The sequence below is a fragment of the Mesorhizobium sp. RCAM 05099 genome, assembly GCF_059683685.1.
Window position 1 is genome coordinate 5,071,991 of sequence record NZ_CM185035.1, and the last position, 57,671, is coordinate 5,129,661.

At 64.0% G+C, this 57,671-nt stretch carries 46 protein-coding genes, 3 pseudogenes and 1 riboswitch (2 of these 50 running past the window's edge); of the genes and pseudogenes, 20 read left to right on the plus strand and 29 right to left on the minus strand.

Annotation, left to right across the window (positions count from 1 at the left end; translation table 11 throughout):
* From AC56QQ_RS25165 to AC56QQ_RS25200, 8 genes are all read right to left on the minus strand, one after another.
* Nucleotides 1–152, minus strand: the 5' end (the start) of a protein-coding gene (locus AC56QQ_RS25165; RefSeq protein ID WP_497123776.1) for an ABC transporter ATP-binding protein. 814 nt of this gene lie to the left of the window's left edge; the window shows 152 of its 966 coding nt (coding positions 1–152); it begins with the start codon at nucleotides 150–152; its stop codon lies beyond the left edge, outside the window.
* Entirely contained in the window at nucleotides 149–988 is an 840-nt protein-coding gene (locus tag AC56QQ_RS25170) for an ABC transporter permease (protein ID WP_497123777.1), read from the minus strand. The genes AC56QQ_RS25165 and AC56QQ_RS25170 overlap by 4 nt, the downstream gene beginning before the upstream one ends.
* 31 nt (nucleotides 989–1,019) lie before the next feature.
* Nucleotides 1,020–1,970 carry an ABC transporter permease gene (locus AC56QQ_RS25175; RefSeq protein WP_497123778.1) on the minus strand — a complete coding sequence of 317 codons (951 nt, stop codon included), beginning with the start codon at nucleotides 1,968–1,970 and terminating at the stop codon, nucleotides 1,020–1,022.
* 13 nt (nucleotides 1,971–1,983) lie between these two features.
* A complete protein-coding gene (locus tag AC56QQ_RS25180; protein WP_497123779.1) occupies nucleotides 1,984–3,993 on the minus strand; it encodes a CocE/NonD family hydrolase in 2,010 nt (669 codons plus the stop codon).
* A 196-nt stretch (nucleotides 3,994–4,189) separates the two neighbouring features.
* Nucleotides 4,190–7,330, minus strand: a complete 3,141-nt coding sequence (locus AC56QQ_RS25185) for an efflux RND transporter permease subunit (RefSeq protein ID WP_497123780.1) — start codon at nucleotides 7,328–7,330, stop codon at nucleotides 4,190–4,192.
* 199 nt (nucleotides 7,331–7,529) lie between these two features.
* The gene (locus AC56QQ_RS25190) at nucleotides 7,530–8,678 is read right to left on the minus strand and encodes an efflux RND transporter periplasmic adaptor subunit (protein ID WP_497123781.1); all 1,149 of its coding nucleotides are present in this window, start codon (nucleotides 8,676–8,678) and stop codon (nucleotides 7,530–7,532) included.
* A 55-nt stretch (nucleotides 8,679–8,733) separates the two neighbouring features.
* Nucleotides 8,734–9,342, minus strand: coding sequence for a TetR/AcrR family transcriptional regulator (locus tag AC56QQ_RS25195; RefSeq protein ID WP_497123782.1), 609 nt, complete (start codon nucleotides 9,340–9,342; stop codon nucleotides 8,734–8,736).
* A 188-nt stretch (nucleotides 9,343–9,530) separates the two neighbouring features.
* Nucleotides 9,531–11,171: an acyl-CoA synthetase gene (locus AC56QQ_RS25200; RefSeq protein WP_497123783.1), complete on the minus strand. Its 1,641-nt coding sequence runs from the start codon at nucleotides 11,169–11,171 to the stop codon at nucleotides 9,531–9,533.
* A gap of 198 nt (nucleotides 11,172–11,369) precedes the next feature.
* On the opposite strand from AC56QQ_RS25200, the gene AC56QQ_RS25205 reads away from it, so the two are divergent.
* Together AC56QQ_RS25205 and AC56QQ_RS25210 are read left to right on the plus strand one after the other, a co-directional pair.
* Nucleotides 11,370–12,338: a sugar-binding transcriptional regulator gene (locus AC56QQ_RS25205; RefSeq protein ID WP_497123784.1), complete on the plus strand. Its 969-nt coding sequence runs from the start codon at nucleotides 11,370–11,372 to the stop codon at nucleotides 12,336–12,338.
* Between the two features lie 82 nt (nucleotides 12,339–12,420).
* Nucleotides 12,421–14,475: a bifunctional aldolase/short-chain dehydrogenase gene (locus AC56QQ_RS25210; protein ID WP_497123785.1), complete on the plus strand. Its 2,055-nt coding sequence runs from the start codon at nucleotides 12,421–12,423 to the stop codon at nucleotides 14,473–14,475.
* A 67-nt stretch (nucleotides 14,476–14,542) separates the two neighbouring features.
* Here the strand turns inward: AC56QQ_RS25210 and AC56QQ_RS25215 are convergent, their stop codons facing one another.
* The 3 genes from AC56QQ_RS25215 to AC56QQ_RS25225 form a co-directional block, all read right to left on the minus strand.
* Entirely contained in the window at nucleotides 14,543–15,595 is a 1,053-nt protein-coding gene (locus tag AC56QQ_RS25215) for a substrate-binding domain-containing protein (RefSeq protein ID WP_497123786.1), read from the minus strand.
* A 49-nt stretch (nucleotides 15,596–15,644) separates the two neighbouring features.
* A complete protein-coding gene (locus AC56QQ_RS25220) occupies nucleotides 15,645–16,640 on the minus strand; it encodes an ABC transporter permease (RefSeq protein ID WP_091576572.1) in 996 nt (331 codons plus the stop codon).
* Between the two features lie 80 nt (nucleotides 16,641–16,720).
* Nucleotides 16,721–18,232, minus strand: a complete 1,512-nt coding sequence (locus AC56QQ_RS25225) for a sugar ABC transporter ATP-binding protein (protein WP_497123787.1) — start codon at nucleotides 18,230–18,232, stop codon at nucleotides 16,721–16,723.
* Between the two features lie 137 nt (nucleotides 18,233–18,369).
* On the opposite strand from AC56QQ_RS25225, the gene mtnK reads away from it, so the two are divergent.
* Nucleotides 18,370–19,641: an S-methyl-5-thioribose kinase gene (gene mtnK, locus AC56QQ_RS25230; protein ID WP_497123788.1), complete on the plus strand. Its 1,272-nt coding sequence runs from the start codon at nucleotides 18,370–18,372 to the stop codon at nucleotides 19,639–19,641.
* A complete protein-coding gene (gene mtnA, locus AC56QQ_RS25235) occupies nucleotides 19,638–20,732 on the plus strand; it encodes an S-methyl-5-thioribose-1-phosphate isomerase (protein WP_497123789.1) in 1,095 nt (364 codons plus the stop codon). Before mtnK ends, mtnA begins: the two co-directional genes overlap by 4 nt.
* Nucleotides 20,733–20,769: 37 nt before the next feature.
* On the opposite strand, the gene AC56QQ_RS25240 is transcribed toward mtnA, so the two are convergent.
* Nucleotides 20,770–21,309 carry an Lrp/AsnC family transcriptional regulator gene (locus tag AC56QQ_RS25240; protein ID WP_091576578.1) on the minus strand — a complete coding sequence of 180 codons (540 nt, stop codon included), beginning with the start codon at nucleotides 21,307–21,309 and terminating at the stop codon, nucleotides 20,770–20,772.
* Nucleotides 21,310–21,357: 48 nt separating this feature from the next.
* Here AC56QQ_RS25240 and AC56QQ_RS25245 point away from each other — a divergent pair, with 48 nt between their 5' ends.
* The 4 genes from AC56QQ_RS25245 (at nucleotide 21,358) to dhaL (ending at nucleotide 25,175) form a co-directional block, all read left to right on the plus strand.
* On the plus strand, nucleotides 21,358–22,533 hold the full coding sequence (locus AC56QQ_RS25245) for an MFS transporter (RefSeq protein WP_497123790.1): 1,176 nt from the start codon (nucleotides 21,358–21,360) through the stop codon (nucleotides 22,531–22,533).
* Between the two features lie 209 nt (nucleotides 22,534–22,742).
* Nucleotides 22,743–22,890: riboswitch (FMN riboswitch) on the plus strand.
* A 77-nt stretch (nucleotides 22,891–22,967) separates the two neighbouring features.
* Nucleotides 22,968–23,441, plus strand: coding sequence for a 6,7-dimethyl-8-ribityllumazine synthase (locus tag AC56QQ_RS25250; RefSeq protein WP_497123791.1), 474 nt, complete (start codon nucleotides 22,968–22,970; stop codon nucleotides 23,439–23,441).
* A 75-nt stretch (nucleotides 23,442–23,516) separates the two neighbouring features.
* Nucleotides 23,517–24,524, plus strand: a complete 1,008-nt coding sequence (locus tag AC56QQ_RS25255; RefSeq protein ID WP_497123792.1) for a dihydroxyacetone kinase subunit DhaK — start codon at nucleotides 23,517–23,519, stop codon at nucleotides 24,522–24,524.
* 15 nt (nucleotides 24,525–24,539) lie between these two features.
* Nucleotides 24,540–25,175 (plus strand): dihydroxyacetone kinase subunit DhaL, encoded by a 636-nt coding sequence (dhaL, locus tag AC56QQ_RS25260; RefSeq protein ID WP_497123793.1) that lies wholly within the window; start codon nucleotides 24,540–24,542, stop codon nucleotides 25,173–25,175.
* Here dhaL and derI read toward each other — a convergent pair.
* The 3 genes from derI to AC56QQ_RS25275 are packed head-to-tail and all read right to left on the minus strand — an operon-like array spanning nucleotide 25,172 to nucleotide 27,187.
* Entirely contained in the window at nucleotides 25,172–25,612 is a 441-nt protein-coding gene (gene derI / locus AC56QQ_RS25265; protein ID WP_489860278.1) for a D-erythrulose-4-phosphate isomerase, read from the minus strand. The two genes, dhaL and derI, sit on opposite strands and share 4 nt — an antisense overlap.
* Nucleotides 25,613–25,651: 39 nt before the next feature.
* Nucleotides 25,652–26,380 carry a triose-phosphate isomerase gene (locus AC56QQ_RS25270; RefSeq protein ID WP_497123794.1) on the minus strand — a complete coding sequence of 243 codons (729 nt, stop codon included), beginning with the start codon at nucleotides 26,378–26,380 and terminating at the stop codon, nucleotides 25,652–25,654.
* Nucleotides 26,381–26,419: 39 nt separating this feature from the next.
* A complete protein-coding gene (locus tag AC56QQ_RS25275; RefSeq protein ID WP_497123795.1) occupies nucleotides 26,420–27,187 on the minus strand; it encodes a DeoR/GlpR family DNA-binding transcription regulator in 768 nt (255 codons plus the stop codon).
* Nucleotides 27,188–27,458: 271 nt separating this feature from the next.
* Here AC56QQ_RS25275 and fba point away from each other — a divergent pair, with 271 nt between their 5' ends.
* A complete protein-coding gene (gene fba / locus AC56QQ_RS25280; RefSeq protein ID WP_489860276.1) occupies nucleotides 27,459–28,523 on the plus strand; it encodes a class II fructose-bisphosphate aldolase in 1,065 nt (354 codons plus the stop codon).
* A 63-nt stretch (nucleotides 28,524–28,586) separates the two neighbouring features.
* On the opposite strand, the gene AC56QQ_RS25285 is transcribed toward fba, so the two are convergent.
* The 12 genes and pseudogenes from AC56QQ_RS25285 to ftsZ form a co-directional block, all read right to left on the minus strand.
* Entirely contained in the window at nucleotides 28,587–29,528 is a 942-nt protein-coding gene (locus tag AC56QQ_RS25285; RefSeq protein ID WP_497123796.1) for a sugar phosphate isomerase/epimerase family protein, read from the minus strand.
* Nucleotides 29,529–29,577: 49 nt separating this feature from the next.
* Nucleotides 29,578–30,663 (minus strand): class II aldolase/adducin family protein, encoded by a 1,086-nt coding sequence (locus tag AC56QQ_RS25290; RefSeq protein WP_497123797.1) that lies wholly within the window; start codon nucleotides 30,661–30,663, stop codon nucleotides 29,578–29,580.
* Nucleotides 30,633–32,150 carry a glycerol-3-phosphate dehydrogenase gene (locus tag AC56QQ_RS25295; RefSeq protein WP_497123798.1) on the minus strand — a complete coding sequence of 506 codons (1,518 nt, stop codon included), beginning with the start codon at nucleotides 32,148–32,150 and terminating at the stop codon, nucleotides 30,633–30,635. The genes AC56QQ_RS25290 and AC56QQ_RS25295 overlap by 31 nt, the downstream gene beginning before the upstream one ends.
* Nucleotides 32,151–32,196: 46 nt before the next feature.
* A pseudogene (locus AC56QQ_RS25300) lies at nucleotides 32,197–33,236 on the minus strand (2-hydroxyacid dehydrogenase).
* Between the two features lie 10 nt (nucleotides 33,237–33,246).
* Nucleotides 33,247–34,800 (minus strand): FGGY-family carbohydrate kinase, encoded by a 1,554-nt coding sequence (locus tag AC56QQ_RS25305; protein ID WP_497123799.1) that lies wholly within the window; start codon nucleotides 34,798–34,800, stop codon nucleotides 33,247–33,249.
* Nucleotides 34,800–35,924, minus strand: coding sequence for an ABC transporter ATP-binding protein (locus tag AC56QQ_RS25310; RefSeq protein ID WP_497123800.1), 1,125 nt, complete (start codon nucleotides 35,922–35,924; stop codon nucleotides 34,800–34,802). The genes AC56QQ_RS25305 and AC56QQ_RS25310 overlap by 1 nt, the downstream gene beginning before the upstream one ends.
* Nucleotides 35,921–37,039, minus strand: a complete 1,119-nt coding sequence (locus AC56QQ_RS25315; protein ID WP_497123801.1) for an ABC transporter ATP-binding protein — start codon at nucleotides 37,037–37,039, stop codon at nucleotides 35,921–35,923. Before AC56QQ_RS25315 ends, AC56QQ_RS25310 begins: the two co-directional genes overlap by 4 nt.
* A 2-nt stretch (nucleotides 37,040–37,041) precedes the next feature.
* Nucleotides 37,042–37,899, minus strand: coding sequence for a carbohydrate ABC transporter permease (locus AC56QQ_RS25320; protein WP_091576604.1), 858 nt, complete (start codon nucleotides 37,897–37,899; stop codon nucleotides 37,042–37,044).
* A 9-nt stretch (nucleotides 37,900–37,908) separates the two neighbouring features.
* Nucleotides 37,909–38,832, minus strand: coding sequence for a carbohydrate ABC transporter permease (locus AC56QQ_RS25325; RefSeq protein ID WP_091576905.1), 924 nt, complete (start codon nucleotides 38,830–38,832; stop codon nucleotides 37,909–37,911).
* Nucleotides 38,833–39,041: 209 nt separating this feature from the next.
* A pseudogene (locus AC56QQ_RS25330) lies at nucleotides 39,042–40,486 on the minus strand (ABC transporter substrate-binding protein).
* Between the two features lie 45 nt (nucleotides 40,487–40,531).
* Nucleotides 40,532–41,506 (minus strand): sugar-binding transcriptional regulator, encoded by a 975-nt coding sequence (locus AC56QQ_RS25335; protein WP_497123802.1) that lies wholly within the window; start codon nucleotides 41,504–41,506, stop codon nucleotides 40,532–40,534.
* Nucleotides 41,507–42,008: 502 nt separating this feature from the next.
* Entirely contained in the window at nucleotides 42,009–43,046 is a 1,038-nt protein-coding gene (gene ftsZ / locus AC56QQ_RS25340) for a cell division protein FtsZ (protein ID WP_497123803.1), read from the minus strand.
* Nucleotides 43,047–43,586: 540 nt separating this feature from the next.
* Here ftsZ and AC56QQ_RS25345 point away from each other — a divergent pair.
* From AC56QQ_RS25345 to AC56QQ_RS25360, 4 genes are all read left to right on the plus strand, one after another.
* Nucleotides 43,587–45,173 carry a N,N-dimethylformamidase beta subunit family domain-containing protein gene (locus AC56QQ_RS25345; RefSeq protein ID WP_497123804.1) on the plus strand — a complete coding sequence of 529 codons (1,587 nt, stop codon included), beginning with the start codon at nucleotides 43,587–43,589 and terminating at the stop codon, nucleotides 45,171–45,173.
* A complete protein-coding gene (locus AC56QQ_RS25350) occupies nucleotides 45,116–45,652 on the plus strand; it encodes a N,N-dimethylformamidase beta subunit family domain-containing protein (RefSeq protein WP_497129113.1) in 537 nt (178 codons plus the stop codon). The genes AC56QQ_RS25345 and AC56QQ_RS25350 overlap by 58 nt, the downstream gene beginning before the upstream one ends.
* Before the next feature lie 263 nt (nucleotides 45,653–45,915).
* Nucleotides 45,916–46,614: a GntR family transcriptional regulator gene (locus AC56QQ_RS25355; protein ID WP_489860266.1), complete on the plus strand. Its 699-nt coding sequence runs from the start codon at nucleotides 45,916–45,918 to the stop codon at nucleotides 46,612–46,614.
* 219 nt (nucleotides 46,615–46,833) lie between these two features.
* Nucleotides 46,834–48,189, plus strand: a complete 1,356-nt coding sequence (locus tag AC56QQ_RS25360; RefSeq protein WP_489860265.1) for a glutamine synthetase family protein — start codon at nucleotides 46,834–46,836, stop codon at nucleotides 48,187–48,189.
* A gap of 118 nt (nucleotides 48,190–48,307) precedes the next feature.
* Here the strand turns inward: AC56QQ_RS25360 and AC56QQ_RS25365 are convergent, their stop codons facing one another.
* A complete protein-coding gene (locus tag AC56QQ_RS25365) occupies nucleotides 48,308–48,997 on the minus strand; it encodes an SDR family NAD(P)-dependent oxidoreductase (protein WP_497123805.1) in 690 nt (229 codons plus the stop codon).
* A 223-nt stretch (nucleotides 48,998–49,220) separates the two neighbouring features.
* Nucleotides 49,221–50,081, minus strand: coding sequence for a MurR/RpiR family transcriptional regulator (locus AC56QQ_RS25370; protein WP_091576618.1), 861 nt, complete (start codon nucleotides 50,079–50,081; stop codon nucleotides 49,221–49,223).
* 191 nt (nucleotides 50,082–50,272) lie between these two features.
* On the opposite strand from AC56QQ_RS25370, the gene murA reads away from it, so the two are divergent.
* From murA to AC56QQ_RS25405, 7 genes and pseudogenes are all read left to right on the plus strand, one after another.
* On the plus strand, nucleotides 50,273–51,529 hold the full coding sequence (murA, locus tag AC56QQ_RS25375; protein WP_497123806.1) for a UDP-N-acetylglucosamine 1-carboxyvinyltransferase: 1,257 nt from the start codon (nucleotides 50,273–50,275) through the stop codon (nucleotides 51,527–51,529).
* Nucleotides 51,526–52,410, plus strand: coding sequence for a glucosamine kinase nucleotide-binding domain-containing protein (locus AC56QQ_RS25380; RefSeq protein WP_497123807.1), 885 nt, complete (start codon nucleotides 51,526–51,528; stop codon nucleotides 52,408–52,410). The genes murA and AC56QQ_RS25380 overlap by 4 nt, the downstream gene beginning before the upstream one ends.
* Nucleotides 52,411–52,589: 179 nt before the next feature.
* Nucleotides 52,590–53,516: an N-acetylmuramic acid 6-phosphate etherase gene (gene murQ, locus AC56QQ_RS25385; RefSeq protein ID WP_489860261.1), complete on the plus strand. Its 927-nt coding sequence runs from the start codon at nucleotides 52,590–52,592 to the stop codon at nucleotides 53,514–53,516.
* Nucleotides 53,517–53,639: 123 nt separating this feature from the next.
* The gene (locus AC56QQ_RS25390; RefSeq protein WP_489860260.1) at nucleotides 53,640–55,157 is read left to right on the plus strand and encodes an ABC transporter substrate-binding protein; all 1,518 of its coding nucleotides are present in this window, start codon (nucleotides 53,640–53,642) and stop codon (nucleotides 55,155–55,157) included.
* Nucleotides 55,158–55,191: 34 nt separating this feature from the next.
* Nucleotides 55,192–56,024 (plus strand): annotated as a pseudogene (locus tag AC56QQ_RS25395) (ABC transporter permease).
* Complete coding sequence (locus tag AC56QQ_RS25400; RefSeq protein ID WP_497123808.1) at nucleotides 56,024–56,863, plus strand: ABC transporter permease; 840 nt, start codon at nucleotides 56,024–56,026, stop codon at nucleotides 56,861–56,863. Before AC56QQ_RS25395 ends, AC56QQ_RS25400 begins: the two are co-directional and overlap by 1 nt.
* On the plus strand, nucleotides 56,860–57,671 hold the start of the coding sequence (locus tag AC56QQ_RS25405) for an ABC transporter ATP-binding protein (RefSeq protein WP_497123809.1). The gene runs 937 nt beyond the window's last position; 812 of the gene's 1,749 nt are visible here — the first part of the coding sequence; it begins with the start codon at nucleotides 56,860–56,862; the stop codon falls past the right edge of the window. The genes AC56QQ_RS25400 and AC56QQ_RS25405 overlap by 4 nt, the downstream gene beginning before the upstream one ends.

Genomic DNA, 57,671 nt, shown 5'->3' on the forward strand with positions numbered 1-57,671 from the left:
ACCAGCGTGGACTTGCCACAGCCGCTCTCGCCGACGATGCCGATCACCTCGCCGGGATGCGCTTCGATGTCGACATGGCGCAACGCGTGCACCGCGCCATGCGGCGTCTCGTAGCGGACGCTGAGATCGCTGGCGGCGAGCGAACCGCTCATGCCGGCCTCCGCACTTGCAGGCGCGGATCGAGATAGTCGCGCAGGCCCTCGCCGAGGAAGGTGAAGCCGAGCGTTGCCAGCACCAGTGGCAGCCCGCCGAAGATGACCATGAACGGTGCGGAGCGGATGCTGGTGTAGCCGTCATAGAGGATAGAGCCCCAGGATGGTGTCGGCGGCCGCACGCCAAGGCCGAGGAAGCTCAAGCCCGCCTCGACCATGATGACGACCGGGATGTCCATCGACAGCAGGATGATCAGCGGGCCGACGACATTGGGCAGGAGGTGGATGAAGATGATGCGCGCCGGGCTGGCGTCGAGCAGGCGCTCGGCAAGGATGTAGTCGCTGTTCTTCAGGGCCAGCGTCTGCGCCCGGATCAGCCTGGCATAGCTCGGAAAGGACGTTGCGGCGATGACGATGATCAGCGTGCCGGTGCCGGCCCCGAGCACGGTGATGATGGCGAGCGCGAACATGATCATCGGCAGAGAATTCAGACTGTCGAAACTCAGCACCAGAATGGCGTCGAGCCAGCGCGGCCCGTAGCCGGCGATCAGCCCGAGCATCAGGCCGATGGCGCCGGCTATTGCCACCGATACCATGGCGATGGTGAGCGCCGTGCGCGCGCCGTAGATGACGCGTGACAGGAGATCGCGGCCGAGGTGATCGGTGCCGAACCAGTGTTCGACCGATGGCGGCTGCAGCTTGTGCAGCACGTCGATCTTGACCGGCGAATAGGGCGCCAGCCATGGCGCGAAGACGGCGGTGATGAGGAAGCCGGCGACCAGGACCAGGGCCACGCCGGTGAACGGATCGGCAAGCAGCGCGCGCAGCAGTGGCAACCGTTGTCGATCCGGAACGGACAGCGATGCGTCAGCCACGGAAGACATCGCGCACCCTCGGGTCGAGCCGCGCGATCAGGAGATCGGCGGCGATGGTGATGGAGACGTAGATGGCGGTCATGATCAGCACCGTGCCCATCACGACCGGATAGTTGCGGGTGTTGACGGCGTCGGTGATCAGCTTGCCGATGCCGGGCCGGGCGAACACCGCCTCGACGAAGACGGCGCTGGACAGGATGCTGCCGAGACCGACGGCGACCAGCGAGATGGTCGGGATGATGGCGATGCGCAACGCGTATTTGGAAACGATCTTCCACTCCGGCAGGCCGAAGGAGCGGGCGGTTCGAATGTGCGGTTCGCCCATCACCTCCATCATCGAGGCGCGCACCATGCGGGCGATGTAGCCGATCCAGCCGAGCGCGATCGCCGCCGCCGGCATGACCAGCGCCTTGGCCTGGCTGACAATGTCACCGGCCTCGCCGGCGCCGATGGCCGGCAGCCAGCGCAGCGTGACGGCAAAGAGCAGCAGCGAATAGATGGCGACGACGAAGGACGGCACGGCGATGACGCCGACCGAAAGGACGCCGATGACGGCATCGGCAAGCGTGCCGCGCCGTATCACCGACAGGCAGCCGAGCGGAACGCCGATGAGAAGCGCGACCGCCAGCGCGGTCAGGCCGAGGATCAGCGTGTTCGGCAGCGCCTCCATGACGAGCGTGGAGACGGGCCGGTTCGACCAGACGTCGTAGCCGAGATTGCCGGTCAGTGCGTTGCGGAAGAATTCGACGATCTGCCACCAGACCGGCTGGTCGAGCCCCATGCGCTCGATCAGCAGCCGCTTCAGTTCCGGCGTGGCGCGCGGACCGAGCGCCACGGTTGCCGGATCGCCGGGCACGAGGAAGACGGCCGCATACATGGCGACCATGACGAGGACGAGGATCAGGAGGCCGAGACCGATGCGCTTCACTGCATATGCAAGCATGGTCTCCCTCTCTTCAGGCGAAATCGCGCCTGATGCGCCGCGTTGCCGAGGCGCTGTGGACGAGCCTGCCCCGTTCTCGGGCCTCGAGCCGCCAACTCAGGTTGAAATGCGTTTCATCCGATGTCAGCTCGGTGACCGCCATGGCCTCGGTATCGGCATCGCCGCTGGCAATCGCCCAGCGGTATTCGGTGACGAGCCTGGCGGACAGCGGATCGTCGGCGCGAATGCTCATCGTGTCGCTGTTGGCCGAGGAGACGGTGATGGCGCGATCGTCGTAGCGCCTGCGGCCATGGTCGGAACTCAGCGCGATGGTCTGCATGCCGCTGCCGACATCGTCGGTGACGATGCGGCGATCGAAACCGTCATCCAGGGTCGTTGTCGGCACCGGCGGCGCGGTTTCGGCAGGCTCGAAGCGGACGTCGCGATCGCGCGGCGACGGCGGGCGCACGGGAAGCATCACCGTGCTGTCACCGCTGGCAACCGACAGCGTTGACAGTTTCGGCTGCGGCCACAGGATCGGCCAGTGCTGGTTGGCCAGCGCCAGCCGGATGCGATGGCCCTTCGGCACGGTACGGGCGAGATCGTTGAGCTTCAGCCGCACGCGGAACGGCGTTCCGACCGGACAGGGCGTCGGGTGCTCATGGCTGTCGCGGTGGCTGAGGTTGAGCACGCCATAGGTCATCAGCGCCGAAGTGCCATCGGGATAGACGTCGCAGAGGCGGGCGGCAAGATTGACATATGGTTGGTCGACGGTAACGACCAGATCCAGTTCGGGCGCGCCGAGCAAGGTCAGGTCGCCGTCAAGCGGCAAAGTATCGAAGCAGAGCGCCAGGCCGTCCTCGCGGCGCTGGTCGATGGCCATGTCCGGGCAGGAGCCGCCATAGCCGCCCCAGCGGCCACAGTCACGGCCGGCGCTGGCCGGCGAGCATACCGAAAGCGTGGCACCCGGCGCGGCTTCGCCGCTCAATCCGGCGGCATTCAGGTGGAAGGCGCGGCGTTCGATGCGCGGCGACGGCCAGTGGTCCTCGGCGGCCCAACTGCCGGCATGATCGGGGAGATAAAAAGGCTGCGGTCGTTCCTCACCGGTGATCCAGACGCGGTACAGCGGCTCACCCATGATGCCGGTGTCTTCGCCGCACAGCCAATGGCGCCACCAGCGCAGCGCCTCCTGCAGATAGCCGATCAGCGGCCCCGGCGCACCGCGACAGGGATAGGCATGCGACCACGGCCCGACGATGCCAAGCTTGGGTCCGGGCAGATGTTCGAGCAGGCGCGGCACGAAATTGGAATAGCTGTCTTCCCAGCCGCAGACGGCCATGACCGCGCATTCAACCGCCGCATGGTCTTCGCAAACAGAACCCTGCCGCCAGTAGTCGTCACGGCGCTGGTGCGCGAGCCAGATTTCCGACAGCGAGCTTGTCGCCTCAAGACGGCCGAGCCACATGGCGCGCCAGGCGTCGCCGACGATCTGCGGATCGGGAGCCATCGCCTTCTTCACCAGCATGAAGTTCGACCACATCTCCTGCTCGGTGAGCAGCGCGCCGCCCATATAGTGAATGTCGTCGGCGTAGCGGTCGTCGGTGGCGCAATTGGTGATGATGGCCTTCAAGGCCGGCGGCCGGCGCGCCGCAACCTGTAGCGCGTTGAAGCCGCCCCAGGAAATGCCGGTCATGCCGACATTGCCGTTGCACCAGGATTGCGCGGCCAAATGGGCAATGATCTCGCAGGCGTCTTGCTGCTCGCGGGGCAAGTACTCGTCGGCCAGATCGCCATCGGAATCGCCTGAGCCGCGAATGTCTATGCGGGCGCAGGCAATGCCGTGACCGGCGAGCCAGGGATGGATGTCGATGTCACGCGCCACGGTGCCATCGCGGCGGCGATAGGGCACCATTTCGACGACGACAGGCACCCTGGCGTCAGTGCGCGGACGCCACAAAGTGGCGGCGATGCGGGTGCCGTCAGCCAGCGTGATCCAGAGCGGATCGACGGTTTCGACGGCAAAGGGGAACTCGGTTCGTACCACGGCAGGTACTCGTTAAATCGCTTGTTGAACGTTCGTACAACAAGGCGATTTAACGCGCAATCCCGCTTCGCGCTTTTTGGCGCCGAATACCGCTTGCAGCCAGCACCGGTCGGTCGGGCCGGTGAGAGACCGGGTCATGAAACAGTGGAAAAGACCCAAATTTGCGGGCCGGACGGCATCGTCCGACCCGCGCTATTTATTCGGCGGCCAACGCCAGTTGCGGCCGTTCGGCAGGCAACTCTGGTTCAGGCGTCTGTTCGGCATCCACCACCTTCTTGGGCTCCCGCCCAAAGAACAGGGCGTAGCCAGCCGGCAGCACCAGGATGGTCAGCACGGTGGCAACGAGGATGCCGCCCATCATGGCATAGGCGAGCGGACCCCAAAAGACAGCGCGCGAAATCGGGATCAGCGCCAGCACCGCCGTCATCGCCGTCAGCACGATCGGCCGGAAACGGCGGACGGCCGAGCCGATGATCGCTTCGGATCGTTCCATGCCTCTGGCGATGTCCTGGTCGATCTGGTCGACCAGGATGATCGAATTGCGCATGATGATGCCGAGCAGCGCGATGACGCCGAGGATGGCGACGAAGCCGAACGGCGCGCCGCTTATCAGCAGTGCGGCGGCCGCACCGATGATACCGAGCGGACCGGTGGCCAGCACCAGCATCGCCTTGCCGAAATTCTGCAGCTGTATCATCAGCAGAACCACAATGATGGCGAGCATGACCGGCGCCTTGGCTGCGATCGACGCCTGGCTTTCCGCCGAATCCTCGGCGCCGCCCTGGATCTCGATCTTGTAGCCGGGCGCCAGGCCATCGCGCAGGCCCTGCATGTCCTTGTACATCTTGGTGACGACGTCGTTGGACTGCACGCCGTCGGGCAGCGTTGCCCGTACGCTGATGGTCGGCAAGCGGTCACGACGCCATTCGATGCCTTGCTCCAGCACCGGCACCACCTTGGCCACCTGCGACAGCGGCACGAAGCCGCCGAAATCGGTCGGGATATAGACGGAGTCGACCGAGGACAGCAGGCTGCGGCTAGCATCCGGCTCGCGGGCAACGATGGACACCGTCTCCTCACCGTCACGGAAGTCGTCGAGCGGCGCGCCCGACATTGCAGTCTGTAGCATCTGGCGGATGCGCTGCGAGGTGACTCCGAGCGCGCGGGCGCGATCCTGGTCGATGACCAGCTTCATCGCCGGCACCGGCTCCAGCCAGTCGTCATGCACGGCGCCAAGCAGCGGATCCTCGCGGAACTTCGCCTTCACCTGATCGGCGATGCGGCGTACCTCCTGGCGATCCGGTCCCATGACGCGCATCTGCACTGGCCAGCCGGTCGGCGGCCCGAGGAACAGGCGGTCGACCTTGGCGCGGATGGAGGGGAAATCCTCGGCCAGGACGGCGCGCAGCTTGACGATCAGCCTTTCGCGCGCCGGCTCGTCATTGGCCATGACCAGCATCTGGGCAAAGTTCGGATTGCGCAGCTGCTGATCGAGCGGCAGGAAGAAGCGCGGCGCGCCCTCGCCGATATAGGTGGCGATGAAGCGCTTGTCCTTGTCGTCCATCATCTTGGCCTCAAGCGCCTTGGCCTGCGTCTCGACCTCCTTGATGCTGGTGCCTTCCGGCAGCCAGAGATCGACGAGGATTTCCGGCCGCGACGATTGCGGGAAGAAGTTCTGCGGAATGAACTGGAACGCCCACAGGCTGGTGCCGAAGGTCACCAGCGTCATCACCAGAACGATGATGCGATGGCGCACCGCCCAGCCGACGGTCGAGCGAAGCCTGCGATAGAAGCGCGTGTCGAAGGCATCGTGATGCGTGCCGGCATGCTTGCGCTGCTTGAGGATCATGTTGCCGAGCCATGGCGTGAAATAGACCGCCACGAACCAGGACACGACCAGCGCTATGCCGACGACGTAGAACAAGGTGCGCACATATTCGCCGGCCGTCGAAGCGGCGAAGCCGACAGGGATGAAGCCGGCGGTGGTGATCAGCGTGCCGGTCAGCATCGGGAAGGCGGTCGAGGAATAGGCAAAGCTTGCCGCCTCGATCTTGACCAGCCCCTCCTCGAGTTTGCGCTCCATCATCTCGACGACGATCATGGCGTCGTCGACAAGCAGGCCGAGCGCGATGATCAATGCGCCGAGCGAGATACGCTGCAGGTCGATGCCGAGCTCGTACATGATGGCAAACGTGGCGGCCAGAACCAGCGGAATGGCGATGGCGATAACCAGGCCCGAGCGCCAGCCGATCGACAGGAACGAAACGACAAGCACGATCAACAGCGCTTCGCCGAGCGCATGCATGAATTCGGCCACCGCATCCGTGACAACTCCCGGCTGGTCGGAAATCTGGTCGACCGAAACACCATAGGGCAACGTCTCTTCAAAGCGCTTGTAGGTCGCCTCGACGTCCTTGCCGACATCGGTGACCTTGAAGCCCTTGGCCATGACGACACCAAGCTGCACGCTGTCATGACCGTTGAAGCGGTATTTGCGCTGGAAGGGATCTTCCAGTCCTGAGGTCACGGTGGCGATATCGCCCAGCCGGGTGATCTGACCGCCGGCGCGCAAGCGCAGATTGCGGATGTCCTCCACCTTGCTGACGTCGCCCTCGACCGAGATGCGCACCGAGTTGATGCCGGTATCGACCGAGCCGGCCGGGTCGACATTGTTCTGTCCCTTGCTCGCGTTCTGCAGATCGGGAAGCGTCAGGCCGCGTTCGGCCAGCGCCTTGGACGAGACGTCGATGTAGAGCTTTTCCGGCTGGTCGCCGATGATCACTGCCTTCTCGACGCCTGGCGTCGTCAGCAGCATGTCACGCGCCTGGATGGCGAATTTCTTCAACTCGGGATAGCTGAAGCCGTCACCACTGATCGAATGCAGGGTGATGAAGGTGTCGCCGAACTCATCATTGAAATAGGGGCCGAGCAGGCCTTGCGGCAGATCGCCGGCGATATCGCCGACCTTCTTGCGCACCTGGTAGAAGGCATCCTTCACCTCTTCGGCGTTGGTGTCGCCCTTGATCTGAACCGTGATGATGGCGCTGCCGGCGCGGGTGAAAGAGCGCACGAAGTCGAGATGCGGCGTCTCCTGCAACTTGCGTTCGATCTTGTTGACGACCTGATCTTCCATCTCCTGGATCGAGGAGCCCGGCCAGATCGCCTGGACGACCATCACCCGGAAGGTGAAATCGGGATCTTCCTTCTGGCCCATGCGCATCAGGCCGAGCGCGCCGGAAATGATGATCAGGCCGAACAGGAACCGCGCAATGGCGGGATGGCCGATCGCCCAGCGTGACAGGTTGAAGGGCCGCTTCTCGTCCGTGGAATTGGTCATGGATGGTGGTCCATCTGTTTAGCAACAAGATCGAGGTTCGGTAGTGGCTTCCGGGCGGCAAGGCTCTCCGAGCAGAGAAACACTCATCGCGGTGGGACGCGAAGATCGATGTGGGGGTTACATCAACCGAGCGTCTCGGATCGGGCGCCTGCCGCCCGGAAACCAGCGGCTGCGGGAACGCGCAGCCGGTTGTCTGTCGTCAGCGCAACTGCTTGGTGTCGCCGCCATCGCCTGCCGCGGAGGCGGACTGCAGCACCGTGTCGGCAGCGAGTTTCACTTTCAGGTTCTCGGTCATGAACTGCGTGCCGGCCGCGACCACGACATCACCAGGCTTCAGACCTTCGGCGACACGCACGCCATCGGCGGCGAACTTGGCGACCTTGACCGGGCGGGCATGAACAGTGTCGGCGCCACGATCGACGGTCCAGACGATCGACTGGCTGCCTTGCTCGGCCAGAGCGCTCAGCGGGATCGACACGAGTTGCCGCTCATTGGCCGCCGAGGCTTCAATGTTGGCGGTCATGCCGAGAAGCACGCGTGGGTCGTTGGGCAGGCTGACGCGGACGGCAAAGGTGCGCGACTGCGGGTCGGCACTGCCGGCGACTTCGCGAACCTTGCCATCAAGCGCCAGCGCGTCGTCGGACCAGAAACCGGCCTTGACGACCTTGCCGGGCTTGAATTCGGCGACTTCCATTTCCGGCACGGCGATCAGCACTTCCTTTTCGCCGTCGACGGCGACCGTGACCACCGGCGTGCCGGAGCCAACCACCTGGCCGACATCGGCGTTGACGGCAGTGACGATGCCGTCCCTGTCGGCCTTGAGTTCGGTGTAACCGACCTGGTTCTTGGCCTGGTCAAGCGAGGAGCGGGCGGAATCGCGGGTGGCGACGGCCTGATCATAGGTCAGCGTTGCCTGTTCGAGCTGCGATTTCGGCGCAAAGTTCTTGGCAAACAGCTGCTCGGCGCGCTTGCGCGCAAACTCGACAGTCTCGACCTGCCGCTCGGCTGCATCAAGCGCCGCCTGCGCACTCTTGACCGAAAGGTCGTAGTCGGATGCATCGACGCGAGCGAGCACATCGCCGGGCGCCACATGCTGACCGATGTCGACAAGACGCTCGGTGATCTTGCCGTTGACCCGGAAAGCCAGAGCGCTTTCGGTGCGGGCCCGCACCGAGCCGGAATAGGAGAGCGTGCGGGTGTCATGCGCCTGGGCGATTTCGACGACCTTGACCGGGCGGATGATGTCCTTGACTTCGGCTTTTTCCTGCGAGCAGCCGGCAAGCCCGAGCGCCGCGACGATCAGTCCGGCAACTGGCAGCTTGCGAAGGATGGAAGTGGGCAAAGACATCTTGGTACTCCTGACTGGAGATGAACGGTTCGACACCGGCACCCGCGTGCGGCGGCTATTTCTTCAAGGCCTTGATCGCATAATCGATGAGGTCGTCGGGCATCGCCCGGTTGGTCTTGGCGAGGCACTGCGCCACCATCTGCGGATGGCACAGGATAACCGTGGCGGCGCCGAAGCAGCGTGACGCGATCACCGGATCCTGTTCCCTGAACTCACCGGCTTCGATCCCATCGCGGATAACCTCCGCGAACAGGTCGTGGATGCTGTCGACGTGCTTGTCGATGACGCCCCAGTCCCGTTCGAGCGCGACGATGACCATCTCGTGGACCTTCTGCTCGTCAAGCATGACCTCCAGCGTCATTTTGTACTGCGCATGCACGTAGCGGCGCAGCCGCTCCTCGGCGCTGATCGGCAGGCGAGAAATCTCGTAGGCCATCTTGTAGCTGGCGCCGAGCATCCGGCCGCAGACGGCCTGGTGGATTTCGACCTTGGAGGCGAAGAAGCGGTAGATGTTGGCCGGCGACATGCCAAGTTCGCGCGCGATGTCGGCGACATTGGTCTTGCCGTAGCCATAGTGCCGGAACAGGCGCTCGGCGCAGTCGAGTATGCGCGTCACATTTTCCTGTCGGGCGGCGTCGGCTACTATGGTGGCGGCTTCGGACATGGCCTTCTGCTTATTTACGAGTGACGAATTTCAATTTTCGTCACTCGTAAATCGAAACAGGCGCCCTGTCAATGCGATTTCGCCGTACCTGTACGATTGGTGACAGCTGGTGACATCCAACAGACGTCACGGAGCGGCCCGAGGATGCGAGCCGCTGAAAATATTCTTGAAAGAAGCTGTCGGAGCCGTCAGGCGACCTTGGCCATCTCGCGCAGCCGGAACTTCTGGATCTTGCCGGTCGAGGTCTTCGGGATTTCAGCGAAGATCACCGCCTTCGGCACCTTGAAGCGGGCGAGCAGCGCACGACAGTGCTCGATGATCTCGGCCTCGGTCGCGGTTTTGCCGGGCTTCAGTTCGACATAGGCTATGGGCACCTCGCCCCATTTGTCATCGGGCCTGGCGACCACGCCACAAGAGGCAACGGAAGGGTGCTTGTAGAGCGCGTCCTCGACCTCGATCGACGAAATGTTCTCGCCTCCGGAAATGATGATGTCCTTGGAGCGGTCCTTGAGCTGGATGTAGCCGTCGGGATGCATGACACCGAGATCGCCGGAATGGAACCAGCCGCCGGCAAAAGCTTCGTCGCTCGCCTTGCGGTTCTTCAGGTAGCCCTTCATGACGATGTTGCCGCGGAACATGACTTCGCCAATGGTCTCGCCATCCGCCGGCGTTACCTGCATCGTCTCGGGGTCCATGACGGTCAGGCCCTCGAGAGCGGCGTAGCGCACGCCCTGTCGTGCTTTCTTGGCGCTGCGCTCCCCCTTTTCGAGATCGTTCCAGGCGTCATGCCATTCGTTGACCACCGCCGGGCCATAGGTCTCGGTCAGCCCGTAGAGGTGGGTGACGGCAAAGCCGGCATCGGCCATCCCGGACAGCACGGCTTCCGGCGGCGGTGCCGCGGCCGTGTTGAAGGTGACGGTCTGCGGAAACTCGCGCTTGTCTTCGTCCTTCGCATTGATCAGCACCGACATGACGACCGGTGCGCCGCACAGATGCGTGACGCCGTGATCGGCGATGGCGTCGTAGATCGGCTTCGGCCGCACCCAGCGCAGGCAGACATGGGTGCCGGCCTGAATGGCGAGCGTCCATGGAAAGCACCAGCCATTGCAATGGAACATCGGCAGCGTCCACAGATAGACCGCATGCTTGGCCATGCCGGCATGGATGGTGTTGGTGTAGGCCATCAGGGCCGCGCCGCGATGGTGGTAGACGACGCCCTTCGGATTGCCTGTGGTACCGGAGGTGTAGTTGAGCGAAATGGCGTCCCATTCATCGTCGGGCATCGACCATGCGAAGTCCTCGTCGCCTTCAGCGACAAACGCCTCATAGTCGGATGTGCCGATGCGCTGACCCTTCGGATAGGGCGCGTCGGCGGCGTATTCGGGGTCGTCATAGTCGATGACCAGCGGCTTGACCTTGGCCAGATCCAGCGCTTGCCTGACGACACCGGCGAACTCGCGGTCGACGATCAGCACCTTGGTTTCGGCATGGTCGAGCTGGAAGGCGATGACCGCGGCGTCGAGGCGGGTGTTGAGCGAATGGAGCACCGCCTTGGTCATCGGCACGCCGAAATGCGCCTCCAGCATCGGCGGCGTGTTGGACAACATGACGCTGACTGTATCGCCCTTGCCGATGCCGCGCTTCCGGAGCGCCGAGGCAAGCTTCAGCGACCGTCGCCAGAACGTGCGATAGTCCATCCGCTGGCGGCCATGGATGATGGCGATATGGTCAGGAAAGGTCTTTGCCGCGCGCTCCAGGTAGGTGAGCGGCGTCAGCGGCTGGTGATTGGCCGCGTTCTTGTCGAGATCCTGCTCATAGGGCTTGCCCATCCCGCCTCCCCTTAGCTTCCTGGTCGGAGACTTCTAATCACAGGCTCCAGGCCACGTCACTATCCTTGTAGGCGAAGCCTGTCACACACCACGGCCAGCTTCGCCTTGATCCCGATCAACAAGAGAAAGACGTTCACACTCTCGCGCTAAGTTTGACTTTTGTCGAAGGCCGTGAATAATGTCAGCGGAGGAGATGGCATGGCGATCCGACCAGCAGAGCAGCTGATTCACAAGGCCGCGTGGCTGTATTACGCGCATGGCCTGCGGCAGGATCAGGTTGCGAGCCAGCTTAACATCTCCCGTGCCTCGGTCGCCATGTATCTGCGCAAGGCGCGCGAGACTGGCATCGTCAACATTTCGACCTCGACCCAGCTTTTCACCGACGATGTGCTGGCGCGCAAGCTCGAGGATGCGTTGAAGCTCGATGTCGTCTGGATCGCGCCCGGGAACGACCACATTGCCGACCCCTCGATGGAAATCGCCGTGCTGGCGGCGAGCGTGTTTCTCGAACTGGTCAAGAAGGGCGACCGCATCGGCGTTGCTTGGGGGCGCACCGTCTACACGATCGCCGACATCATGTCCTATGCCGATCTGCAGGACGTTACGGTGGTGCAGCTCTGCGGCAATCTCGGAGCGCCCTATTCCTACCGGCCCGACCAGTGCACGATGGAGATCGCGCGGCGGCTCAACGCCAAGGGCCTCAATTTCTACGCGCCGCTGGTGCTGTCGACGGAAGAGCTGGCGCGCGCGCTGCGCGCCGAGCCGGTGATCCGTGAGCAATTGTCGGGGATCGGCGAATGCGATCTGGCGCTGTACTCGGTCGGAGCGGTCGATGCCGACAGCCATCTGGTCAAATGCGGCGCGCTCACTGCTGACGAAATGGCGGAGCTGCGCAGCCGAGGTGCCGCCGGTGTCATCGCCGGGCAGATCATCGACGCCGACGGCAAGGTGCTCGATTGCAGCTACAACCGCCGGGTGATCTCCGCCGAGCTCGCCTCGCTGCGCGCCATCGACAGGCGCCTGATGGTCGTGCAGGAGGACAGCAAGTTCGAACCGCTTCTCGCGGCGATCGCGGGCGGACTTTGCACGCATCTGGTGGTCGGCGCACGCATGGCGCAGCGGCTGCTGGATCATGCCGGAGCCGCGGCAAGCGAAAAGGCATCCTAGCAAGACCACCCTCGCCGCGCTGTCATCAAGGCGTCGCGGCTTTCCTGTTCACCAGCAAGAAGACGGAATCGGACGAAGCGAAATGAAGAACCTTTGGAATGACGGCGACGCGGAAAAGATGGTTGCCGACTATGCCGGGAAAGGCGTCGGCGGCGACCTGGCGCTGCGCGTCTACACGACGCGGCTGCTGGGCGGCGAGCCGCGGCTCGTGCTGCATGGCGGCGGCAACACCTCCTGCAAGACCAAGGCAACCGACCTCCTCGGCGACGAGTGGGATGTGTTGTGCGTCAAGGGCAGCGGCTGGGACATGGCCGTCATCGAGCCGCAGGGGCTGCCGGCGGTGAAGATGGGCGCGCTGCTCAAGGCGCGCAGGCTCAACAAGCTCTCCGACGAGGACATGGTCGCCCTGCAGCGGGCAAACCTCATCGACCCATCCTCGCCCAATCCCTCGGTCGAGACGCTGCTGCATGCCTTCCTGCCGCACAAATTCGTTGACCACACCCATTCGACCGCCATCCTCGCCATCGTCGATCAGGAAGACAGCAAGCCGCTGGTGAAGACGGTGTTCGGCGACAAGATGGGTTACGTGCCCTACATCATGCCCGGCTTCGACCTTGCCAAGGCGGCGGCCGACGTCTTCGATGCCGACCCGACGGTCGAGGGCCTGATCCTCGACAAGCATGGCATCTTCACCTTCGGCGATGACGCCGGGCAAGCCTATGACCGGATGATCCACTATGTGAATGTCGCGGAGGAGTATGTCGCCAAACACGCCAAGCCGAACGCGGCAAAGGCGACGCTGCCGGCAAGGCTCGCCACACCGGCAGCCATAGCGCCGATGCTGCGCGGCGCCGTCGCGGTGGCGCGCGGCGAAGGCCGCTTTGATCGCATGATCAGCGACTTCCGCACCTCGGACGCGATCGTCGATTTCATCAACTCGGCCGCGATCGCCGATTATGCCCGACGCGGCGTGTCAACACCCGACCTGTCGATCCGCATCAAGACCGGACCGATGGCGGTGCCAGCGCCCGATGCCGACAAGATCGGCGACTACAAGGCCGTGATCAAGAGCCATGTTGACGCCTTCGCCAAGGATTACCGCGCCTATTTCGAAACCAACGATGCGCTCGACGACGTCAAGCGCACCATGCTCGACCCGATGCCGCGCCTGACGCTGGTGCCGGGCCTCGGCATGTTCGGCCACGGCCGCACGCTGAAGGATGCCAGGATCGCGTCGGATGTCGGCGAGATGTGGATCGAGGCGGTGCGCGGCGCCGAGGCGGTGGGCCGCTTCCATCCGCTTTCCAAGGCCGACCTGTTTCCGCTCGAATACTGGTCGCTGGAACAGGCCAAGCTCGCCTCCAACAAGCCGAAACCGCTGACCGGCCAGGTGGTTCTGATCACCGGCGGCGCCGGCGCGATCGGCGCGGCGACGGCCAAGCTGTTCGCCGACAATGGCGCCCATGCCGTCGTCGTCGATCTCGATGCCGAAAAAGCCGCGGACGCTGCCAAGAAGGCCGGCAACAATTCGATCGGCGTCGCCGCCGACATCACCGATCCCGCACAGGTGCGAGCCGCCTTCGACAGGGCGGTTGCCGTGTTCGGCGGCGTCGACATCCTGGTGTCCAATGCAGGCGCCGCGTGGGAAGGCCGGATCGGCGAACTGGACGACGCGCTTCTGCGCAAGAGCTTCGAGCTCAACTTCTTCGCTCACCAGTCGGTGGCGCAGAACGCCGTGCGCATCATGCTCGAACAGGGCACCGGCGGCGTGCTCCTGTTCAACACCTCCAAGCAGGCGGTCAATCCAGGCCCCAAGTTCGGCGCCTATGGCGTGCCGAAGGCGGCGACGCTGTTCCTGTCCCGGCAATACGCGCTCGACTATGGCGCCCACGGCATCCGTTCGAACGCCGTCAACGCCGACCGCATCCGCTCAGGCCTTTTGACCGACGCCATGATCGCCAGCCGTTCGGGCGCGCGCGGCGTGTCGGAGAAGGAATATATGTCCGGCAATCTGCTTGGCCAGGAAGTGACGGCGCAGGACGTGGCGCAGGCGTTCCTGCATCATGCGCTGGCCGAACGGACCACCGCCGATGTGACGACGGTCGACGGCGGCAACATCGCGGCGGCGCTGCGTTAGGCATTTCCAACCAACAACAAAAAGGGCGGCTCGCGGGCCGCCCTTTTTCGTTTGTGTCGTGACGAGCTTACTTGGCGTTCGGGTTCGGCATCCAGGCCGGCATGGCGACATCGGCATGGGCGAACTGCGGCAGCTTGGCCGACAGGTCCTCCATGTTCTTGATGTCCTTGTCGACCAGTTCCTTCTGGGTGATCAGCGTCGGCGGCACGATGACGTTGTGGCCGGGGTCTTCACCGGCGAGCAACTGTGCCAGCGCGCGCACCGAGACCTGGCCGACGACGGCCGGATTGGTTGCCGCAGTGGCCGCCCAGGCGCTATCGGGCTCGCGCATCGCGGCGATGTCGGACGTCGAAATATCGGCCGAATAGATCTTGATACCCTTGTTCAGGCCGGCTTCGTCGACGGCGATCTTCACGCCCTTGGCGAATTCGTCATAGGGGGCGAACATTACCTTGATGTCGGGGTGGGCCGACAGCACCGAACGCGCCTGGTTGGCGACGGAGTTGGCGATCGGATTGTCGAGCGTGCCGAACATCGCGACTTCCTTGATGCCCGAGTATTTCTTTTTCACATCGACCCAGGTCTCGTTGCGGCGATCGAGCGGCGCGATGCCGGCGACATAGACATAGCCGGCGTTCCAGCTGTCGCCATTGTCCTTGACCGCCTGTTCGAGCGCCAGGCGCGCAAGGTCGCGGTCGGACTGCTCGATCTGCGGGATCTTGGGGTTTTCGACATTGACGTCGAAAGCAACCACCTTGATGCCGGCATCGACCGCGCGCTGGGCGGCGTCCTTCATCGATTCCGTCAGGCCGTGCTGGATGATGATGCCCTGCACGCCGAGTGCGATGGCCTGATCGACCATGTCGGATTGAAGGGCGGCGTCCTGGCGGCTGTCGAGGACGCGCAGATCGATACCAAGCGCTTTCGACTGTGCCTCGACGCCCGACAGATAGGCCTGGAAGAAGTCGCCGGTCGAGAGATAGCGCACCAGCGCGATCTTGACGCCGGGCTTGTCGAACGGCGCCGGCTTGTCCGCCGCCAGTGCCGGGAACTGCATCAGCATGGTTGCGCCGGCCAGCCCGAGCGCGACCTTCCCTAGAAGTCTTCTTGTGATGTTCACCTTGTTTTCCTCCACTCTTGTTGAACCCAAAATCCTGCCCAGTCGAAAGCTATCCCCTGCCCCTGCCGGAAAGTGCAAAGGTGAAGACAAGGGCGACGACCAGAACCACGCCCTTGACGAAATCCTGCGTGTAGTAAGGCGCGTTCATCATGGTCAGGCCTTGCAGCAAGATGCCGACGAACAGCGCGCCGACGGCGGTGCCGAAGGCGTTCGGCTTGGCGGCGCCGAGCACCGCGTAGCCGATGAGCGCCGCCGCGACAGCGTCGAGCAGCAGATTATTACCCGAGGCGATGTCGCCGCGTCCAAGTCGGGCGGCGAGCAAAATGCCGCCAATCGAGGCAAAAACTCCTGAAATGACGTAGGCCCAGATCTTGTATGCCTTGACAGGCGCGCCGGCGAGTTCGGCGGCGCGCTCATTGCTGCCGACCGCGTACATCATCCGGCCGAAGCGGGTGTATTCGAGGAAGAACCAGATTAGCACGGCGAGCACGAGCAGCACGACGACCGACACCGGAATGAGGTTCGGGATGAAGAAATCGAAGCGGTGGCGGCCGAGCGCCAGGAAGGCGTCGCCGAACTTGCCGTTGGCGACTGAGCCATCGGGCATCGTCATGCCGGTGGCGATCGAGCGGCCTTCGGTCGGGATGCGCTGCAGGCCGACGAGCAGGAACATCATGCCGAGCGTCGCCAGAAGATCGGGCACGCGCATGTAGACGATCAACCAGCCGTTGATCAGGCCAACGATGGCGCCGATCAGCAGGCAGACGACGACCGCGACGACGGCATTCTGCTCCAGCACCACCATCACATAGGCCGCAGCCATCATGGCGGAGGTGGCGACCGAGCCGATCGACAGATCGAAGCCACCGACGACGAGAGTGGCGGTGACGCCGAGCGCCAGCACGCCGGTGATGGCGACCGACTGGAAGATGAAGACGGCACTTTGCGGCGAGACGAAACCGTCGGCGGCGATCGCGAAATAGGCGACCAGCCCGAACAGCAGGACGATGAACCCGTAGCGGATGGCGTGGTCGCGCAGCGTCATTCAGCGCCCCCGCGCGCCGCTGCCGTTCTTACCCAACTCATAGTCTCTCCATTCCAATTCCCCTTTACCCGCCGCCACGCTCAGGCCGCGTTGTGCAAAGGCCCGCCGGCCACCTCGGCCAGCAGGCGATCGAGATCGACTTCGGCGTTGCGATGTTCGCCAACGATGGTCTGCTCCGACATCACCAGGATGCGGTCGGCCGTCTCCAGCGCCTCATCGAGTTCGGTGACGAACAGCAACGTCGCGCGGCCATTGGCGCTGGCCCTCAGCTTGGCGGCGATATCGCGCCCGGCCGAGATGTCGACGCCCTGAAACGGCTCGTCGAGGATGAACAGCGTTGCGTCCTGCGCCATCCAGCGAGCGACCATCACCTTCTGCTGGTTGCCGCCCGAGAGGGACGCCAGGTCATCTTTCTCGGAGCGACAGACGATGCCGAGTTCCTCGATCTGCCGGCGCGCGGTGGCGCGTTCGAGACGGCGCTTGAGCACGCCCAGATTCGACATCCGCTTGAGGAACGGCAGGCTGACATTGCGCTCGATGTTGAAGCCGCCAACGATGCCGCTGGTGGCACGATCCTTGGCGACCAGGAACACGCCGGCGGCGATCGCCTCGCCCGCCGATCCCGGCGTATAAGGCTTGCCGTTCATCGTCATGGTGCCGGCGAGCGGCCGGCGCACGCCAAACAGCGTCTCGGCCAGCGCCGTCTTGCCGACGCCGACGAGGCCGGTGATGGCGACGACCTCGCCATCGCCGAGCGTCAGCGAGATCGGCCTGGCGCCCGGCGCGATGCGCAGGCCGTCGATGGTCAGGATCGCCTTGACTGAGTTCCCGGCAACGATCTGGTCGAGATGGATCTTGCGGCCGAGCATGGCGTTGACCGCGCCTTCATAGTCGAGCGGTTTCCTGTCGAAAACGCCTGAGATGACCCCGTCGCGCATCGAGACGATGCGGTCGGCAAGCCGCCGGATGTCAGACATGCGATGCGAGATGTAGAGGATCGCCACGCCTTGTTCGCGCAACCTGTCGATCAGCGCAAACAGCCGGTCGGCCTCGGCGCTGGACAGTGATGACGTCGGCTCGTCGAGAATGAGCACTTTCGGCTGGTGTGCCAAAGCACGCGCGATCGCCACCATCTGGCGATCGGCCAGCGAAAGGTCGTTGACGCGGGCCTTGAGATCGATGGCCAGACCCATGCGGTCGGCGACCGCCTTGGCCTCGCGGCGCACCCGGGCTGGATTGAACAGGAACGGGGCGCCGCTGCCGCTCAGCCGGTCCAGGGTCAGGTTGGTGGCGACATCGAGATCGGCGACGACCCCGTCATTGATGTTCTGGTGAACGGTGACGACGCCGGCGCGGATCGCCTCCGCCGGCGTGTTCGGCGCGAAGTCCTGGCCGGCGAGGCTCATCGTGCCGCCGCCGCGCTCATAGACGCCGCTGATGATCTTGACGAGGGTGGATTTGCCAGCGCCGTTGGCGCCCATCAGCACCGTCACTTCACCGGCATGAAGCTCCAGCGAGACGCCGCCAAGCACCTCGTTCTGGCCAAAGGATTTCCTCAGTCCCTCTACGCGGAACACGGCACTGCCGACCATGCGTTCCTCCCTGACCGTGACGCTATGGTCTATGTCGGCAATTGTCAACACGATTGACAATTGCCAGACAGCTTCCTAGCTTGGCCCAGCCGCTAAGGCTCCCCTATGATCGGAGCGCATAGGCGGGAGGGAGAAGAATGACCGGGAAATTGCCGTTCGAAGCACTGTCGGTGGAGACGCTTTCAACGCGCCTTGGCACGAACGAGGCGCTATGCGCGAAGATCGGCAAGGACACGACACGCTGGAAAGTCCGCGAGGTCGGTGACGGCAATCTGAACCTGGTGTTCATCGTCGAGGGTGCCAGCGGTGCCGCCGTGGTCAAGCAGGCCCTGCCCTATGTCCGCCTGGTCGGCGACAGCTGGCCATTGCCGCTGAAGCGCTCCTTCTTCGAATATCACGCGCTGACCCGGCAGGAGGCGCGTGCGCCGGGCTCGGTGCCGGCGATCTATCATTTCGATGAAGGCCAGGCGCTGATCATCATGGAGTATCTGTCGCCGCACATCATCCTGCGGCGGGCGCTGATCGAAGGCCGGCGGCTGCCAAATATCGCCAGGGATATCGGCCTGTTCATGGCCCGCACCCTGTTTCGCGGCTCCGACCTCTCCATGGTGACCAAGGACCGCAAGGCCGATCTGGCGCTGTTCGCGGACAATGTCGAACTCTGCGACATCACCGAGAACTTGGTGTTCTCAGACCCGTATTTCGATGCCAGGATGAACCGGCATACCAGCCCGCAACTCGACGGCCTCGTTGCCAAACTGCGCGCCGACCGAGATCTCAAGGTCGAGGCGCAGCGGCTGAAGCATATCTTCGCCGCCAATGCCGAGACACTGCTGCATGGCGACCTGCATTCCGGCTCGATCATGGTGACAGATAGCGAAACGCGGATGATCGATCCGGAGTTCGCCTTCTACGGACCGATGGCGTTCGATGTCGGCATGCTGCTCGCCAATTTCTGGATGTCTTTCTTCTCGCAGCGCGGCCATGAACAGACGGGCAAGCGCGATGCCATGCGCGCCTATCTGCTCGATGTCGTCGTCGAGACGTGGTCGGTGTTCCGCGCCGAGTTCTCGCATCTGTGGCGCACCGAGCGCACCGGCATGCTCTACCAGAAAAGCCTGTTCGAGGATCAGGGCGACAGGCTGGGCGCCGAGCAGGCGCTTGACCACGTGCTGCATCAGGTCTGGACCGATCTGCTCGGCTTTGCCGGCATCGAGGTTCACCGGCGCATCCTCGGCCTCGCCCACAATGCCGATTTCGAGACCATTGCCGACGAGGACCTGCGCGCCACATGTGAGGCGAAGGCGTTGAAGTTCGGCCGTCACATCGCCGTCAACCGGCGCCAGATCCACAGCATCGACGAGGTCAACACCCTGGCCACGCTGATCGAACAGGAGAACAGCATTTGAACGTCGGCGACCGCCACTATCGTACCATCTGGCTGAGCGACGACGGGCGTTCGGTGGAGATCATCGACCAGCGCTGGCTGCCGCATGATTTCCGCATCGAGAGGATCGGCACCGTCGCCGGCATCGCCACCGCCATCCGCGACATGTGGGTGCGCGGCGCGCCGCTGATTGGCGTCACCGCTGCCTATGGCGTCGCCATGCAGATGGCGGATGATCCGTCGGACGCCGCACTTGATGCCGTCTGGGAGACCTTGCACGAAACTCGCCCGACCGCGATCAACCTGCGCTGGGCGCTGGATGGGATGCGGAGTTTCCTGCGGCCGCTGCCAACAGAACAACGCGCCGCAGCCGCCTATCGGCGCGCCAGTGAGATCGCCGATGAGGATGTCGGCCTCAACCGCGCCATCGGCGCCAACGGCCTCGCCATCATCAAGGACATCGCGGCGCGCAAGCAGAAGGGCGAGCCGGTCAATATCCTGACCCATTGCAATGCCGGCTGGCTGGCCACAGTCGACTATGGCACTGCAACGGCGCCGATCTACCTGGCAACCGAAGCCGGCATTCCGGTCCACGTCTATGTCGACGAGACGCGGCCGCGCAACCAGGGTGCCCAGCTGACCGCCTGGGAGATGGCCGGCCACGGCGTGCCGCACACGCTGATCGTCGACAATGCCGGCGGCCACCTGATGCAGCGCGGCGAGATCGACATGGTCATTGTCGGCACCGACCGAACCACCGCCGATGGCGATGTCTGCAACAAGATCGGCACCTATCTGAAGGCGCTTGCCGCCGCGGACAATGACGTGCCGTTCTATGTCGCCTTGCCGTCGCCGACCATCGACTGGACGGTGCATGACGGGCTGGCCGAGATCCCGATCGAGCAGCGCTCGGCCGACGAGGTCTCGCTGGTGTGGGGCAAGACCGCCAAGGGCGAGATCGCCCAGGTGCGCATATCGCCCGAGGCGACGCCCGCGGCAAACCCGGCCTTCGACGTGACGCCGGCGCGGCTGGTGACCGGACTGATCACCGAACGCGGCGTCGCCAAGGCCTCGCGCGAGGGCCTGAAGGCGATGTTCCCGGAGCGGGCGTAACGCGCTGGCACCACCGGCGCTGGCTCCGTACCGCCCTCTAGTACAGAGGTTCGGCCATGTGCTTGGGCGTCGGCCAGTTCGCGGTGACGCCGGGCTGCACCGGCCGCTCGAGATAGGTCGACAGAACCACATAGCTGCGCGTCGAGGTGACCCCCGGCGTCTCGTAGAGGCGCGCGAGGAGCCCTTCGAGCGCTCTCGTGTCTTCGGTGCGGACCTTCAGCAACATGCAGGTGTCACCGGCGACGGTGTGGATCTCCTCGACCTCGGGGTACTCCGAGACCGCCATCAGTTCCGGTGTCTTTCCCCACCCTCTGGTGTCGATATGGACAAAGGCGAGCAACGGCTTCTTCACTGCCTTGGGATCGATGATGACGGCGGTGTTTCGGATGGCGCCGCTGCGTCGAAGGCGCTTGACGCGCTCATGGGCGGCTGGCGGTGAAAGGCCAACACGATCGCCTAGTTCGGCATAACTGACCGTCGCATCATCGACCAGAACGCCTAATATCTTTCGGTCGATCGCGTCGACATCGCGGGCCGCTGGCTTGTTCCGCAGAATGTCATCTGTTTCTTCATCCATATCGAGATTCCTGGTTGCCGCAGAATTCAATGCGGCCATTATGGTCATATGTCGAACAGTGATCAAGCAGCAACGTTGGCCGCGAACGCCAGGGCGCCCATCCCGGCCCTCGCCTATCTGCTGACCGGATGCATCGCCGTGATCGGCTCGAACTCCCTCGTCCTTGGCCCGATAGCACCGGCCGTGGCATCGTCCTTCGCGACAAGCGTGCCGGTCGTCATGATCGCCTCCGCCGTGTTCGGCCTCGGAACCTCGGCAAGCGCCCTGTTCCTGGCGCGCTACATCGACCGGATTGGCGCACGCCGGATGCTGCAGGGCGCCTTGCTGCTGCTGGCGATCGCACTCGTCGCAAGTGCTGCGGCGCCGACGGTGATGATGCTTGTCGCGGCGCAACTGCTCGCCGGCATCGCCGCCGGTATTGCCATGCCGGCGATCTATGCGAGTTCGGCGGCGATCGCCCCGCCTGGACGCGAAAGCGGCACCATCGGCGTCGTTTTGACCGGCTGGACCTTGAGCATGGTCGCCGGTGTTTCACTGTCGGCCGTGCTTGCCGATCTCGTGCATTGGCGTGCGGTTTTCGCCGCCGTCGCGCTCCTCGCAACCCTGGCATTGGCCGGTCTCACGCTGTCGTCACTGAGCGACACCAGGAAGAGCGGCCCCGCACCGACGCCGCTGGCCGCGCTCAGCATTCCCGGCATCGTGCCGCTGCTCATCGCCTGTGCCGCCTTCATGACCGCCTTCTACGGTGTCTATGGCTATCTCGGCGATCACCTTCACAGTGGATTGGGGAGGCCAGTGAGCGCCAACGGGTGGGCGGCGCTCGCCTATGGTGTCGGCTTCGGCACGGCTGCTCTCCTAGACGGCGTTATCGATCGGCTGGGCGCGCGGCGCGTCATGCCGTTCGCCTATCTTCTGGTCGCCGCCGTCTATGTCGCGCTCGCCGCGACCAGCGACAGCTTCGGCCAGACCGTAGCCATGGTGGCGGTCTGGGGCCTCGCCAACCATTTCGGACTGAACGTCCTGGTGATGCGCCTGTCGGCACTCGACCCGTCGCGACGCGGCACGATCATGGGCCTGAACAGCGCGGTGACCTATCTGGCGGTCTTTGTCGGCACCACCGCCTTCGGACCGCTCTATTCGACCTTCGGTTTTGCGACCTGCGCGGCGGTTGCGGCATTGCTGATGCTGGTTGCCGCTTCGGCGGCGGCATGGCGCCCGCGTTAAGGTATGTTGATATTCAGGTGATGCCGGCCTGCAAACGGCAGTTTCCTGCGCTTCCGGTGCTCACGTACCTTAAGTACGCTCCGCTCCGGTTCTCGGAACCCACCGTTTTCGACTCGGCCTGACCTGAATCTCGACACACCTTGGTCGTGATCGGCATCAGCCTTTCGTCCGGTTGACAGCGGCGCCCTGCCCTTCCATACAAACCGCGTTAAAGTTCTCAGGGCGGGGTGAAAGTCCCCACCGGCGGTAAGGGTCTCGACCCAAGCCCGCGAGCGCTTTCCGACAAATTCGGAAAGGTCAGCAGATCCGGTGTGATTCCGGAGCCGACGGTTACAGTCCGGATGGAAGAGAACGAAACGAAAGACGGCCCGCCTTGGTGGGTCGCATTTCGTATCGTGCGTCCTGATTCTGGTTCGAAACGGAAGGATGGACCCATGAATCAGCATTCCCATAAAGACTATGAAACTGTTCGCATCGCCGTCATTCGCGCGCGCTGGCATGCCGATATCGTCGACCAGTGCGTGCAAGCCTTCGAGGCCGAGCTTTCCGCGCTTGGCGACGGGCGCTTCACCGTCGATGTCTTCGACGTGCCCGGCGCCTACGAGATTCCGCTGCACGCCCAGACCCTGGCGCAGACCGGCCGCTATGCCGCGATTCTGGGTGCGGCGTTTGTCGTCAACGGCGGCATCTATCGGCATGAGTTCGTCGCCAGCGCGGTGATCGATGGTATGATGAACGTGCAGCTGTCGACCGGCGTGCCGGTGCTTTCAGCGGTGCTCACGCCGCACAATTACCACGACAACACCGAGCATCACCGCTTCTTCTTCGAGCACTTCACCGTCAAGGGCAAGGAAGCTGCCAATGCCTGTGTCCAGATCCTGGCCGCGCGGGAACGCGTCATGGCCTGAAATACGCTTCGCCGGGTGGAAATCCCGGTAACAGCCTGTAGTATCTCGGAAAATGCCGAAATCGGGAGGATGCCGGTGCAGACCAAGAAGATCATCAATGACGGCAACCGCGCCGTCGACGAGATGCTCGAAGGGATCCTGGCCGCGCATCCCGGCCATCTCAGAAGCGTGGACGCCAGCCCGCGCTCGATCATCGCCCGCGACGGGCCGCGGCCCGGCAAGGTCGGGCTCGTCATCGGCGGCGGTTCGGGCCATGAGCCGACCTTCCTCGGCTTTGTCGGCAAGGGACTGGCGGACGCGGCGGCCATCGGCAATGTCTTCGCCTCGCCGCCGCCTGATCCGATCCTCGAATGCGCCAAGGCGGTCAGCGGTGGCGCCGGCGTGCTGTTCATGTACGGCAACTATGCCGGCGACGTGATGAATTTCGACATGGCGGCTGAGATGGCCGCGATGGACGACATCGAGGTGCGCACGGTGCTGACCACCGACGACGTCGCCTCGGCACCGCGCGACCAGCGGCACAAGCGCCGCGGCGTCGCCGGCAATTTCTTCATCTTCAAGGCGGCCGGTGCCGCCTGCGACCGGATGCTCTCCTTCGACGAATGCGAGCGTATCGCGCGCAAGGCCAACGACCACACCTTCACCATGGGCGTGGCGCTGTCGCCCTGCTCGCTGCCGCAGACGCGGCGGTCGAATTTCGAGATCGGCGCGGACGAGATGGAGATCGGCATGGGCATCCATGGCGAACCCGGCATCGCCCGCGCCAAGCTCAAAACCGCCGACGAGATCACGGACGAGATGCTGGACAGGATTTTCGCCGAGATGGCGCCTTCGCGTGGCGACAAGGTCGCGGTTCTGGTCAACTCGCTCGGCTCGACGCCGCTGATGGAGCTCTACATCATGAACCGCCGGGTCAAGCAGAGGCTCGACGCGATCGGCGTTTCCATCCACGCGACCTGGGTCGGCAATTACTGCACGTCGCTGGAAATGGCCGGCGCCTCCGTGACACTGATGCATCTCGACGGCGAGTTGCAGACCATGCTCGACCACCCCTGCGACTGCGCGATGTTCCGTGCCGGCTGACGAAAGAGCGACCCCGTGACCATCGACGCCGCTGACCTGAAAAGAATGTTCGACGCCATCGCGGTGGCGATAGAGGCCGACAAGGACCGGCTCTGCCAACTCGACGGTGTCATTGGCGACGCCGACCACGGCATTGCGATGGCGCTCGGCTTCGACGCGGTGCGCGATGCGCTGGCATCGCTCGACCTTGCGACGACCGAGCCGACGGCGCTGCTCAACACGGCGGCGAAATCTTTCCTCAATGCCGTCGGCGCCTCGTCAGGCCCGCTCTACGCGACGGCCTTCATGCGAGCGGCTTCCGCCGTCAAGGGCAAGGTGACGCTGGCGGATGCGGACTTCAACGCCCTGTTCCAGGCCATGGCACAAGGCATCAAGGATCGCGGCAAGGCGGAACCTGGCGAAAAGACGATGGTCGATGCCCGGCAGCCGGCGGCCGAAGCGGCCGCCGCGGCCAATGCAGCCGGCAAGACGCTGTCCGAAAGTCTCGAAGCAGCACTCGCCGCGGCCGAACGCGGCGCGGAGGCGACCAAGGACATGATCGCGCAGAAGGGCCGCTCGTCGCGGCTCGGCGAACGCTCGCTCGGCTATCTGGATCCGGGTGCGGCGTCGGCCGTGACGGTCATCGGCGCGATACGCAAGAGCTTGAGCTAGCGCTTGGCCGCATCCAGCCTGTCGATGGCCTGAACATTGCCGGCCGATGGCCCCTTCTCGTCGAACTCAGAAGCAAGCCACGTATCGACGATCGCCTTGGCCAGTTCCGGCCCTATGACGCGGGCGCCCATGGTGATGATCTGGGCGTTGTTGGATTTCGCCGCGCGCTCGGCCGAATAGGTGTCGTGGGTGAGCGCGGCGCGAATGCCGGGAACCTTGTTGGCCGAGATGGAAACACCGATGCCGGTGCCGCAGAACAGGATGCCGCGATCGTTCTTGCCCTCGACAATCGTCTGGGCGAGATTCTGCGAAAGGTCGGCATAGTAGCCGGCCTGGCTCAGATCGCTGACGGTGATGCCGGGCTTGGTGGCGAGATGCGCGGCGATGACGTCGAGCAGCGGCTTGCCGGCGCTGTCGGCTCCAATGGCTATTTTCATGGTCGTGTCCTTCCTTGACTGAATGATATCTCGACTGGTTCAGATTGCCGCCGAGGCGCGCTTGAGGATGTCGATGTAGCCTTCCGCCTGCCAGGCGGAGCGGCCGATGAACAAGCCGTCGACATTGGGCTGGCCGATCAGCTCGGCGGCATTGCCGGGATTGACGCTGCCGCCATAGAGCACCGGCGGCACGGACGGCAGCAAATCGCCTGCAACGGTCTTGATCAGTGCCTGCTGTTTGTCGGCATAGTCGGAGCTGGCCGGAATGCCCTTGTCACCGATCGCCCAGACGGGCTCGTAGGCGAACAGGATCTTCGCGCCCTTCGCCTCGCCTTCGAGGAATTGCAGCGCACCCCGCACCTGCGCCGTCAGCACGGCATCGGCCTGCCCACTTTCGCGTTCCGCCAATGTCTCGCCAACGCAGACCAGCGGCACCAGCCCGTGCTTCACCGCCGCGGCGGTCTTGAGACCGACGGTACGATCGGTCTCGCCAAAGTGCTCGCGCCGTTCGCTGTGGCCGAGCTCGACCAGATCGAGGCCGCAATCCTTCAGCATCAGCGGCGAGATCTCGCCGGTCCAGGCGCCGGCATCGGCCCAGTGCATGTTTTGGGCGCCGACCTTGATCCGCGTCCGCGACAGCGCCTGCCTGACTTCGCGGGCCGCCGTGAAGGGCGGGATGATGAAAGGCTGGATGCGATCGTCGAAACCGGGGATGAACCCGGCCAATATCTCGGCGAACGCCAGCGCCTCGGCAAGCGTCTTGTTCATCTTCCAACTTGTGCCAACCCAGTAAACCACGCGTACTCCCTAGTGTTTGTCGACCAATGTCAGCGAGACGCCTGCGGCATCCAGCGCCTCGCGCAGTCCGGGCTCGAGCTCACGACCGGTGAAGACCGCGTCGAACGCCTTGAGGCCAGTGAGGAAATGCAGGGCCGTGCGGCCGAACTTGCCGTGATCGACCAGCAGATATTTGCGGGCAGCGGCGGCCATCATCAGGCGCTTGGTCTGGACCACTTCCTGGTCCTGGTGGAAAGCGGAAGCGCCGTGGATGGCGGATGACGACAGGAAGGCGACATCGGCGCGCAGCGATTTCAGCGTGTCCTCGGCGAGCAGACCGAAGAAGCCGTGGAATTTCTTGCTGTAGAGGCCGCCAAGCGCGATGAGGGTGATCCCGCCGACGCCAGACAGTTCCTCGATGACGGCCAGATTGTTGGTGATCACGGTCAACGGGCGCAAGTCCGAAAGCCGGCCGGCAATGCCACCCGCCGTCGAGCCATCATCGATGATCACCGTCTGGCCGGGTTCGATCATCGCCGCCGCTGCTGCCGCCAGGCGTTGCTTTTCCTCGGTCGCCTGCTTCTGCCGGTAGCGGAAATCGCTTTCGAACAGGCCGCTGGGCTGGATCGAGGCACCGCCGCGCACCTTGCGCAGGAAGCCGCTCTCCTCAAGCTCGTCGAGGTCGCGGTGCACGGTCATCCTCGACACGCCGAAGCGCGATGCAAGGTCGTCGACGCTCGCTGTTCCGGCGTCCATCAAAAAATCCATGATGCCTTGCCGGCGGCTGTCGCTCTTCATTCCTTGGCTTCCTCGCGCGGGCCGGGCAAGGCCTCGCGTGGCCTGCAATATAACACCAAACGGCTCATTCACATCAAAGAATTTGTGATAATGTGTTATTCACTTGGGATATTCGTTTCGTTTTCATGGCGGCGCTGTAACAAGAATTGCTATCGGGGCGCCCTCTGACGGTTGCGGTTGTCCGGAAATCCGGCCAGAAGCATCGGTGGGCTGAACGATGCGCGGACAGTCCGCAACCACAGGCTTGAAACCAGATACGGGAGACTAATCGTTGGCTCGCATCACACTGAGACAATTGCTCGATCACGCCGCCGAGTACGGCTATGGCGTGCCCGCCTTCAACATGAACAACATGGAACAGGGCCTTGCCATCATGGAGGCGGCGGAGGAGACCAAATCGCCTGTCATCCTGCAGGCGAGCCGCGGCGCGCGCGCCTATGCCAATGACGTGGTGCTGGCCAAGCTGATCGACGCGCTGGTCGAAATCCATCCCGATATCCCGGTCTGCATGCATCTCGACCATGGCAACAACGAAGCCACCTGCGTCACGGCGATCCAGCACGGCTTCACCTCTGTCATGATGGACGGGTCGCTCAAGGAAGACGGAAAGACGCCGGCCGACTATTCCTACAATTCCGGCATCACCAAGCGCGTCGTCGACATGGCGCATTGGGGCGGCGTGTCGGTGGAAGGCGAGATCGGCGTGCTCGGTTCGCTCGAAATGGGCGGCGGCGAGCAGGAAGACGGCCACGGCGTCGAAGGCGCCGTCAGCCACGACCAGTTGCTGACCGATCCCGTTCAGGCCGAACAGTTCGTGCGCGATACGCATGTCGATGCGCTGGCGGTGGCCATGGGCACCAGCCACGGTGCCTACAAGTTCTCGCGCAAGCCGGACGGCGCGGTGCTGGCGATGAATGTCATCGAAGAGATCCACCGCCGCCTGCCGAACATGCATCTGGTCATGCACGGCTCGTCCTCGGTGCCGGAGGATCTGCAGGAGATCATCAACAAATATGGCGGCCAGATGAAGCCGACCTGGGGCGTGCCGGTGGAAGAGATCCAGCGCGGCATCAAGCATGGCGTGCGCAAGATCAACATCGACACCGACAACCGCATGGCGCTGACCGGCGCGATCCGCAAGGTGCTGACCGAGAACCCGAGCGAGTTCGACCCGCGCAAGTACCTCACGCCGGCCATGGCGGCGATGCGAAAGCTGTGCAAGGAACGCTTCGAGCAGTTCGGCACCGCCGGCAACGCGCCGAAGATCAAGCCGCTGCCGGTCTCGGAAATGGCCAAGCGCTACAAGTCGGGCAGTCTCGATCCGAAATTCGGCTGAGTTCCGCCGGCTCGAAATCCGGCCGTGTTCCACGGGCAGGAGCCGCATCGGCTCCTGCCCGTTTTACTTTGTCCGCAGCGATAGGTTCGACCTGCCGGTTTCGATGAAGGGCGCCCAGTAGTCGACCGACTCGCGGATCATGGCGACGACCTGGTGGTCGACCGGCTCGCGCTCGCGAAACGAGAGTTCGAGGCAGATCTCGTTATCGGTGCCGCCGCCGCGCCGCACCGTCTCGAGAAACTTTTCCGGCGTTATGCGGCCATCCCTGTTGTGGGCGGCAATGAACGGCCAATGGCCGCCCTTGTTCATCGACGACTGCTTGATATGGATAATCGGCGACCGCCTGGGAAAGGCTTCGGCCCAGGCATAGGGGTCGATGTCATCCGGGTTGCTGGAGGTCACGTCGCCATGATCGATGTCGACCATCATCTCTAGCGGGATCGCCATCCCCGCCGCGTCGATCGCATTCTGCAGCGCCCGGCAGTTTTCGATGGTGTGGCCGAATTCGCGGCCGACCGACATCGGCTCCCAGAACAGGTAGGTCAGCCCGGCCGCGCTGGCGTGTTCGGCGACATCGCGCCAGCATTCCAGCGCGATGTCGAACAGCCGCGCGCGGCGCTCGGGGTCGTCATAGTCCCGGTGGGTGAAGATGGCGAATTGCGTGCCCATGCCGCTGGCGCCGAGTTCGGCCGAGATGTCGGCAAAGGTCTTGAACCAGTCGACATAGTAGCGGCGCACGTCGGCGTCGGGATGGCCGAAATGGTTCAGCCGGCCATAGGGGCCGGTCATGCCCGAGGTGACGCGTACGCCGGTACGATCCAGCGCGCCGCGGAACAGGCGCACGAACTTCGAGATCGTCGCCGCCGGCCAACCGGGATTGATGAACTCATGCGTGAGCTGCACGTCCCTGATGCCGATGTCATGGGCAATGGTGTCGATCAGATCGTCCGGCTCGGCAAAGCGGTTGACCAGCGGATTGGTGTTGAGGGAGAGCGTGAACGCCAAGACCGCTCCCCTTCTCAGCGTTGCCGTGGGATCGAGGCGACGAATGCCGTCATTGCAGCGTCACCCCGGTGCGGTTGAGTTCCTGGCGATATTTTTCGGCGTCCCAGTTCAGGAGCTCGGCATTGTCCTTCGGGCTCAGATAATTGAGGCGCACCGAGCCATCGACGCGCGCTGCGACATCGGCCAGGCATCGCGCCATTGCTTCGGCACCGGCATTGGCGTCGCGGCGCATCAGGATGCCCTTGCCTGGAAACAGAATGGACGTGGGAGCGACGGCGCTCCGGGCGACGACGGCCGCTGCATTCTCGTCCGGACCGGCGATCGTCGATCCGACCCCAAGGAAGATCACATGATCCGGGTAGAGGCTGCCCGAAGCGGCGATCCGGCAACTGGCGAGATCGGTCGCGACGCTATGCGCCGCGATCGAGGCGGGAAGCCGGTAGTCGCTGCCGATGGCGAGCCTGAGCAACGCGTCGATGTCGGGCGCCGAGGCCGGCCGTGGCGAGCGAGCGAGCAATCCGGTGACCCGCTGCAGCAGCAAAGCTGCTTCGCCAACCGTGTCCGCCGCGACCACCAGCCCGTGATTGCCGAGCACGAGTACGTTGGTCGCGGGCTTCAGGCGCTCCGCTATGGCCTGCGCCAGCGGCAGGCCCGGCCTTCGATAAGGCACGAATGCCCAATCAAGACCGCGCAGGCGCTCTTCCAGCAAGGTTTCCGCATTGGCCTGGACGGCGATCGAGATCGTCTCGACACAATGGACATGGACGACGATCTTCTGCCGCATCAGCGCATGCACCGTCGTCTCGATGGAAGGCCGCAGCCGCCGGGGATTGAGTTCCTCCAGCGTGAACTGCCCGGCCTTCTCGGCGGCGTCGCTGCGATGCGCCAAAGCGTCGAGCAGCGGCTCCAGCGCGACCGGCACCATGATGTCGCCGGTGAGCGCGTTCATCAGCCAGGTGCCGGAAGCCTTGATCCACAACACGCCATCCTGCTTGATGGAGGTGTTGCCGCCGGCGCCCTGGACCAGCAACGGATCGGCGCCGATGCTGGCGGAAAAGGAGCGCAACATCCGGAATTCCGTGGAGCCGGAATCGAAGCCCGCCATCAGCCCGCCCTCGCCAGCCGGCTTGCGCACCAGTCCTCGAAAGCCGACCTTTCCTCGCTGGAAAGATGCAGGCCGTGCTTGGTGCGTCGTTCGAGAATATCGGCCGATGTCATCGCCCATTCCTGTTCGAACAGATAGCTGGCCTCGCGCTCGAAGAAATCCGTGCCGAAGCGTCGCCCCAGCTCGGCGAGCGATCTGGCGTTGCCGACCACAATACGTGTTCTGGTCCCGTAAAGCCGGCCGTAATGATCGATCAGCGATGCCGGCATCCATGGATACTCGCGCCCGAGGTCGCTGAGGAACCGGTCGAAATCGGCATTGGCGATGTCACCGCCAGGCAGATGAGCCTTCGCTGTCCAGGGCTTGCCCATCCGGGGAAAGAACGGAGCGACCCTGTCCAGCGCATGCTCGGCCAGTTTGCGAAAGGTGGTGATCTTGCCCCCGAACACGGAGAGCAGCGGCGCCGCTCCAGATGGCGCGTCGAGCTCGAAGATGTAGTCGCGGGTCACCGCGCTCGGGTTGTCGGCATTGTCATCATAGAGCGGCCTGACGCCGGAAAAGCTGTAGACCACATCGTCCCGCACGAGCCCGCGCTTGAAGTAGCGGTTGACCACCTTGATCAGGTAATCGATCTCGCTCGCGTCCGCCGCGACGTCTTCGGGCCTGCCATCATAGGGAATGTCGGTGGTGCCGATCAGCGCCAGATCGTTCTGGTAGGGATTGATGAAGATGACACGCTTGTCACTGTTCTGGACGAGATAGGCATGGCGGCCTTCCCAGAATTTGGGCACGACGATGTGGCTGCCCTTGACCAGTCTGACGTTGCGCTTGGAGTTCTGGCCCGCCACGCGATTGATGATGTCGTTGACCCAGGGACCGGCTGCATTGACCAGGGCGCGTGCCCGCACCGTCGTCCTGACGCCGGTGCGGATGTCGTGCGTTTCGACTGACCACAGGCCATTTTCGCGGCGGGCCGCGGTGCAGGCGGTTCGGGTGAATATGCTGGCGCCACGCTCGCGCGCATCAAGTGCGTTGATCAGCACAAGGCGGGCATCGTCGACCCAGCAGTCGGAATATTCGAAACCGCGCTTGAAGGCGTCCTTGATCGGCGCGCCCTCGGGCGCGGTGTGCAGGTTCAGGGTGCGGGTCGGCGGCAGCCGCTTGCGGCCGCCGAGATGGTCGTAGAGGAACAGGCCGAGCCGGACCAGCCATGCCGGCCGGTCATCCGGGCTGTGCGGCAGCACGAAGCGCATTGGCCAGATGATGTGCGGCGCCGATTCCAGCAGCACCTCGCGCTCGATCAGCGCCTCGCGCACCAGGCGGAATTCGTAGTATTCGAGATAGCGCAGGCCACCATGGACGAGCTTGCCCGATCTCGAACTGGTGCCTTCGGCCAGGTCGTCCTTTTCGCACAGGATGACGGAAAGCCCGCGCCCGGCGGCGTCGCGTGCGATGCCCGCACCGTTGATGCCGCCGCCGACGACAAAGAGGTCGACGATTTCAGAGCCGCCGTTCATCCCGCCGTGGCCTCGATGCCGAATTTGTGGGTCATGGCCGCCGCCTTCAGCACGGATTGACCGGAGGCAGGCCGGCGATATAGCGGCGCACCTCTTCGGCGGCCTGCTCGGCGGCATAGGTCACGGTGCGCACCGAGGCGCCAGCGATATGCGGCGTCAGCGTCACGTTGGGAAGCTGCAGCAAGGGCCATTCGGCGGGCACGGGCTCGACCGCGAACGTCTCCAGCATGGCGCTGGCGATCTGCCCCGAAACAAGCGCCTCGTAGAGCGCGTCATAGTCGACCAGCGGTCCCCGCGCGGTGTTTATGAGAATTGCCCCCGGCTTCATCCGCGCGATGGTGTCCTTGCCGATCATGCCGCGTGTCTCCTCGGTCACCCGGGGATGCAGCGTGACCACATCGGAACGGGACAGGAGATCGTCCAGCGCGACGAGCTCGACGCCGGCATTGCGGTCGTCGGCGCTCAACTGCACATAAGGGTCGCAAACGAGGACGTGGCAGCCGAAGGCGCGCAGCAGACGGACCACTTTCGTGCCGATATTGCCATAGCCGATGACGCCGACGGTCATTTCGCTGAGTTCGCGGCCGGTGCGGTCGGCACGGTAGAGATCGCCGCGCCATTCTCCCTTGCGCAAGGCCTCGTGGCCGACCCGGATCAGCCGCGTCTCGGCAAGGATGGCGCCGATGGTGAACTCGGCCACGGCAGTCGCGTTGCGGCCAGGCACATTGACCACGGTGATGCCGTGGGTCCGGCAGCGCCCATGTCGATGTTGATCGGGCCGCCGCGCGATACCGCGACCAGCTTGAGCGCCGGCAGGCGCCGCATCATGCCGTCCGATAGCGGAGCAAGCTGGGTGACGAGGATTTCGGCATCGCCGATGAAATCGACGATCTCGTCGGGATGGCCGAAATACTCCTTGATCTTGTCGAGGCCGAGCGCCGCATTGCCGAATTCCATCGGCTCGTCGGGCCATGCCGTCTGCAGCGTGCGGATGTCTAGGCCGCCGCTCGCGGCCTTCTCGATTTCGGCGCGAAACACATCCGGAAGCATGAAATGGTCGCCAATGATCGCTATTTTCCTGGGCATACTCGACTTCTCAATTTGCCTTCGATGCAGCCATGGCGCGCCAGACCGGCCGCAGCGCCTCGTGCGCCAACATGTAGGATGGGGTCATCTTGTCGTAGATCGCGGCGAGGCTCCGGTCGCTTGGCTCCGCCTCGCCAAGCAGGGGCGTCACCCATTCGCCGACGCAATCATCCATCGATGCGTATTGGCCGACGCAGACCGCGGCGATCATCGCCGCTCCCGCGGCACCGGCCTCCTCGCGCTCGCTCGTGCGAATGTCGGCGCCGACCGCGGCACCAAGGATCTTGCGCAGCGCCGGGCTCCGGGCGGCGCCGCCAGTCAGGCGAACTTCACGCGGCAGCGGCCCCATGGCCGCGTAGCAATCGCGCGCCGCGAAGGCCAGCCCCTCGAAGACGGCGCGGACGAGGTCGGCATAGCCGTGCCGTGAGGAAATGCCGACGAACCCCGCCCTGGCATTCGCATCGACGAACGGACCGCGCTCGCCGGCCTCCGACACGTAGGGCTGATAGAGCAGCGAAGCCGGCTGCGAGGCCGCGATCCAGGTGTCGACCAGCGCGATCATCTCGCCATTGCTGCGGGTGATGCCTTGCGAGGCGAGAATTCCGGAGGCCAGCCCAAGCACCCAGTCGATGTTGAGCGTTGCCGCCATGTTCGACTGCATCTGCGCGAACACGCCAGGCGCCGGCATCGCCATCGTGTAGCCGGTTGCCGCCTGGTTGAGCTGCACGTCGTCCGGGGTTTCGGCCAGCCGCATATGCATGCCGGTGGAGCCGATGATCGAGCAGCCGGGCTTGCGCTTGCGGTCCAGCAGGCCGGCGCCGAGCGCGGTGCAGACGACGTCGACATAGCCCAGCACCACCGGAGTGCCGGCGAGCATCCCGGTGGCGTCGGCCGCTGCTTGCGACAGGCCGGTGCTATGCACGGTGCCGTCGACGATCGGCGGCAGCAGATGCCTGAGATCGGCGACATCAAGTACGTCGAGCACGTCGTCGCAATAGTCCCGGGTGTGGAAATCACCGAAGGTGAAGGTTCCCTCCGACGGATCGGTTGCGCGTTCGCCGGTCAGTTTGAAATAGAGCCAGTCCTTGCAATGGAAGGCCGTCGCGGCCTTGGCCAACATCGCAGGCATGTTGCGCTTCATGAACACAAACTGCGAGCCCTGCTGGCAGGCGGCAAGCCCGGTGCCGGTCCTTTCGAAGCGGAGCCGGTCCTCCGGCCGCGCGCGGATTTCCTCGACGACAGCGGCGGCGCGCGCGTCGAGCCAGAGCCAGCCCTTGGCGACCGGTTCACCCTTGCCGTCGATCAGCCAGGTGCCGTCGCCTTGCCCGGTGACCGCGATCGCGACGGTTCGGTTGGCGAGATCGGGCACCTTGTCGGCGAGCTGGCGCAAGGTCGCGGCGGCATCGCTCCATGTGCGCGCCAAATCCTGTTCGGCGCCACCGCCCGGCAGCGTCTCATAGTGGTTCGGCAGCGCGGCGGCGGCAATCTGCCGGCCAGCGGTGTCGAAGGCGATGGACTTGATGACCGAGGTGCCGGCGTCGAGGCCGATCAGGACATCCCGCATCACGCAAGCTCCATGCCGTGCGAGATGGCCTTGCCGCTCACCTGGTCGAAGACGTGCAGGTTCTTCGGATCGATGCTGACATTGATAGGCGCACCCAGGTCCAGGCGGGTGCGGTCATGTTCGACCAGAACCAGCGAGCCGCCGGCAAAGTCCGCCGCTATGTGGGTCTGGTCGCCGAGCCACTGATTGGCCGAGACCCTGGCCGGAACACCCTCCTTCGAGCGCCGCACGGCGTAGGGCCTGATGCCGATGACGACCCGTTCGCGGCTGAGCAGCTGGTCGCGAACCGGAGCGCTGAAAGCGTCCTTGTCGTAGTCGAGCGACAGTCCATCCGGCAGCCGCAAATTGATACGTCCGGCGGTCGCGCCGACATAGGCCTCGAAAACGTTCATCGGCGGCTCACCGACAAAGGTGCCGGTGAACAGGTTCGCCGGGCGCTCCTTGATCCTGTCTGATGTGTCGAACTGCTGCAGCACGCCGCCCTCCATCACCGCGATGCGGTCGGCAAGCGCGTTGGCCTCGGTCTGGTCGTGGGTGACCAGGATCGCGGTCAGGCCGCGCTCCTTGATGAAGTGCTTGATGCGGCCGCGCAGCACGGCGCGCAGCTGCGGTTCGAGCTGCCCCATCGGCTCGTCCAGCAGGTGCAGATCCGCCTCCCGGATCAGCGCCCGGCCGAGGCTGGCGCGCTGCTGCTGGCCGCCGGAGATGGAGCTGGGATAGCGCTCCAGTATGTCCTCGATCTCGAGCAGTTTGGCGATGCTGGCGACCTTGGCGTCGACCTCGCTCTTTGGCAACCTTGCCGCCTTGAGCGCGAACGCCATGTTCTCGCGCACGGTCAACGGCGGATAGAGCGAATAGCCCTCGAACGCCATCGCCACGTTGCGCCTGACCGGCGGCAAGGTGTGAACCTGGCGGCCGCCGACCGAGATCGTGCCGCGCGAGACCTCTTCGAAGCCGGCAATCATGCGCAGCGTCGAGGTCTTGCCGCAGCCCGACGAGCCAAGCAGCGCCACGATCTCGCCCTTGCCGATTTCGATCGTCAGGCTCTTGACCGCGTGAACGCCCCTGTCGATCGGGCCATAGAACTTGTCGACACTGGTTATGGTGAGTGCGCTCTGGCTCATGCCGCTTCTCCGTTGCGCAAAGCGACCACGTTCTTCGAACCAATGCGCTCGCCGCTCGCATGATCGAACAACAAGGCGCTCTTGCCGTCGACAGAGATGTGGGCCTTGCCCTCGCTGCGGCCCGGCGTTCCGGCCGGGCGCGAAACCAGGATTTCACGGCCGCGCACCGTGCGCACAAGCGTGACGATCTTTTCGTTGAGCGGCGTCTCCGCCTCGACGGTCACGGGAATGGCGCCGGGCGCACCCTCCTCGACGAAGCTCAACGCTTCCGGCCGCAGGCCGATCACACAGTCGCGGCCGACCGCCGTCTCGTAGGCGCCGGCCAGATGGACCTGGACGTTGGAGAGGCCGACATAAATCCCCCTGGTATCCCGCGCGGGCTTGACGTCGAGCAGGTTGATGGTGGGGTCGCCGAACAGCCGCGCGATCTCGATATTGGCAGGCTCGCGGTAGATCTGCTCCGGCGTGCCGAGCTGCCTGATGACACCTTGCGATATCACCGCGATGCGGTCGCCGAGCGCCATGGCTTCCTTGTAGTCCTGGGTGACGTAGACGACGGTGGCGCCGCGATCGGCGAGCAGCCTCGGCAGTTCGAGGCGCATCTCGAAGCGCAGCTTGGCGTCGACATTGCGCAAGGGATCGTCGAGCAGGAGAAGCGGCGGCGAGCCGACCAGCGCGCGGGCAAGTGCCGTGCGCTGCTTCTGGCCGTTGGAAAGCGCGCGCGGCTTGTGGCTGAGCACATGGGCGATCTTCAACAGCTTGGCGACGCTCTCGACGCCGGCCTTGATCACGCTTTGCGATGATCGCTTGGCTTCCAGGGGCGTCGCGATGTTGTCGAACGCGGTCATATGCGGGAACAAAGCGAAATTCTGGAAGGCCATGCCGATGCCGCGGAATTCCGCGTCGACATCGGTCATGTCGTCACCGCCGATGAATATCTTGCCTTCATCCGGATCGATGACACCGGCGACAAGGCGCAGCAGCACGGTCTTGCCGGCACCGGAGGGGCCGAACAGGACAAGGGTCTCGCCGTCGGCGACGGTCAGGGACAGATTGTCGAGAACGGTCTGGCTCTTGTAGCGCTTGACGACGTTTCTGAGTTCGAGGCTGGCCATTTCTATCCTTTCACCGCGCCGAGCGACAGACCTTCGACGAGATAGCGCTGCGCATAAAGGGCGAGCGCCAGCGTCGGCGTGATCGACAACACGATGGCCGCCGAAATCTGGCCATACTGGATGCCCGAGGAGGTGATGAAAGCCAGCGCTCCGACCGTCACTGGCTGCTTGTCGGCCGAGGCCAACACCAGCGCGAAGACGAAGTTGTTCCAGGCAAAGATGAAGGCGAGCAGGCCGGCGGCGGCGATGCCCGGGCCGGCAAGCGGCAGCGCGATCTTGCGGAAGGTGGCGAACCAGGAATGGCCGCCGATACGATAGGCATATTCGATGTCGGCCGGAATGTCCTCGAAATAGCCGCGCACGATCCACAGGATCAGCGGCAGGCAGATCAGCTGGTAGACCCAGATCAGCCCGATATAGGTGTTGGCCAATCCAAGCTTCTGGAAATAAAGGGTGAGCGGCAGGAGCACCAGCAGCGCCGGCGCGAACTTGAATGACAACAGCGTGAAGGCGATGTCCTCCGAACCGCGGAACTTGTGCCGCGCGAAGGCGTAGGCCGCCGGGACGCCGAGCAGCAGGGAGACGGCAACCGAGGTGACCGACAGGAACACCGAATTCCACAGGTTGCGCATGAAGGCGATGTCGAGCGTGCCGGCCGCCGTCACCAGCTTGCCGGTAATGAGCGCGGTATAGTTGGCCAGCGTCGGCTCGAAGATCAATTGCGGCGGAATGCGCAGGATGGTCTCGTTGGTCTGGAACGACATCATGAAGATCCAGGCGATCGGGAACATGAAGAAGACCACGACCAGCGTCAGTGCCACGCCGCGCAGGATGCGTTCGAGCAAGGAAGTGTGTTCCATGTCCGCCTCCTATGCCTGGCCGCGGGCGCGTTCGCGCAGCCGCAGCCAGTTCTTGATGAAGATGTTGGAGAGGAAATAGGTGATCGCCCACAGGATGATCATCAGCGCCGCCGAGCGGCCGACATTGGTCGACTGGAAGAAGTTGAGATAGGCCTCGACCTGGAACACGGTCAGCGTATCGCCAGGCCCCCCTTGAGTCATCGCGTAGATGATGTCGAACTGCTGGATGGAGTCGAGCAGGCGGAACAGCGTCGCCGTCAGTATGTAGGGCGTCAGCATCGGCAAGGTGATGCGGAAGAACACGAAGCTTCTCGGCACGCCATCGAGTGCCGCGGCCTCGAAAGGCTGCGTCGGCAGGCTGCGCAGGCCGGCCAATAAGAGGATCATGATGAAGGGCGTGTAGACCCAGATATCGACGAGCACGACGGTGAAGAGAGCCGTCGACGGCGACGAGGCCCAGCGGAAATCCTGCAGCCCGATCAGGCTCGCGAGATAGCTCAGCACGCCGAAGCCGGGATTGGTCATCAGCTTCCACATCAGCGCGGCCAGCGCCGGCGCCGTCATCAGCGGCATCAACAGCATGATCGAGATGAAATTGTTCAGCGTCGAGCGCTTCTGCAGCAGCATGGCGATGGCGAGACCGAGAAGCAGTTCCAGCACGACCGTGGTTCCCGCATAGAGCAGCGAGACCTTGAGCGTGTTCCAGAACTTCGGGTCGGTGAAGAAGGAGATGTAGTTGTCTCCCCAGTTGAACTGCCGCGCCCAGGGCTGGCTCAGACGGTAGCGCTGGAACGAATAGACGACCGAGGTCAGGAACGGGATGAGGATGCCGATGCAGACCAGCAAGGCTGGCAGGCTGAGCACGTAGGGCAAGACCCTCTTGCTGATCCTGAAGCCGGACGGCCCGGCCCTTTGTGTTGTTGCGGCAGTCATCCGCTGCTCCATGATCCTGTTGCTTCGCCCGGCCGGCCGCCCAAGGGAGCCAGGCGGCCGGTGGGCGAATTGGCGGCGCTTTTTTCGAGCATCGGTTTTTCCCAAAACCGGATTCCACTTTTGGGTCCGATGCTCCAGGCGCCGCGTCGCAGACTTGAAAGTCGGGTCGGGACTGGCCGGCCTCGGCGAGCCAGTCCCTGGGCCTTGGCCTAGCCGAGGCCGGCTTCCTTGAGCTGGCCGTCGATGCTCTCGGCCAGCTTGTCGAGGCCCTCGTCGACCGGCACTTCCTTGGCCACCATCTTCTGCAGCGTCGCCGCCCATTCGGTGGTGAGATCGAAGAACAGCGGCTGCGCCGTGAACTTGATGCTGGCGCCCGGCGCCGAGGCGTCGAACATCTCGACATAGCCCGGATAGCTCTTGTTCAGCTTGTCACGGAACATCTCGTCCTTCCAGACCGACTGGCGGACCGGATTGACGAAGTCCATCTTGGTGGCGCCGAACAGCCCGTGCTCCGGACCGGAGGCCCATTGCATGAAGTACCAGGTTGCGTCCTTGTCCTTCGAGAAGTTGGACATTGCCAGCGACCAGATCCAGATGTTGGGCGTCGCCGCCTTGGCTGCCGGATTGGCCTTGAAGCTTGCAAAGGCGAGCTTGCCCGCCATCTTGTTGTCGCCGCCATTCATGAAGTAGCCGAGGATATCGGCGTCGAAGATCATCGCCGAGGCGCCGGCGCCGAGATCGGTGCCGACCTGATACCGGTGTAGGTCGACCAGTCCTTGGGGCCGCTCTCCTGGATCATCTGAACCCACTGCTTGTGGAAAGCCTTGGACTCGGCGGTGTTCATCGCGGCCGACAGTTTGCCGTCAGCCGAGACATTGAGGTCCTTCTGGTCAAAATTGGCGTAGGCCGACAGGAAGCCGGGATGGATCGTCGCCCAGGAGCGCGAGCCACGCACGCCGATGCCGTAGACGCCGCCGCCGACATCCTTGGTGAGCTTGGCCGCCGCGGCAACCATCTCGTCCATGTTGCCGGGAATGGTGACGCCGGCCTTGTCGAACATGGCCTTGTTGTAGGTGATGTTGTTCTGTTCGAAGCCCCACGGAATGCACCACTGCTTGGCGTCGTCCGAACCCAGCGCGCCGCCCGGCTTGCCATTCCAGGCGCAGGAATTCTTGACGCCGGGCAGGAAGTCGTCCCGGGCATAGTTCGGGTTGGTCTTGGCCGGATCCTTGATCCATTCGTTGAGGTCGGTGATCCAGCCGGCCGGACCATAGGTCCAGGTCATGTAGGCGCCAGTCATGAAGGCATCATATTCGGGCGAGCTCGCCGACAGGGCGGCGGTGACCTTGTCGAAATAGACGTCTTCCGGGAACACGTCATAGACCACGTTCATGCCGGTCAGTTGCTTGAAGTTCTCGAGATCGGCGATCATCGCGTCGGCGTAAGGATGCTTGTTGAGCAAGAGCTTGATGGTCTTGCCCTTGTGCGCCTTCCAGTCGAAGTCCGCGGCAAGCGCTCGGGTCTGGCCCAGATTGAGCAGCGTGCCGGCGATACCCGCGGCAAGGCCCATCGCACCCAGTCCCTTGATCAGCCCGCGACGGTCGACTTGTCCGCGCAGGAAGGCGTCAATGAGGTCTTTCTCTTTCTCATGCATTTCGTCTTCTCCTCCACAGGGTAGTTTCAACTGAACGGTTGCCGGCTACCCGACCGGCGTCTCTCCCACGAGCGATCGTGCCGTCCGCTCGTCGGTTATCAGGCCCCTGAGATAGCGGCCCTCCAGCACCGACTTGATGGCACGAACCTTCACCTTGCCGCCGGCGACGGCGACAATCCGGCGATTGCTGATATCCTCCCCGGCCAGCGCCAGCGCCCGGTTGGAAACGGTCGTCGCCACCGCGTTGCCGGCATCATCGAAGAAATGGCCGAGCAATTCGCCGACGCCGCCGTTGCGGCGGATCTCCTCCATCTCGCCCTTTTCGATCATGCCGGTGGCGACGAGCGACGCCTCGAGTTCGGCGGTGCCGATGCCGGCAAGCAGCAGATCGGCCGATTTGGCGAGATCGAAGACCTCGCTGATGCCCTTCTGCCCGAGCAGCACGAGACGGTCCTCCGCCGTGTTGGCGAACATCGGCACCGGCATGACGTAGGCTTCGGCGCCTGTGCGTTCGGCGAGGCGGTGGATGACATCATGCGGGTTGGCCGAGAATTTCCGCGTCAGGCCGCCGAGCAGCGAGACGAAGCGGATCTTGTCGGTCGAGGTGCGCGGCAGATATTCCACACAGGCGGCCAGCGTGCGGCCATGGCCGACGCCGATCAGTGCCTCCTCGCCGCGTTCGATCTCGCGCTTGAGAAATTGCGCGCCGGCAATGCCGAGCGCCTTGAGCGGCAGATCTTCCGAATCGAAATCGGGAACCACCTCGCAATAATCGAGACCGTAGCGACGGGACAGTTCGTCCTCGAGCTCGACGCATTCCGACACTTCGCCGTCGATATAGACCTTCACCAGCCCTTCCTGGTTGGCCTTGGTGATGAGGCGATGCGCCTTGAGGCTGGTCAGCCCCAGCCGCTTGGCAACCTCGGACTGGGTCAGGCCGCCGGCGTAGTGAAGCCATGCGGCACGTGCCGCCATGCTGGTTTCATCGTCGCGCAAGAGCCCGTTGCCGAATCCGACCATTTCCGCCCTTTGATATTTTTATCAGCTTGTGCAAAATTTTTCACAAGACACCCCCAGAGTCAAGCGCCCAGCCATGCGAGAGGCTTGAAACAGCCTCCGGGCTGTTCAACGACAGTCGTGGGTGGGGAGCGAAGGGCAGCCAGCCGGCCGTATGCGCAGCGCCAGTCAGGAACTGCGGCGGGCAGCCCAGAAGAGAAAAGGCGCCTATACTTCGCGCGGGGAAGCGCGCGGGCGCGGCTATGCAAATCCAGGCAGCGGCTCGGGCGGAGGTCCGATGCCGCTTGGTCGCCGCACGATAGGGGCTGACTGCGTTGTCAAAGGTCCGAGGCCAAGCTGCTCAGCACGCAAATCGCGATGACGCCGCGGCGAAGACGGGCCGCGTTTGCCATCAGCATTTGATCGCGAAGCCGCAGGCCATGCGGCGGACCCGGGATCGCCCCTCGCCCGGAACGCTACGGGCAATGCGCGGAGGAAGAGTTTTGCCGGCGGCGTCAGATACGCCCTACTGCAGTATCCGTGATGGCGCCTGGCTTAAACGATCACCCGTGAACTCGGTGTTGGCGTCCCCCGCCTCAAACGGGCGATCGAGCCCGGTCGCCACGACCGACACCCTGAACTTGCCTTCCAAATTCTTGTCGAAGATGGCGCCGACGATGATGTCGGCATCCTCATAGACCTCTTCGCGTATGCGGGTGGCGGCTTCATCGACCTCGAACAGGGTCATGTCGCGGCCGCCCGATATCGAGACCAGAACGCCCTTTGCACCCTTCATCGAAGCCTCATCCAGGAGCGGATTGGCGATTGCCGCTTCCGCTGCCTTGATGGCCCGGCTTTCGCCGGACGCCTCGCCCGTACCCATCATGGCGCGGCCCATGCCCCGCATCACCGATTTCACGTCGGCGAAGTCGAGATTGATCAGGCCTTCCTTGACGATCAGGTCGGTAATGCAGCCGACACCGGAATAAAGCACCCGGTCGGCGATGACGAAAGCGTCGGCAAAGGTGGTCTTGGCATCGGCGATCCTGAACAGGTTCTGGTTCGGGATGACGATTACGGTATCAGCGCTCTCGCGAAGCCGCGCGATGCCTTCCTCGGCCATCTGCATGCGCCGCTTGCCCTCGAACGCGAACGGCTTGGTGACGACACCCACGGTCAGGATGCCGGCCTTGCGCGCCGCATGCGCAATGATCGGAGCGGCTCCGGTTCCCGTGCCGCCGCCCATGCCGGCGGTGACGAAACACATATGCGTGCCCTGGAGATGGTCCATGATCTCGTCGAGCGATTCCTCGGCGGCGGCGCGGCCGATCTCGGGAAGCGATCCGGCACCCAGCCCCTCGGTGACATGAGCACCAAGCTGGATCAGCCTCGTTGCCTTCGACATCGCAAGCGCCTGGGCGTCGGTGTTGGCGGCGATGAACTCGGTGCCCTGAAGCTGCTCCGCGATCATGTTGTTGACGGCATTCCCACCTCCGCCGCCAACGCCGATCACGGTGATCTTGGGTCTCATCTCGGAGATTTCGGGCTTCTTGAACTCGGCCATGCCGCTTTCTCCTTTGCCAATTGCGCGCTTCACGACCACCCGCAGACTGCCTTGGGGGGATATTGCAATCGAGCGGTACGACGCGAATCAGTCCGCTCGGATGGGTGCCCCAAAAAGCCAGAGAGCGGCCGCGCGTGCAAGTGCGGCAAAAGTCAAGATTTGTGATGACGAGATCGACCTCGTGCCGCGCGACCGTCCGCCCCCGGCGATCCTGCGATCAGGCAGCGCTTCCGGACGACCTTGCGCTCCGGAACCTGACTGGGTTGCCGCTCCAGGATCGGCATCGGCGACCGCGGGCGGGGTTTCGGGCGCGAACCAACGGGCACGCAGCAACGACACGATCGCCGGCTCATGCGAGCGCAGGCATTCCTCGGCGCGAGATCGTCAAAAACGGACTTTGTCAGCAATCATGGCGCGATGGGGTATACCCCCAGGAAACGATGCCCGTAGTGTGATTCAAAAAGGGGGTACGAGAGAATTGTCGAATTTGCCATCCAACGGATCGCAGCGACCGGAATCGCGGCGCGGACTTTTGCCGAGATGAGACGCCCCGTCGATCACGGCGCCATGGCCGTTTCAGGTTACACGGTTCCCTGGCACGCAGCGGCCGGAACACCTGTCGCCCTTCATGTCTCGTCGTCGCGGCAAGTGCGCGATGTGCGGATCGTACGGCTCGACACACCCGCGGCTGAATTCATGGATTGGCCCATTGAACCGACCGGGCATGCCGCGTCCCACCGCGACTTGGATCAGGGAGCGTTCCTGAAGATCGCGGCGTCGGAACTTGCCAAGTGCGCGGAGATCCGCGGCGTCGCCTTTGAAGTGTATCTGACCCGCAATGACGGCGTCCGGGTGCTGTTTGAGAGCGGTCCGTTGCGGCTACAGCTGCAGGACGGGAAGCTGACTTTCGTCCATCATGGCGAAGCGCTTCGGACCGGCGGGACCGTGCCGGCAAACACCTGGCTGGCGGTCGAGATCTCATCCGGTGACAGCGGGACAGTCCTTCGGATCAGCTCGGACGACCTGTTGGCGCCGTTTCGCCTGCATCATCAATTCAATCTGCCCTGGCAGCCTCCGTCGGACGACACGTTCTTCGGCGCGAGCGCGGCGAACGATGTCAGGTCGCTCAACGCCAAATTCTCGGCAATCGCCCTGCAGACCACAACCGGACGCATTGCCTGGACGTTCCCCACCTTGCTGCCGAGCGGCCCGATCGCCTCGACAGGCGGAGATGGCGTCCTCTTGCTGGAAGCGGTCAATCAGCCGGCGTTCTGCACGACCTCACGCCGCTGGGACGGTTCGAGTTTCGATCCAAGGCTGGTGCCGTCGCACTACGATGCCGTGCATTGCCACGACGACGACATGGGATCGTTGCAGTGGCCAGCCTCATACCAATTGCATGTCCCCACCGAGGCGGCCGCCGGCGTCTACGCCTTCGAGGTTGGCCATGACGGCGGATCGGAGCGCATCGTCTTCTTCATCACCTCGTCCATCCGCCGTTCACCGCTGTTGTTCCTGGTGCCGACAGCCACCTATCTCGCTTACGCGGACGAATTCCTGCCCGCGCATCTGTACGAATGGATGTGCGAGGATCGCGGCCATCGCTTTGCGATCGATAACAACCTGAAGTCGCTCTACGACTACCACAGCGACCTCAGCGGCGTGTCGATCTGCTCCTACCGGAAGCCGAAGGCGACGCTGCGCGACGACTACAATTACCCGCTGTGTGGTTGCCCGCACAATCTGCCGGTCGACCTGCATTTGCTGCGCTTCTGCCACAGCAACGGCATCGCCTTCGATCTCGTCACCGACCCCGACCTGCATGAGCGGGGTCTCGCCGGCCTGCAGGGGTATCGGGCCGTCGTCACCGGCAGCCACCCGGAATACATGTCGATCGAAATGGAACATGCCCTGCGCCAGTTCGCGGCAGCGGGCGGCAGCATCGCCTATCTCGGCGGCAATGGTTTTGCCGGCAAGGTCGCGTTCCAGGGCGATCTCATGGAATTGCGCCGTTCGCCGCTCGAAGCGGCGCGCACTGGGATGGGCCGATCGCCGAACAATCGCTGTCGATCACCAACCAGCCGGGCGGCCATCTTCGCGCCAGCGGGCGCGGAGAATTCTCGCTGACCGGCGTCGCCATCTCGCTGATGGGCTTCGACGGCGCGCGGCCCTTCACGCGCACACCGCAAAGCCATGAACCTTCGGCCGCATGGCTGTTCGACGGCGTCGCCCACGAGACCTTCGGCAATGAAGGCATCGTGCTCGGCGGCGCGGCCGGCTATGAGGTCGATGCCACCGATCCACATCTTGGCACGTGCCCCGATACTATGGTCATTGCGCGTGCAACCGGCTTCCCGGACAGCTTCGACCACGACGCGACGCGGTGGTATGAGGGCGGCGCCAGCGAGCGCGCCGCGCGCCGTTGCGCGGAGATGACGCTGCGCCATCTTCCGTCAGGAGGTTTGATCTTCTGCGCGAGTTCGGTCGCCTGGTGCGGCGCATTGCCGACGGGAAGTGCCATGAACGATGTCGGCAGGATCACGATGAATTTGCTGAAGCACCTGGCGGAGACAAAGAGCCGGCCGACCACATGCAGCAGCTCTTGACGTGGATTTGGCAGGAGCATCGCCTGACCGAGATCCTCGTCACATCGAGGAGGCCGTCTGTCCGTCCGATCGCATCCTTGTCATGCTTGTCATGGGCCTCAACCAGGGGTGCACCAAGGAGTGCATGCCGGTGCCTTGCGGCGCTGCGATCGATGCGTCTATCATGCCGACCCACACGTCGCTGACAACGGCCCACACACGGCGTTCAGCATAACAATTACTAGCGGCGAATGTCGTCAGCTGCGTAGATTAGCGACCCGCCAATGGCCGAGAGAACACAATTCGGGTTGACCGCCGTCGACACCGTTCCCTTGCATGAGAAAGTCTATCTGGAACTCGTGCGGGCGCTGATGTCCGGCCAGTTCGTACCTGGCCAGAAGCTGACCTCACGCAAGCTCGCCAAGGAACTCGGCACCAGCGACATGCCGGTGCGCAGCGCCTTCATGCGGCTTCAGGCATTGCGCGCGCTCAGCCCGATGCCCAACGGCAGCGTGGAGGTGCCGGTGATCTCGGCCGAACGGTTTTCGCAGTTGACCGCCGTGCGGACGATCCTCGAAGGCTCGGCGACCGAGCTTGCGACAAAACTCATCAACGGCAACAATCTGCGGACGATCCGACGCCACGGCACCGAACTGACCCTGGCAGCCCGCAAGGGCAATATCGACGACTATCTCAGGAAAAACTACGACTTCAAATTCTCGATCTATCGCCATTGCGGCAACGAGCAGATGATCTTCCTGATCGAGACCGTATGGATGCAGGTGGGCCCATTTCTGCGGAACCTGGCCATGGGGTTCGAGGACGACCTCGCCTCCATCCTCGACATCGACTATCACGAGGAAGCCGTCGCGGCGATCGAGGCCCAGGACGGGGAGCGGGCCCGCGCAGCCATCGTGCGCGACATCGACGAAGGCGCCACACATATCCTGCGGCAGGCCAGATTTCCGGGAACAAGAACCTAGAAATGCCCCTTGGCTTTCCATTCTCTTGCCTCTATGTTGCGATCGCAGATCGCACAATTGGTTTTGGAAATGCCTCCCGACATCCCGGCTAGTGAATTGAAAAAATAAGGAAAACCCTCTGGTAGCAGCCAGGGTTCGTTTTCAAAAAACTCACAAGCTATTTTTGCCAGGGACGTGCGGCCGATCAGGCCGCGGCACCAAAAAACCAGAGGTTGGAAATTGAGCGATGCAATTGCGGACGTTCTGAACTGGCTTGAAAGCAGAAGCGATATCCAGAGCCTGAGGGCGGCGGTGTGCGACCTCAACGGCGTCATGCGCGGCAAGCGCATCCCGGTCGAGCAGGCACGCAAGGCGCTGGAAGGCAAGCTGCGCATGCCCTATTCGCTGATCGGGCTCGACATCTGGGGCGAGGACATCGAAGGCAACACGCTGGTTTTTTCGACCGGCGATGCCGACGGACTTTGCCAATGGACCGGACGCGGCATTCTCCCGGTCGAATGGACGGCGCATCCGACGGCGCTTGTCCCACTCTGGCTCGCCGATGAAACCGGCGCCCCCTATCTCGGTGATCCCCGGCGGGCGCTGGCCCGCATCCTCGACCGCTACAAGGCGTTGGGCCTGACCCCGGTCGCGGCAACCGAACTTGAATTCTATCTGGTCGATCCGCAGTCGCAGCGGCCGGTCGGGCCCGTCTCGCCGGTAACCGGGCGTCGTCTCGATTCCGATGCGGCGTTGTCCATCGACGAGATCGACGATTTCGAATCCTTCATCCATGACGTCTACGAAGCCTGCCGGGCACAAGGCATTCCCGTCGACACCGCCATTGCCGAAAATGGCGTCGGCCAGTTCGAGATCAATTTGAACCACGTCGCGGACGCCCTGCGGGCAGCCGACGATGCCGTCCTGTTCAAGCGCACGGTCAAGGGCATCGCCCGCAAGCACGGCTTCGCCGCCTGTTTCATGGCCAAACCCTATGGCGACCGCGCCGGCAATGGCTTTCACGTCCATTTCAGCCTGGTCGACGGCGAAGGTCGCAACGTCTTCGACGACGGCACCGATCAGGGCTCGGAGATCATGCGCCATGCGGTGGGTGGGCTGCTTGCGGCAATGGCCGAGAGCACGCTGGTGTTCGCACCGCATTTCAATTCATACCGCAGGCTTCGTCCAAGGTCCTACGCGCCGACCGCGGTCGCCTGGGGCTATGAGAACCGCATGGTCGCGATCCGCATTCCCGGCGGCCCGACCGGCGCACGCCGCATCGAGCATCGTGTGTCGGGGGCGGACGCCAATCCCTATCTCGTGCTTGCGGCCATATTGGGCGCCGCACTGATCGGCATTGAAAGACAGATGTCACCGGGCGATCCGGCCAGCAGCGATGGCCAAGGGCTTGTGCCGGCCAAGCTGCCGCCGGACTGGGCGTCCGCAATCGCCGCCTTCGAGAGCGGGCCGCATGTGGCGGAGATCTTCCCGGCGATCCTGCGCGACTCCTTCATCGCCTGCAAACGCCAGGAACTGAATACGTTCGCACTGAATGTCAGCGATTTCGAAATCGAGACCTATCTCGAAAGCGTCTAGCCCCGACCGAACGGTGCGGTGACGAGAATCGCAGCCCGGCCCTGGTCCAAAACTGCGACGCGTTTCCGCCATCACCGCGTCGCCGTTACTGCCCGCTAGAAGACAATCAGCTGGATTGTCAGAACGCCTCGACCCATGGCCTGAGTTCGACTTCGAAGCTCCAAGCGCTCCGGTGCTGACGATGGGCCGCGAGATAGGCCTCGGCGATCGCGTCCGGCGACAGGCGGCGGTCCGGCCGGTCGGGATCGGCTGCTTGTCCGGGCGGCTCGATCTGGCCGTCGATGATGAAATGCGCGACATGGATGTTTTGGGGACCCAGTTCGCGGGCCATGGATTGCGCCAGTCCGCGCAGGCCGAATTTCGGCATGGCAAAGCCGGCCGAGCCGGAATATCCCTTGAGGCTGGCGGTGGCACCGGTGAACAGGATCGATCCCGAGCCGCGCGCCAGAAGCCGCCGCGCCGCCTGCTGGCCGACCAGGAAGCCGCCATAAGCGCCGACCAGCAGCGCCTGCCTGACCGCATCGGGATCGAGCTCGGCGATCGGGCCGCGCGTGCGCCCGCTGGCGTTGAACACCGCAAGCGCCAGCGGACCGGCCTTGTCTGCGGTCTCGAACAGATTTGCGACGGAGGCTGGATCGGCGACGTCCGTCTCGACGGCCAGCGCGCCGGTTTCGTCGACCAGGGGGGCGAGTTTTTGGACATTGCGGGCGGCCAGGACCACACGAAAACCATCCTTGGTGAGAAGGCGTGCCAGCGAGGCGCTAAGGCCCTGCCCCGCGCCCGCTATCACTGCGACGTCGGATGCCATGATATCTTCCTCCTTGCGAACGAACGCGCTGCGTTTCGCAGCGTCGCGCCTTCGGCGACGAGAGGCAAGAAAAGCCTTGCTGGAATTTTGGCATCTGGCGGATGCGGATGCCAAAAGCTGCATGTGCAAGCTCGCGGACGACCAGCCGACCTGCGACCTCGGCGGGACAGATGGGGGTGGGAAGGATCGCTGCGGGTGGAGTTGGCCCGCATTGCCTGGCCATCTACGAGGCGCGATCCGCCTTCAGCACCGAGACCGCCGCCTCGCTGTTGTGGACATACTCGTTGGCGTCCGGCTGCTTCTGCACCAGCAGGATGAACAGCAGGTCGGTCAGCGTCAGCTGCGCGTCGCGCGCGGTGATGGAGGAAGAGCGCGCGCGCTCCTCGTCGGCGACGGTGTAGAGGCGGATGTCGGCAACGCGGCTCAGCGGATTGTCATGCAGGCCGGTGACGGCGATCACCGTCGTGCCGCGCTTGCGGGCAAGTTCGGCGATGCGCAAGGTTTCGATGCTGGCGCCGGAATAGGAGAGTGCGAACAGCACGTCGCCGGGCCCGAGCGTCGAGACATTGGCCATCTGGATGTGGCTGTCGCTGTCATGCAGCACGTTGCGGCCGAGCTTCATCAGCTTGTAGGAGAAATCGCGGGCCACCAGCGAGGAGGCGCCGACACCGACCAGATGGATGCGGCGCGCGCCATCCAGCAGTTCCAGCGTCCTGGAGATGATGCGCTCGCTGTTGGCGGCGACGGTCTGCTGCATCGACAGAAGCTTGCTGCCGATCAGCTTCTTCAGGATGACCTGGTAGTTGTCGCCGACCTCGATCGAGCCGTGGATGACGCCGGCCGGCACCTGCCATTCCTGCGCCTTGGCTTCGCTGACTGCAAGCTTGAGCTCCTGATAGCTGGCATAGCCAAGCTTCTGGCTGAACTTGACGACACTCGACTGGCTGCGCCCGATCTCGGCCGCGAGAGCAGCCGTCGATAGCCGCAGCATCTGGTCGGGATTGTCGACGATATACTGGCCGATCTCGCGATCGCCGGGCGCCATGCCGTCAAGCTTCGCATTGATCCTGTTCAAGACGGACACGGGAATCCCTCGCGTTTTTCAGGCCCGCAAGCCGCAGACGACCTGCCGGGTCAAGGAATAAATTATTCCAATTTCGATTGACAGCCAAGAACGCAGAATTAATTCTCGATCTGGACCGGGCCACCAACCGGGATTCGGAGCATTATCTCCGGAGCGTGACGCCGGCCCGGCTTTCATCAAGGTTTCAGCCCATGGACAGATTGCGGATCGTCGGCGGACAAAGGCTGGAAGGCGCGGTGACCATATCCGGCGCCAAGAACGCCGCGCTGCCGCAGATAGCGGCGGCGCTGCTCAGCCCCTACCCGCTCGAACTGACCAACCTGCCTGATGTGACGGACGTCGAAAACATGCTCGGCGTGATGCGGCTTCATGGCGCCGAGGTGACACGGTCGGCTCATGCCGCGACGATCGACACCAGCGCCGCCGTTTCCAAGGAGACGTCCTACGACACGGTGAGAAAGATGCGGGCGACGGTGCTCGTTCTGGCGCCGCTGCTCGCCCGTTTCGGTCAGGCGCGGGTCTCGCTGCCGGGCGGCTGCGCGATCGGCGCACGGCCGGTCGACATGCATGTCGCCGCACTCGCGGCACTGGGCGCCAGGATCGCCATCGAAAACGGTTCGATCGTCGCCTCGGCGCCGAACGGACTGACCGGCACGCGCATCGTTTTGAGCTCGCCGTCGGTCGGGGCAACGGAAACCGCGATGATGGCGGCGGCCACGGCAAAGGGCGAAACCGAAATCCTCAACGCGGCGCGCGAGCCTGAAGTGGCGGACCTCGCCGCTTGCCTCAACGCCATGGGCGCGCATATCGAGGGCGCCGGCACGCACCGCATCCTGATTGCCGGCAGGACGAATTGGCATGCGGCCAGGCATGACATCATTCCGGACCGGATCGAGGCCGGTACCTATGCCATCGCCGCGGCGATCACCGGTGGCCAGTTGGAGCTGACCCACGCCCGGCTCGAGCACATGGCCTCTGTCGTGCAATTGCTGGAGGCCACCGGCGTCAGCGTCTGGCCCGGCGACCGCGGGCTCATCGTGTCGCGCGACCGGCCGCTCAGGGCTGTCGACGTCACGACGGAACCCTACCCGGGGTTTCCGACCGACCTCCAGGCGCAGTTCATGGCGCTGATGTGTTGTGCCGAGGGCGCATCGCTGTTGCGCGAAACCATCTTCGAGAACCGCTTCATGCATGTCCCCGAACTGATGCGGCTCGGCGCCAACATCAAGCTGCAGGGCACCATGGCGCTGGTGCGTGGCGGCGAGAAACTGCACGGCGCGCAGGTGATGGCCACCGATCTGCGCGCTTCGGTATCGCTGGTGCTGGCGGCGCTGGTGTCCGAAGGCGAGACCATCATCAACCGCGTCTATCACCTCGACCGCGGCTATGAACAACTGGACCGCAAGCTCCGCCTGTGCGGCGCCGACATCGAGCGGCTGAGCGCATGAGCGGCGGCGCGGATCACTATTTTCTCGGTGTCGACGGTGGCGGCACAGGTTGCCGGGCCCGCATCGAGGATGCGGACGGAACCGTGCTGGGACAGGGCCTGTCGGGCCCGGCAACGACCCGGCTCGGCATCGACGCGGCCTGGGCCTCCATTGCGAAAGCTTCCGGCGCGGCGATCGAGGAGGCAGGCTTTGGCCCGGTGCAGAGCGCCGGGATCAGCGCCGGCATCGGTCTTGCCGGCATCGGCCGCAAGGGCGCGCTGGAGGCGTTGCGGGCGATAGCGCACCCGTTTGCCAGCATCGATTTCGTCAGCGACGGCGTCGGCGCCTGCCTTGGCGCGCATTCCGGCCAGGACGGCGCCATCGTCATTGCCGGTACCGGCTCGATCGGCCTGGGCTTCGTCGAGGGACGCGACCTGCGCGTCGGCGGCTACGGCTTTCCGATCTCCGACGAGGGCAGCGGCGCCGATCTTGGACTGAAGGCCGTGCAACTGGCGTTGCGCGCCCATGACGGCCGGCACGAGCCGACCGCGCTGCTGGCGGAGGTGATGCAGCGCTTCGAAAGCGACCCGATGGAAGCCGTCGCCTGGATGGACCGAGCCAGCGCCACCGACTATGCGGCCCTGGCGCCGATGGTGATGCGCCATGCCGACCAGGGCGATCCTGTCGGACGGCGCATCGTGCAAAGCGCGGCCGAGCAGATCGATACGCTGGTGAGGGTGCTGTTCGAAAAAGGCGCTCCGCGCGTGACCCTGCTGGGCGGATTGTCCAGCCCGCTCGAACCCTGGCTCTCTCCCGATGTCCGCCGCCGCCTGAAGCCCGCCGACGGCGACGCCGTGTCGGGAGCGATCATCCTTGCCAAGAAATCCCTGGTCGGGCGATAGCGCCTTGCCGTCACTAGGAATAATATATTCCATATTCCTGTTGACGATACGAATATTCAATTCTAAAAAGTTAACAAAAGAAAACAGGGCGGCAAGCATGGACCCACGGTCCGTGCGCAGCGGTGCCGGGACGAGCCATGCCCGCCGCCGGCTATGCCGCATGATTTTGAAAGCAAGCGATGACCGAGCAAGGGTTGATGTCTGAGCTGGACCGGCTGGTTTCCGAGGGCCGGAACCCAAGGACGATGGACATCGACCTGCTGCCGACCATCGACGTCCTGCGCAAGATCAATGACGAGGACAGAGCCGTCCCGACGGCTGTCGAGAAGGTTCTACCCGACATCGCTGCCGCGGTGGACCTTATCGTGCTTGCCTTCCAGAAAGGCGCCCGGCTTGTCTATATGGGCGCCGGCACCAGCGGCCGGCTTGGGGTGCTCGACGCTTCGGAATGCCCGCCCACCTTCGGCGTGCCGGAAGGCATGGTCGTCGGCCTGATCGCCGGTGGTCCCGACGCCCTGGTGCGGTCGACGGAAGGTGCCGAGGATGATCCGAAAAGGGGCGCCAAGGCATTGCAGGAGATCGGGCTCACCGCCGACGACGTCGTGGTCGGCATCGCGGTCAGCGGGCGCACGCCTTACGTCATCGGCGGATTGAATTATGCCAGGCAGGTGGGCGCAACGACGGTCGCCCTGTCCTGCAATCCGGCGTCGACCATTGCCGGTATCGCCGACATAGCCATCTCGCCGGTTGTCGGCCCGGAAGTGCTCACCGGCTCGACCCGGCTGAAGTCGGGAACCGCGCAGAAGCTGGTGCTCAACATGCTGACCACCGCCAGCATGATCCGCATCGGCAAGAGCTACCAGAACCTGATGGTGGATCTTAACCCGTCGAACAAGAAGCTGGTGGCCCGGGCGATCCGGATCGTCATGCAGACGACCGGCTGCGCGGCACAACAGGCAAAACAGGTGCTCGCCCAGACCGGCAATGACGTGAAACTGGCGATCCTGGTGACGATCACCGGCATGGGCGTCGAGGAGGCGCGCGCGGCTCTCGGCAAGGCCGGAGGCTTCCTGCGAAAGGCAATCAGCGACGTGACGGCGGCATGAGCCGCTTGGGACAAGACGGCGTCAAGCCGCATAGACTGGGCCGATACTCCAAAGCATCTGTGTCTTGGAAGCGGTCCGTGGAAACTGCAAGGCATCAAGTTCAAATCATAATGGGAGACGAAAATGGTAAGGCACCTCACAAGAACACTCCTGTCAGGCATCACGCTGGCGGCGATGCTCGGCATCGCGACGGTTTCGACGCAGGCGGCAACGCTGCACATGGCCTGGTCGCAGGACGCCACAGGACTTGACCCGCACAAGCAGACGGCGTTTTCGTCGCTGCGGCTGCTGGAACTGATCTATGAGCCGCTGGTGCGGGTCGACGCCAGCCTGCAGATCATCCCCGCCATCGCAACATCCTGGGAATTTTCGAAGGACGGCAAGGAGCTTACCTTCAAGCTCGATCCCAAGGCGAAATTCCAGGACGGCACTGCTGTAACCTCGGCCGACGTCAAGGCATCGTTCGAGCGCATTCTCGACGAGAAGACAGGCGCGGCCGCCCGCGCCAACTTCCTGTCGATCGCCAGCATCGACACGCCGGATGCGGCGACCGTCGTGTTTCATCTGTCGCAGCCCGACGTGCCGATCCTGACGGCGATGAGCGACGTCAATGCGGCCATCGTTCCGGCAAGCGAAATCAAGGCCGGTTCGATCGGCACCAAGGCGGTCGGCTCGGGTCCGTTCAAGCTCGACAAATGGGACCCCAACGCCAAGGAAGTCCTGAGCGCCAACAAGGATTGGGCCGGCGGCGCGACCGGCGTCGACGGCATCGAGATCAGCGTGCTGCCGGACGAAGCGGCGATCCTGGCGGCCATGCGCACCAAGCAGATCGATTTCGCGCTGCTCAACGACCCGCTCGTCGCCACGCTGGTGCCGAAGGAGGCCAGCCTGCAGCTGAACCGCGTGCCGGTCCTGTCCTATCACGTGCTGCAGCTCAATCCGTCGCGCAAGCCGATGACCGAGCTCAAGGTGCGCCAGGCGATCTCTTGCGCCATCGACCGGCAAGAGGTGCTAGACACCGCTTCGCTCGGCGAAGGCAAGGTCACCGGACCGCTGACCATTCCGGCTATGGCGACCGATCCGAGCCAGCTGTTCTGCTACAAGCGCGATGTCGACAAGGCCAAGAAGCTGATGGCCGAGGCCGGCTTTGCCGACGGCTTTTCGGCGACCGTGATCGGCGCCACCGGCGAGCCGCCGACGGCGGCGGCGGAAGCCCAGGTCATCCAGTCGCAGCTGGCTGAAATCGGCGTCAAGCTGGACATCAAGATGATGGAGCTCAACGTCTATGTCGACGCCTGGCTGAAGGGCGATTTCGACATGGCGATCGCCTTGAATGGCGGCCGGGCCGACCCCTACACCATGTACAACCGCTACTGGACTAAGGCGGGCAATCTGCAGAAGGTGGCGAATTACATCGACGACACGCTCGACAGCCTGATGCAGAAGGGCCGCGCCGAGACCGACCCGGCGAAACGCAAGGTGATCTTCGCCGAGTTCGAGAAACACCTCGCCGAGGTGTCACCTTGGGTCTGGCTCTATACATCCTACAGCTATACGGCCCAGCAGAAGAACATCGCGGGATTCGTGCCGACGCCGACCGGCACGCTGTTCAGCCTGAGCAAGGTTACCATTCAGCAGTAGCCGCCGCTGGCATTGGACGAGAGGACTTCTTCGCGTGAACTATCTGATGCGACGACTGGCGGCGTTTCCTCTCGTCCTGCTTGGCGTGTCCATCCTGGTCTTCGTTGCGATCCGGATGGTGCCGGGCGATTCGATCACGGCGATGCTGGGCACCGAGGCCGGGCTGCTGACACCAGCACAACGTGACTCGCTTGCCGCCTATTTCGGCATCGACCAGCCCTGGTTCGTCCAGTACTGGCGCTGGATAGGCGGCATCCTGCACGGCAACCTCGGCATTTCCGTCACCTATGGCAGGCCGACCTCGGCGTGCGCATCGTCGCCATGATCGGCCAGTCGACGCCGAGCTTCGTGCTTGGCCTGCTGATCATCTACACTCTGTCGGCCGGCTTCGGCGTGCTGCCGGCGATGGGCGAGTTCGCGCCGCTCTGGCAAGATCCCTTGCGCAATCTCAGCCAGCTGATCCTGCCTGCCATCACGCTCGGCTTTGCCTTCGCGGCTTCGGTCACCCGCATATCGCGCTCAGCCATGCTCGATGTGTTGAGCGACGACTATGTCCGCACCGCGCGCAGCAAGGGCGCCTCCGCGCGCAGCGTCATCTGGCGGCATGCCCTGCCCAATGCGCTGATCCCGGTCGTGACACTCAGCGGCATCGAATTCGGCTACCTGCTGGGTGGCGCCGTCATCGTCGAGCAGATCTACGCGCTGCCCGGCCTCGGCCGCATGGTGCTGGACGCGATCCAGCAGCGCGACTACGCGCTGGTGCAGGGAAGCGTGCTGTTCATCGCCCTCAACTTCATGATCGTCAATCTCCTGGTCGACCTCGCCTATGTCGCGCTGGATCCGCGCATCCGGCTGGGAGAGCAATGATGCGCATCCTGCGCGCCATCTTCGGACATGGCAGCGGCCGCATCGGCGGCGTCATCGTCGGCGTCTATCTGCTGATCGCCGTCCTCGGCATGCTGGGACTGACGCCGCACAATCCCATCACGCAATACCGGGTCGACCGGCTGCATGCGCCCAACGGCGCCTACTGGATGGGCACGGACCTGTTCGGCCGCGACGTGGCCAGCCGGCTGATGGCGGGCGTCGGCCAGTCGTTCACGGTTGCCTTCTTCTCGGTGGCCTTCGCGACCCTCGCCGGCACCGTGCTCGGGCTGGCCGCCGCCTGGCTCGGGCGCCGCTGGGACGGCGTCCTGATGCGGCTCATGGATGTACTGCTGGCCTTCCCGGCAATCCTTCTGGCACTGCTCATCGTCACCGTTGCCGGGCCGGGCACGTGGACCAGCGTCGTCGCCATCGGCATCGTCTACACGCCGATCTTCACCCGCGTGGTGCGCGGCCCTGCCCTTTCGCTCAAGGCGCGCGAATTCGTCGACGCCGCGCGCACCTTCGGCAGCAGTTCGAGCTACATCGTGACGCGGCACCTGCTGCTCAACCTGGTGGCGCCATTGACCGTACAGGTGACGCTGGCGCTGGCCTGGGCGCTGCTGACGGAAGCGGGCCTGAGTTTCCTGGGGCTGGGCACGCAGCCGCCCGCCGCCTCGCTCGGCCTGATGCTGAGCGACAGCCGCAACCTGATGGAGACAGCACCCTGGCTGATGATCTTTCCGGGCCTGGCGATCATGATCAGCATTCTCGGCTTCAACCTGCTGGGTGACGCCTTGCGCGATATCCTCGACCCGAAGATGCGGAGGGCACCGGCATGATCCCGCTGCTCTCCGTCCGCGACCTGCGCGTCGGCTTCGGCCGCGATCCGCAAGCCAATGAGGTGGTGCGCGGCGTCAGCTTCGATCTGGCCGACGGCGAAACGCTGGCGATCGTCGGCGAAAGCGGTTCCGGCAAGTCAGTCACCGCGCTGTCGATCAATCGTCTCATCGATTTCGGCGGCGGCCGCATCACCGGCGGCGCGATGAAGCTGAAACGGGCCGATGGCGGCATCTTCGACCTGATGACCGCCACCGAGCCACAACTGACCGGCATTCGCGGCGCCGAGATCGGCATGATCTTCCAGGAGCCGATGACCTCGCTCAATCCGGTGCTGACCATCGGCACGCAGATCGAGGAATCGTTCCGGCTGCACCGCGGCCTGACCGGCAGGCAGGCCACGGCGGCGGCGAAGGATGCGCTCGACCGCGTGCGCATTCCCGATGCCGCGCGGCGGCTGAAATACACGCCCAACCAGCTGTCAGGCGGCATGCTGCAGCGGGTGATGATCGCCATTGCGCTCGCCTGCAATCCGCGCCTGCTCATCGCCGACGAGCCGACGACGGCGCTCGACGTGACGGTGCAGGCGCAGATCATGGCGCTGCTTGCCGAGTTGAAGCGGGAAACCGGCATGTCGATGATCTTCATTACGCACGATATCGGCCTGGTTGCCGGTATCGCCGACAAGGTGATGGTGATGCAGAGCGGAAAGGCTGTCGAACAGGGCGAGTTGAATCAGATCCTCGACAATCCGCAGCATCCCTACACGCAGCACCTGCTGCATGCCGTGCCGCATTTCGCCAGCGGCCG

Bases quoted from the DNA above. Each gene is read 5' to 3' on its own strand.
- AC56QQ_RS25185 (WP_497123780.1), bottom strand. From the start codon at position 7,330: ATGACCAATTCCACGGACGAGAAGCGGCCCTTCAACCTGTCACGCTGG.
- AC56QQ_RS25240 (WP_091576578.1), bottom strand. From the start codon at position 21,309: ATGGATGAAGAAACAGATGACATTCTGCGGAACAAGCCAGCGGCCCGC.
- AC56QQ_RS25190 (WP_497123781.1), bottom strand. From the start codon at position 8,678: ATGTCTTTGCCCACTTCCATCCTTCGCAAGCTGCCAGTTGCCGGACTG.
- AC56QQ_RS25250 (WP_497123791.1), top strand. From the start codon at position 22,968: ATGAATCAGCATTCCCATAAAGACTATGAAACTGTTCGCATCGCCGTC.
- AC56QQ_RS25355 (WP_489860266.1), top strand. From the start codon at position 45,916: ATGGCCGAGAGAACACAATTCGGGTTGACCGCCGTCGACACCGTTCCC.
- AC56QQ_RS25200 (WP_497123783.1), bottom strand. From the start codon at position 11,171: ATGGGCAAGCCCTATGAGCAGGATCTCGACAAGAACGCGGCCAATCAC.
- AC56QQ_RS25205 (WP_497123784.1), top strand. From the start codon at position 11,370: ATGGCGATCCGACCAGCAGAGCAGCTGATTCACAAGGCCGCGTGGCTG.
- AC56QQ_RS25310 (WP_497123800.1), bottom strand. From the start codon at position 35,924: ATGAGCCAGAGCGCACTCACCATAACCAGTGTCGACAAGTTCTATGGC.
- AC56QQ_RS25380 (WP_497123807.1), top strand. From the start codon at position 51,526: ATGAGCGGCGGCGCGGATCACTATTTTCTCGGTGTCGACGGTGGCGGC.
- AC56QQ_RS25295 (WP_497123798.1), bottom strand. From the start codon at position 32,150: ATGAACGGCGGCTCTGAAATCGTCGACCTCTTTGTCGTCGGCGGCGGC.
- AC56QQ_RS25195 (WP_497123782.1), bottom strand. From the start codon at position 9,342: ATGTCCGAAGCCGCCACCATAGTAGCCGACGCCGCCCGACAGGAAAAT.
- AC56QQ_RS25345 (WP_497123804.1), top strand. From the start codon at position 43,587: ATGAGACGCCCCGTCGATCACGGCGCCATGGCCGTTTCAGGTTACACG.
- AC56QQ_RS25335 (WP_497123802.1), bottom strand. From the start codon at position 41,506: ATGGTCGGATTCGGCAACGGGCTCTTGCGCGACGATGAAACCAGCATG.
- AC56QQ_RS25400 (WP_497123808.1), top strand. From the start codon at position 56,024: ATGCGCATCCTGCGCGCCATCTTCGGACATGGCAGCGGCCGCATCGGC.
- AC56QQ_RS25225 (WP_497123787.1), bottom strand. From the start codon at position 18,232: ATGGTCGGCAGTGCCGTGTTCCGCGTAGAGGGACTGAGGAAATCCTTT.
- mtnK (WP_497123788.1), top strand. From the start codon at position 18,370: ATGACCGGGAAATTGCCGTTCGAAGCACTGTCGGTGGAGACGCTTTCA.
- ftsZ (WP_497123803.1), bottom strand. From the start codon at position 43,046: ATGGCCGAGTTCAAGAAGCCCGAAATCTCCGAGATGAGACCCAAGATC.
- murQ (WP_489860261.1), top strand. From the start codon at position 52,590: ATGACCGAGCAAGGGTTGATGTCTGAGCTGGACCGGCTGGTTTCCGAG.
- AC56QQ_RS25270 (WP_497123794.1), bottom strand. From the start codon at position 26,380: ATGAACAAGACGCTTGCCGAGGCGCTGGCGTTCGCCGAGATATTGGCC.
- AC56QQ_RS25175 (WP_497123778.1), bottom strand. From the start codon at position 1,970: ATGCTTGCATATGCAGTGAAGCGCATCGGTCTCGGCCTCCTGATCCTC.
- AC56QQ_RS25210 (WP_497123785.1), top strand. From the start codon at position 12,421: ATGAAGAACCTTTGGAATGACGGCGACGCGGAAAAGATGGTTGCCGAC.
- AC56QQ_RS25245 (WP_497123790.1), top strand. From the start codon at position 21,358: ATGTCGAACAGTGATCAAGCAGCAACGTTGGCCGCGAACGCCAGGGCG.
- AC56QQ_RS25320 (WP_091576604.1), bottom strand. From the start codon at position 37,899: ATGGAACACACTTCCTTGCTCGAACGCATCCTGCGCGGCGTGGCACTG.
- AC56QQ_RS25220 (WP_091576572.1), bottom strand. From the start codon at position 16,640: ATGACGCTGCGCGACCACGCCATCCGCTACGGGTTCATCGTCCTGCTG.
- AC56QQ_RS25305 (WP_497123799.1), bottom strand. From the start codon at position 34,800: ATGCGGGATGTCCTGATCGGCCTCGACGCCGGCACCTCGGTCATCAAG.
- murA (WP_497123806.1), top strand. From the start codon at position 50,273: ATGGACAGATTGCGGATCGTCGGCGGACAAAGGCTGGAAGGCGCGGTG.
- AC56QQ_RS25315 (WP_497123801.1), bottom strand. From the start codon at position 37,039: ATGGCCAGCCTCGAACTCAGAAACGTCGTCAAGCGCTACAAGAGCCAG.
- derI (WP_489860278.1), bottom strand. From the start codon at position 25,612: ATGAAAATAGCCATTGGAGCCGACAGCGCCGGCAAGCCGCTGCTCGAC.
- AC56QQ_RS25325 (WP_091576905.1), bottom strand. From the start codon at position 38,832: ATGACTGCCGCAACAACACAAAGGGCCGGGCCGTCCGGCTTCAGGATC.
- AC56QQ_RS25275 (WP_497123795.1), bottom strand. From the start codon at position 27,187: ATGAAGAGCGACAGCCGCCGGCAAGGCATCATGGATTTTTTGATGGAC.
- AC56QQ_RS25390 (WP_489860260.1), top strand. From the start codon at position 53,640: ATGGTAAGGCACCTCACAAGAACACTCCTGTCAGGCATCACGCTGGCG.
- AC56QQ_RS25365 (WP_497123805.1), bottom strand. From the start codon at position 48,997: ATGGCATCCGACGTCGCAGTGATAGCGGGCGCGGGGCAGGGCCTTAGC.